At 68.4% G+C, this 53,978-nt stretch carries 64 protein-coding genes and 2 pseudogenes (2 of these 66 cut by a window edge); 37 read left to right on the top strand and 29 right to left on the bottom strand.

What is annotated here, in order from left to right; genetic code table 11:
- Positions 1-239, top strand: partial view of a MerR family transcriptional regulator gene (locus tag ACWER9_RS07015; protein ID WP_452300909.1) — the 3' portion only. 184 nt of this gene lie to the left of the window's left edge; the window shows 239 of its 423 coding nt (coding positions 185-423); its start codon lies off the left edge, out of view; it ends in the stop codon at positions 237-239.
- A gap of 147 nt (positions 240-386) precedes the next feature.
- On the opposite strand, the gene ACWER9_RS07010 is transcribed toward ACWER9_RS07015, so the two are convergent.
- Positions 387-644: a hypothetical protein gene (locus tag ACWER9_RS07010; protein ID WP_452300908.1), complete on the bottom strand. Its 258-nt coding sequence runs from the start codon at positions 642-644 to the stop codon at positions 387-389.
- A 388-nt stretch (positions 645-1,032) separates the two neighbouring features.
- Between ACWER9_RS07010 and ACWER9_RS07005 the strand changes: the two genes are divergently transcribed.
- Positions 1,033-1,860, top strand: coding sequence for an SAM-dependent methyltransferase (locus ACWER9_RS07005; RefSeq protein ID WP_452300907.1), 828 nt, complete (start codon positions 1,033-1,035; stop codon positions 1,858-1,860).
- 117 nt (positions 1,861-1,977) lie between these two features.
- Here the strand turns inward: ACWER9_RS07005 and ACWER9_RS07000 are convergent, their stop codons facing one another.
- The 7 genes from ACWER9_RS07000 to ACWER9_RS06970 all read right to left on the bottom strand — a co-directional run bounded on the left by ACWER9_RS07000 (position 1,978) and on the right by ACWER9_RS06970 (position 6,170).
- On the bottom strand, positions 1,978-3,072 hold the full coding sequence (locus tag ACWER9_RS07000) for a glycoside hydrolase family 53 protein (RefSeq protein WP_452300942.1): 1,095 nt from the start codon (positions 3,070-3,072) through the stop codon (positions 1,978-1,980).
- Between the two features lie 252 nt (positions 3,073-3,324).
- Positions 3,325-3,855, bottom strand: a complete 531-nt coding sequence (locus ACWER9_RS06995) for an SUKH-4 family immunity protein (protein WP_452300906.1) — start codon at positions 3,853-3,855, stop codon at positions 3,325-3,327.
- Positions 3,852-4,385, bottom strand: a complete 534-nt coding sequence (locus ACWER9_RS06990; RefSeq protein ID WP_452300905.1) for an SUKH-4 family immunity protein — start codon at positions 4,383-4,385, stop codon at positions 3,852-3,854. The genes ACWER9_RS06995 and ACWER9_RS06990 overlap by 4 nt, the downstream gene beginning before the upstream one ends.
- Positions 4,382-4,933: an endonuclease gene (locus ACWER9_RS06985; protein ID WP_452300904.1), complete on the bottom strand. Its 552-nt coding sequence runs from the start codon at positions 4,931-4,933 to the stop codon at positions 4,382-4,384. Before ACWER9_RS06985 ends, ACWER9_RS06990 begins: the two co-directional genes overlap by 4 nt.
- The gene (locus ACWER9_RS06980; RefSeq protein WP_452300903.1) at positions 4,926-5,420 is read right to left on the bottom strand and encodes a WXG100-like domain-containing protein; all 495 of its coding nucleotides are present in this window, start codon (positions 5,418-5,420) and stop codon (positions 4,926-4,928) included. Before ACWER9_RS06980 ends, ACWER9_RS06985 begins: the two co-directional genes overlap by 8 nt.
- A 4-nt stretch (positions 5,421-5,424) precedes the next feature.
- Positions 5,425-5,748, bottom strand: coding sequence for a WXG100 family type VII secretion target (locus tag ACWER9_RS06975; protein ID WP_452300902.1), 324 nt, complete (start codon positions 5,746-5,748; stop codon positions 5,425-5,427).
- Entirely contained in the window at positions 5,745-6,170 is a 426-nt protein-coding gene (locus ACWER9_RS06970) for a YbaB/EbfC family nucleoid-associated protein (RefSeq protein WP_452300901.1), read from the bottom strand. The genes ACWER9_RS06975 and ACWER9_RS06970 overlap by 4 nt, the downstream gene beginning before the upstream one ends.
- A gap of 208 nt (positions 6,171-6,378) precedes the next feature.
- On the opposite strand from ACWER9_RS06970, the gene ACWER9_RS06965 reads away from it, so the two are divergent.
- Positions 6,379-6,693, top strand: a complete 315-nt coding sequence (locus tag ACWER9_RS06965) for a hypothetical protein (RefSeq protein WP_452300900.1) — start codon at positions 6,379-6,381, stop codon at positions 6,691-6,693.
- 57 nt (positions 6,694-6,750) lie between these two features.
- On the opposite strand, the gene ACWER9_RS06960 is transcribed toward ACWER9_RS06965, so the two are convergent.
- Entirely contained in the window at positions 6,751-8,202 is a 1,452-nt protein-coding gene (locus ACWER9_RS06960; RefSeq protein WP_452300899.1) for an MFS transporter, read from the bottom strand.
- A gap of 199 nt (positions 8,203-8,401) precedes the next feature.
- Here ACWER9_RS06960 and ACWER9_RS06955 point away from each other — a divergent pair, with 199 nt between their 5' ends.
- Positions 8,402-8,989: a TetR/AcrR family transcriptional regulator gene (locus ACWER9_RS06955; protein ID WP_452300898.1), complete on the top strand. Its 588-nt coding sequence runs from the start codon at positions 8,402-8,404 to the stop codon at positions 8,987-8,989.
- A gap of 42 nt (positions 8,990-9,031) precedes the next feature.
- Here the strand turns inward: ACWER9_RS06955 and ACWER9_RS06950 are convergent, their stop codons facing one another.
- The 8 genes from ACWER9_RS06950 to ACWER9_RS06915 form a co-directional block, all read right to left on the bottom strand.
- The gene (locus ACWER9_RS06950) at positions 9,032-9,676 is read right to left on the bottom strand and encodes a hemerythrin domain-containing protein (protein ID WP_452300897.1); all 645 of its coding nucleotides are present in this window, start codon (positions 9,674-9,676) and stop codon (positions 9,032-9,034) included.
- Positions 9,677-9,738: 62 nt separating this feature from the next.
- Entirely contained in the window at positions 9,739-11,361 is a 1,623-nt protein-coding gene (locus tag ACWER9_RS06945) for an AMP-binding protein (protein ID WP_452300896.1), read from the bottom strand.
- A gap of 13 nt (positions 11,362-11,374) precedes the next feature.
- Positions 11,375-12,373 (bottom strand): acyl-CoA desaturase, encoded by a 999-nt coding sequence (locus ACWER9_RS06940; protein ID WP_452300895.1) that lies wholly within the window; start codon positions 12,371-12,373, stop codon positions 11,375-11,377.
- Complete coding sequence (locus ACWER9_RS06935; RefSeq protein WP_452300894.1) at positions 12,370-13,305, bottom strand: SDR family NAD(P)-dependent oxidoreductase; 936 nt, start codon at positions 13,303-13,305, stop codon at positions 12,370-12,372. Before ACWER9_RS06935 ends, ACWER9_RS06940 begins: the two co-directional genes overlap by 4 nt.
- A gap of 10 nt (positions 13,306-13,315) precedes the next feature.
- The gene (locus ACWER9_RS06930) at positions 13,316-14,308 is read right to left on the bottom strand and encodes an SDR family oxidoreductase (RefSeq protein ID WP_452300893.1); all 993 of its coding nucleotides are present in this window, start codon (positions 14,306-14,308) and stop codon (positions 13,316-13,318) included.
- The gene (locus ACWER9_RS06925; protein WP_452300892.1) at positions 14,305-15,636 is read right to left on the bottom strand and encodes an NAD(P)/FAD-dependent oxidoreductase; all 1,332 of its coding nucleotides are present in this window, start codon (positions 15,634-15,636) and stop codon (positions 14,305-14,307) included. Before ACWER9_RS06925 ends, ACWER9_RS06930 begins: the two co-directional genes overlap by 4 nt.
- Positions 15,636-16,505: a class I SAM-dependent methyltransferase gene (locus tag ACWER9_RS06920; RefSeq protein WP_452300891.1), complete on the bottom strand. Its 870-nt coding sequence runs from the start codon at positions 16,503-16,505 to the stop codon at positions 15,636-15,638. The genes ACWER9_RS06925 and ACWER9_RS06920 overlap by 1 nt, the downstream gene beginning before the upstream one ends.
- Positions 16,502-16,753, bottom strand: coding sequence for an acyl carrier protein (locus ACWER9_RS06915; protein WP_452300890.1), 252 nt, complete (start codon positions 16,751-16,753; stop codon positions 16,502-16,504). Before ACWER9_RS06915 ends, ACWER9_RS06920 begins: the two co-directional genes overlap by 4 nt.
- Before the next feature lie 334 nt (positions 16,754-17,087).
- Between ACWER9_RS06915 and ACWER9_RS06910 the strand changes: the two genes are divergently transcribed.
- From ACWER9_RS06910 to ACWER9_RS06880, 7 genes are all read left to right on the top strand, one after another.
- Positions 17,088-17,627, top strand: coding sequence for an SRPBCC family protein (locus ACWER9_RS06910; RefSeq protein WP_452300889.1), 540 nt, complete (start codon positions 17,088-17,090; stop codon positions 17,625-17,627).
- Positions 17,624-18,649, top strand: a complete 1,026-nt coding sequence (locus ACWER9_RS06905; protein WP_452300888.1) for a 3-oxoacyl-ACP synthase III family protein — start codon at positions 17,624-17,626, stop codon at positions 18,647-18,649. Before ACWER9_RS06910 ends, ACWER9_RS06905 begins: the two co-directional genes overlap by 4 nt.
- Complete coding sequence (locus ACWER9_RS06900) at positions 18,646-20,397, top strand: thiamine pyrophosphate-binding protein (RefSeq protein ID WP_452300887.1); 1,752 nt, start codon at positions 18,646-18,648, stop codon at positions 20,395-20,397. Before ACWER9_RS06905 ends, ACWER9_RS06900 begins: the two co-directional genes overlap by 4 nt.
- Positions 20,394-21,779, top strand: coding sequence for an FAD-dependent oxidoreductase (locus ACWER9_RS06895; protein ID WP_452300886.1), 1,386 nt, complete (start codon positions 20,394-20,396; stop codon positions 21,777-21,779). The genes ACWER9_RS06900 and ACWER9_RS06895 overlap by 4 nt, the downstream gene beginning before the upstream one ends.
- Positions 21,780-22,032: 253 nt before the next feature.
- Complete coding sequence (locus ACWER9_RS06890; protein WP_452300885.1) at positions 22,033-23,166, top strand: IS701 family transposase; 1,134 nt, start codon at positions 22,033-22,035, stop codon at positions 23,164-23,166.
- 1 nt (position 23,167) lies between these two features.
- Positions 23,168-23,830, top strand: coding sequence for a TylF/MycF/NovP-related O-methyltransferase (locus ACWER9_RS06885; RefSeq protein ID WP_452300884.1), 663 nt, complete (start codon positions 23,168-23,170; stop codon positions 23,828-23,830).
- 37 nt (positions 23,831-23,867) lie between these two features.
- Positions 23,868-25,700: an acyl-CoA dehydrogenase gene (locus tag ACWER9_RS06880; protein WP_452300883.1), complete on the top strand. Its 1,833-nt coding sequence runs from the start codon at positions 23,868-23,870 to the stop codon at positions 25,698-25,700.
- 107 nt (positions 25,701-25,807) lie between these two features.
- Here ACWER9_RS06880 and ACWER9_RS06875 read toward each other — a convergent pair whose 3' ends face one another.
- The 3 genes from ACWER9_RS06875 to ACWER9_RS06865 all read right to left on the bottom strand — a co-directional run bounded on the left by ACWER9_RS06875 (position 25,808) and on the right by ACWER9_RS06865 (position 28,925).
- Positions 25,808-27,277 (bottom strand): flavin monoamine oxidase family protein, encoded by a 1,470-nt coding sequence (locus ACWER9_RS06875; protein WP_452300882.1) that lies wholly within the window; start codon positions 27,275-27,277, stop codon positions 25,808-25,810.
- A gap of 352 nt (positions 27,278-27,629) precedes the next feature.
- A complete protein-coding gene (locus tag ACWER9_RS06870) occupies positions 27,630-28,559 on the bottom strand; it encodes an aminoglycoside phosphotransferase family protein (protein ID WP_452300881.1) in 930 nt (309 codons plus the stop codon).
- 102 nt (positions 28,560-28,661) lie between these two features.
- On the bottom strand, positions 28,662-28,925 hold the full coding sequence (locus tag ACWER9_RS06865; protein ID WP_452300880.1) for a hypothetical protein: 264 nt from the start codon (positions 28,923-28,925) through the stop codon (positions 28,662-28,664).
- Positions 28,926-29,356: 431 nt separating this feature from the next.
- Between ACWER9_RS06865 and ACWER9_RS06860 the strand changes: the two genes are divergently transcribed.
- Positions 29,357-30,076, top strand: a complete 720-nt coding sequence (locus ACWER9_RS06860) for a hypothetical protein (protein WP_452300879.1) — start codon at positions 29,357-29,359, stop codon at positions 30,074-30,076.
- A 385-nt stretch (positions 30,077-30,461) separates the two neighbouring features.
- Positions 30,462-31,058, top strand: a complete 597-nt coding sequence (locus tag ACWER9_RS06855) for a hypothetical protein (protein ID WP_452300878.1) — start codon at positions 30,462-30,464, stop codon at positions 31,056-31,058.
- Between the two features lie 97 nt (positions 31,059-31,155).
- Here the strand turns inward: ACWER9_RS06855 and ACWER9_RS06850 are convergent, their stop codons facing one another.
- Together ACWER9_RS06850 and ACWER9_RS06845 are read right to left on the bottom strand one after the other, a co-directional pair.
- Positions 31,156-31,623 carry a nuclear transport factor 2 family protein gene (locus ACWER9_RS06850; protein WP_452300877.1) on the bottom strand — a complete coding sequence of 156 codons (468 nt, stop codon included), beginning with the start codon at positions 31,621-31,623 and terminating at the stop codon, positions 31,156-31,158.
- Between the two features lie 371 nt (positions 31,624-31,994).
- Positions 31,995-32,453, bottom strand: coding sequence for an ArsI/CadI family heavy metal resistance metalloenzyme (locus ACWER9_RS06845; protein ID WP_452300876.1), 459 nt, complete (start codon positions 32,451-32,453; stop codon positions 31,995-31,997).
- A 77-nt stretch (positions 32,454-32,530) separates the two neighbouring features.
- On the opposite strand from ACWER9_RS06845, the gene ACWER9_RS06840 reads away from it, so the two are divergent.
- The 8 genes from ACWER9_RS06840 to ACWER9_RS06805 all read left to right on the top strand — a co-directional run bounded on the left by ACWER9_RS06840 (position 32,531) and on the right by ACWER9_RS06805 (position 36,668).
- Positions 32,531-32,905, top strand: coding sequence for an ArsR/SmtB family transcription factor (locus ACWER9_RS06840; RefSeq protein WP_452300875.1), 375 nt, complete (start codon positions 32,531-32,533; stop codon positions 32,903-32,905).
- Complete coding sequence (locus ACWER9_RS06835) at positions 32,902-33,639, top strand: aquaporin (RefSeq protein ID WP_452300874.1); 738 nt, start codon at positions 32,902-32,904, stop codon at positions 33,637-33,639. Before ACWER9_RS06840 ends, ACWER9_RS06835 begins: the two co-directional genes overlap by 4 nt.
- Entirely contained in the window at positions 33,636-34,037 is a 402-nt protein-coding gene (locus ACWER9_RS06830) for an arsenate reductase ArsC (protein ID WP_452300873.1), read from the top strand. Before ACWER9_RS06835 ends, ACWER9_RS06830 begins: the two co-directional genes overlap by 4 nt.
- 139 nt (positions 34,038-34,176) lie before the next feature.
- Positions 34,177-34,677, top strand: coding sequence for a YbaB/EbfC family nucleoid-associated protein (locus ACWER9_RS06825; RefSeq protein ID WP_452300872.1), 501 nt, complete (start codon positions 34,177-34,179; stop codon positions 34,675-34,677).
- Positions 34,678-34,691: 14 nt separating this feature from the next.
- Positions 34,692-35,006 (top strand): hypothetical protein, encoded by a 315-nt coding sequence (locus tag ACWER9_RS06820; protein ID WP_452300871.1) that lies wholly within the window; start codon positions 34,692-34,694, stop codon positions 35,004-35,006.
- A 19-nt stretch (positions 35,007-35,025) separates the two neighbouring features.
- Positions 35,026-35,751: a WXG100 family type VII secretion target gene (locus ACWER9_RS06815; RefSeq protein WP_452300870.1), complete on the top strand. Its 726-nt coding sequence runs from the start codon at positions 35,026-35,028 to the stop codon at positions 35,749-35,751.
- A 10-nt stretch (positions 35,752-35,761) separates the two neighbouring features.
- Entirely contained in the window at positions 35,762-36,388 is a 627-nt protein-coding gene (locus tag ACWER9_RS06810; RefSeq protein WP_452300869.1) for an EndoU domain-containing protein, read from the top strand.
- 22 nt (positions 36,389-36,410) lie between these two features.
- A complete protein-coding gene (locus ACWER9_RS06805; protein ID WP_452300868.1) occupies positions 36,411-36,668 on the top strand; it encodes a hypothetical protein in 258 nt (85 codons plus the stop codon).
- A gap of 274 nt (positions 36,669-36,942) precedes the next feature.
- Here the strand turns inward: ACWER9_RS06805 and ACWER9_RS06800 are convergent, their stop codons facing one another.
- The 3 genes and pseudogenes from ACWER9_RS06800 to ACWER9_RS06790 form a co-directional block, all read right to left on the bottom strand.
- The gene (locus ACWER9_RS06800) at positions 36,943-38,019 is read right to left on the bottom strand and encodes a cellulose binding domain-containing protein (protein WP_452300867.1); all 1,077 of its coding nucleotides are present in this window, start codon (positions 38,017-38,019) and stop codon (positions 36,943-36,945) included.
- A gap of 870 nt (positions 38,020-38,889) precedes the next feature.
- On the bottom strand, positions 38,890-39,162 hold the full coding sequence (locus tag ACWER9_RS06795) for a hypothetical protein (RefSeq protein WP_358133888.1): 273 nt from the start codon (positions 39,160-39,162) through the stop codon (positions 38,890-38,892).
- An 11-nt stretch (positions 39,163-39,173) separates the two neighbouring features.
- Positions 39,174-39,545, bottom strand: a pseudogene (locus tag ACWER9_RS06790) (hypothetical protein); the annotation flags it as partial.
- 111 nt (positions 39,546-39,656) lie between these two features.
- Here ACWER9_RS06790 and ACWER9_RS06785 point away from each other — a divergent pair.
- The gene (locus ACWER9_RS06785; protein WP_452300866.1) at positions 39,657-41,066 is read left to right on the top strand and encodes a helix-turn-helix domain-containing protein; all 1,410 of its coding nucleotides are present in this window, start codon (positions 39,657-39,659) and stop codon (positions 41,064-41,066) included.
- Between the two features lie 3 nt (positions 41,067-41,069).
- Here the strand turns inward: ACWER9_RS06785 and ACWER9_RS06780 are convergent, their stop codons facing one another.
- Positions 41,070-41,636, bottom strand: a complete 567-nt coding sequence (locus tag ACWER9_RS06780) for an NUDIX hydrolase (protein WP_452300865.1) — start codon at positions 41,634-41,636, stop codon at positions 41,070-41,072.
- A 332-nt stretch (positions 41,637-41,968) separates the two neighbouring features.
- On the opposite strand from ACWER9_RS06780, the gene ACWER9_RS06775 reads away from it, so the two are divergent.
- The 3 genes and pseudogenes from ACWER9_RS06775 to ACWER9_RS06765 all read left to right on the top strand — a co-directional run.
- Entirely contained in the window at positions 41,969-42,958 is a 990-nt protein-coding gene (locus ACWER9_RS06775) for an HIRAN domain-containing protein (protein ID WP_452300864.1), read from the top strand.
- Between the two features lie 243 nt (positions 42,959-43,201).
- Complete coding sequence (locus ACWER9_RS06770) at positions 43,202-43,966, top strand: hypothetical protein (protein ID WP_452300863.1); 765 nt, start codon at positions 43,202-43,204, stop codon at positions 43,964-43,966.
- Between the two features lie 932 nt (positions 43,967-44,898).
- A pseudogene (locus ACWER9_RS06765) lies at positions 44,899-45,297 on the top strand (replication initiator); the annotation flags it as partial.
- A gap of 63 nt (positions 45,298-45,360) precedes the next feature.
- Here the strand turns inward: ACWER9_RS06765 and ACWER9_RS06760 are convergent.
- The 3 genes from ACWER9_RS06760 to ACWER9_RS06750 all read right to left on the bottom strand — a co-directional run bounded on the left by ACWER9_RS06760 (position 45,361) and on the right by ACWER9_RS06750 (position 47,867).
- Positions 45,361-45,687: a hypothetical protein gene (locus ACWER9_RS06760; RefSeq protein WP_452300862.1), complete on the bottom strand. Its 327-nt coding sequence runs from the start codon at positions 45,685-45,687 to the stop codon at positions 45,361-45,363.
- Positions 45,688-46,199: 512 nt separating this feature from the next.
- The gene (locus tag ACWER9_RS06755) at positions 46,200-47,426 is read right to left on the bottom strand and encodes a tyrosine-type recombinase/integrase (RefSeq protein WP_452300861.1); all 1,227 of its coding nucleotides are present in this window, start codon (positions 47,424-47,426) and stop codon (positions 46,200-46,202) included.
- Between the two features lie 3 nt (positions 47,427-47,429).
- A complete protein-coding gene (locus tag ACWER9_RS06750; RefSeq protein ID WP_452300860.1) occupies positions 47,430-47,867 on the bottom strand; it encodes a hypothetical protein in 438 nt (145 codons plus the stop codon).
- A gap of 246 nt (positions 47,868-48,113) precedes the next feature.
- Here ACWER9_RS06750 and ACWER9_RS06745 point away from each other — a divergent pair, with 246 nt between their 5' ends.
- The 12 genes from ACWER9_RS06745 to ACWER9_RS06690 all read left to right on the top strand — a co-directional run.
- Positions 48,114-48,419, top strand: a complete 306-nt coding sequence (locus tag ACWER9_RS06745; protein ID WP_452300859.1) for a hypothetical protein — start codon at positions 48,114-48,116, stop codon at positions 48,417-48,419.
- Entirely contained in the window at positions 48,419-48,619 is a 201-nt protein-coding gene (locus ACWER9_RS06740) for a helix-turn-helix domain-containing protein (RefSeq protein ID WP_452300858.1), read from the top strand. The genes ACWER9_RS06745 and ACWER9_RS06740 overlap by 1 nt, the downstream gene beginning before the upstream one ends.
- A gap of 347 nt (positions 48,620-48,966) precedes the next feature.
- The gene (locus ACWER9_RS06735; protein WP_452300857.1) at positions 48,967-49,956 is read left to right on the top strand and encodes a hypothetical protein; all 990 of its coding nucleotides are present in this window, start codon (positions 48,967-48,969) and stop codon (positions 49,954-49,956) included.
- A gap of 6 nt (positions 49,957-49,962) precedes the next feature.
- Positions 49,963-50,526 carry a hypothetical protein gene (locus ACWER9_RS06730; RefSeq protein ID WP_452300856.1) on the top strand — a complete coding sequence of 188 codons (564 nt, stop codon included), beginning with the start codon at positions 49,963-49,965 and terminating at the stop codon, positions 50,524-50,526.
- Positions 50,526-50,744, top strand: a complete 219-nt coding sequence (locus ACWER9_RS06725) for a hypothetical protein (protein ID WP_452300855.1) — start codon at positions 50,526-50,528, stop codon at positions 50,742-50,744. Before ACWER9_RS06730 ends, ACWER9_RS06725 begins: the two co-directional genes overlap by 1 nt.
- A complete protein-coding gene (locus ACWER9_RS06720; RefSeq protein WP_452300854.1) occupies positions 50,741-51,100 on the top strand; it encodes a hypothetical protein in 360 nt (119 codons plus the stop codon). The genes ACWER9_RS06725 and ACWER9_RS06720 overlap by 4 nt, the downstream gene beginning before the upstream one ends.
- A complete protein-coding gene (locus ACWER9_RS06715; protein WP_452300853.1) occupies positions 51,097-51,489 on the top strand; it encodes a hypothetical protein in 393 nt (130 codons plus the stop codon). The genes ACWER9_RS06720 and ACWER9_RS06715 overlap by 4 nt, the downstream gene beginning before the upstream one ends.
- Entirely contained in the window at positions 51,489-52,034 is a 546-nt protein-coding gene (locus tag ACWER9_RS06710; protein WP_452300852.1) for a hypothetical protein, read from the top strand. Before ACWER9_RS06715 ends, ACWER9_RS06710 begins: the two co-directional genes overlap by 1 nt.
- Entirely contained in the window at positions 52,034-52,369 is a 336-nt protein-coding gene (locus tag ACWER9_RS06705; RefSeq protein ID WP_452300851.1) for a hypothetical protein, read from the top strand. Before ACWER9_RS06710 ends, ACWER9_RS06705 begins: the two co-directional genes overlap by 1 nt.
- Positions 52,366-52,614 (top strand): response regulator transcription factor, encoded by a 249-nt coding sequence (locus tag ACWER9_RS06700; protein ID WP_452300850.1) that lies wholly within the window; start codon positions 52,366-52,368, stop codon positions 52,612-52,614. Before ACWER9_RS06705 ends, ACWER9_RS06700 begins: the two co-directional genes overlap by 4 nt.
- Complete coding sequence (locus ACWER9_RS06695; protein WP_452300849.1) at positions 52,611-53,516, top strand: hypothetical protein; 906 nt, start codon at positions 52,611-52,613, stop codon at positions 53,514-53,516. The genes ACWER9_RS06700 and ACWER9_RS06695 overlap by 4 nt, the downstream gene beginning before the upstream one ends.
- A protein-coding gene (locus tag ACWER9_RS06690; RefSeq protein WP_452300848.1) for an ERF family protein crosses the window boundary here: on the top strand, positions 53,516-53,978 show its 5' portion. 269 nt of this gene lie beyond the right edge of the window; only the first 463 of its 732 coding nucleotides appear in the window; it begins with the start codon at positions 53,516-53,518; its stop codon lies beyond the right edge, outside the window. Before ACWER9_RS06695 ends, ACWER9_RS06690 begins: the two co-directional genes overlap by 1 nt.

Below are 53,978 nucleotides of genomic sequence, written 5' to 3'. Positions count from 1 at the left end.
CCGGAATGCCGCTCACGACAATCAGCCGCCTGGCCCAGCTCGTTCGCGAGGGCAGCGGCAACGAGGCCCAGCGGCTCAAGCTGCTCCGCGAACACCGGCATCACGTCACCGAGCAGATCACGCAGCTGCGGGAGTGCCTCGATCTCATCGACGTCAAGGTCGCCAGCTACGAACAGCACCTGGCCTCCGGTGCCTCCGGTGATCCCTGGCAACAGCAGCCACAGCCCACGACGGAGTGACAGCGGTAGACCCTCTCGACAGCCGTCATCGCCGAGGAGAACAAGCTTGCCCTGCCGCACGGCGACCTGACCTTGACCGGCGCCGTCGGGTCGCCGTAGGCCGGCACGCGCCGGGGCGGCGGCGCGTGCATCCCGCCGAGGTGTGACCTAGTAGGTGAAGGTCCAGAGGAAGTAGAAGCCGGGACCGGTCGGGCCGTACTGGCGGTACTCGCAGTAGTACCAGCTCCACTGACCGGTCTGGGTGCCCTCGCTGCCGTAGCTGTTGCAGAACTGGCCGTCGTAGTAGACGCCGCGCAACGTGCCGCCCGGCGGGTCCGCCGCAGCGGGGGTGGCACCGATCCCGACGAGTCCGCCCAGTGCGAGCGCCACCGCCACGACCAGGGTCTTCCATCTGCGTCCGCGCATGAAACCTCCTGACATCACCGTCCACGGTGCACAGTGGCTCCACGCCGAGCCAGAGACCGAGGCATCGAAGCTTGTCGAAGCAAGGCTTGCATACGCGCACGGGTTCGGCTCCCGACCAACGGGCGACGCCACCGCGATGATCCGTCAGCGCCCGCTCCGTCGAACGGGCATCCGCCCTGACGGCGCAACGGCCGGACGCTCAGCCTGTCGAACGGCCGCAGCGGCCGGTCAGGCGTGTGGTCGTCCCGCCAGGTCCACCCGTACGTTGGGAGCGGTACCAATCGGGGCGGAAATTCTTCCCTTCCCATCGCTACACTCGCCGCAACGCCGGCACCGCCGCCGCCCACAGACCTCGGCCGGCGCTGATCCGACTCGAATGGAGACGCCCGTGACCCGCGACAAAGCGGCCCCTCCCGGCATCGACCCCAGCATCCCCAGCGTGGCGCGGGTCTATGACTTCTTCCTGGGCGGCAAGGACAACTTCGAGGTCGACCGGAAGGTCGCCGAGCACGCCCTGCGGATCACCCCCGACGGGCCGGCAGCCGGCCAGGCCAACCGGGCCTTCCTTCGTCGGGTGATTCGCTTCCTCGTCAGCGAGGCCGGCATCGACCAGTTCCTCGACATCGGGTCGGGGCTACCCACCCAGGGCAACGTGCACGAGGTCGCCACCGAGCAGAACCCAAAGGCTCAGGTGGTGTACGTGGACAATGACCCGATCGTCCTGACGCACGGGCGGGCGCTGCTCGCCGCGGAGGGCACCGCGACGGTGATCCAGGCGGACATCCGGGAGCCGCAGGAGATCCTCGAGCACCCGGACGTCCGCCGGTTCCTCGACTTCGACCGACCGATCGGGTTGTTGCTCTTCGCGATCCTGCACCACCTCGGCGACGACGAGGACCCGCGGGCGGTGGCGGCGGCGCTTGTCGACGCGCTGCCCTCCGGCAGCTACGTGGCGATCTCACACTTCCGCGACCCGGGTGAGCGAGACCCGGAGGGCTCCCGCAAGGCCCGCGAGGTCGAGCGGGTCTTCAACGAGTCGTTGGGCACCGGCCGCTGGCGTACGGATGAGGAGATCCTCTCGTTCACCGATGGGTTGACCGTGCTGGAGCCGGGGCTGGTGCCACTGGCCGAGTGGCGCCCGGAGCCGGGCGCACCGGCTGCGGCGCAGACCGACACCTACCACACCTTCGTCGGGCTCCTCGCCCGCAAACCGTAGGCTCCGCCGCAGCCGTGTTGGCCACCGCCCCGCTGCAAAGCCGAGCTGACCTGGTCCTACAACCACCTCGGGACGCAGCTCTCCGGGGTGGAGTGTGTTCGCCACCGTCGCCCCACGTCAGGGTGTCCAGCGGACTCCCGGGTTCACCTGCCCGGACCAGTTGAAGACGGCCATGTTGTCCCACTGGTTTCCGGTGCCGTTGATGTTGGCAGGGTCCCAGCCGTTGCCGCTGACGGCGTACCAGGTCGGTTCCCAGTAGAAGACGCCGATGGCCCCCGCGTTGCGGGCGGTGTTCTGGACCCAGTCGAACTCCTGGGCCTGCCCGGCCCAGGTCGCGCTGATGCCGTCACAGGTCGCGTCGCCGATGGCGTTCGGCTCGCCGTCCGCGTTGTTCCGGGTGAAGGGGTACGCGGTCTCCACGATCACCACCGGCTTGCCGTAGCGCCCACGCAGGTCGACGATGGTGTTGTAGAGGTTCGCCAGGCTGCCGTGCCACATGCAGTAGTACGACTGGGCGGTGATGTCCCACTGCACACCCTGGGCGCGGATGCCGTCGTAGAACCATCTGGCGTTGGCGATGCTGTCGGCGTTCGCGGTGTGGATCATCACGGGGATGCCGCTGCCGCACGCCTTGGTCGCGTTGTAGCCCTGCTTCAGCAGACCCGCCAGCGGGGCGAAGTCGTTGTTCACGACCTTGCCCTCGTTCCACAGCATCCCGACGTTGATCTCGTTGCCGATCTGGACGCTGTCCGGCGGGGTGCCCTGCCCCCGCAGGCTCGAGCAGACGTCGTAGGTGAACGCGTACACGTCGGCTCGCAGTTGGCTCAGGCTGTGGCCGGCCCAGGCGGCCGGCTTGTACTGCTTGCCAGGGTCGGCCCAGGTGTCCGAGTAGTGGAAGTCGACGAGCACCTTGAGGCCCTTCGCCCTGGCTGCCCTCGCCTGGCCCAACACCGCACTCTTGTTGTTGTAGCCGCTTGCCGGGTTGTTCCATACACGCAGTCGGACGTAGTTGACGCCGACGGACTTCAGGATGTCCAGTGGGTCCCGGGCCACCCCGGCGGCGTCGTAGTACGCGACGCCCAGGTCCAGGCTGCGCTGCAACGAGGAGACGTCGGCGCCGCGCATGGTGAGCGTGTTCGCGGCGGAGACGGGTGCGGGCGCGACGACGAACGTGGTGGCGACGGCGAGGACGCCGGCCGCGACGGCACGCATCACCGGATGAGCGGCGGGCGCCGCGGTGCCGGCGCCGGCCGCCGGTGCGGCGCTCCGAGCGGCGCCGATCACCGTCGGCAACAGCACGGCGGCGGCCAGCAGACCTGGCCGTAGACGGCGGATCAACGAGGACGATGGGACGCCGGCCATACGTCGACGATGCAGCGAGGGATCGATGAACGCCAACGTGTCTCACCACTCGGTCGGCGACGGGGCCACCGCCCCGGACCAGTGCACCAGGACGGCACGAGGCTACGCGGCGGTGGACTCGAGCTGGTCGAAGGCGATGCTCCACCACGATTCCGGATCGGCGAACGCGGACGGGTCGACCCGCACCAGCTCGTCCCGGATCGCCGCGGCACGCTCGGCGCGGGCCCTGCCGCCCGGGTCGGTGTCGATCAGCTGCCCGAGCTTGTAGAGGAACTCGACGAACGCGGCAAACGAGGCGTTGACGTGCTCGAAGTTCGGCGTCGTGAGGTCCAGCAGGATGACCGAGCCGTTCTGCGAGTCGAGGATGTAGAGCATCTGGGCGTCATCGGGCGCGCTGCCGAGGATGACGTACACCCGCGGGCCCTCGTCGCCAATCTCGATCTTCAGCTTGCCGAACGGCGACATGCTCGGGGCGGTGACGTCAGCGGTGAACAGGATCGGCACCTCGACCGGAAGAGCGGCGCCGGCCGGCAGGACCCCCGGTGTGAGCACGTCGCCGAGCAGCTCGACCGGCACCTCGATCACGCCGTCCGCGCCCCAGAGCGCGACGAGTTCCGCCGGCGACACGCTCACTCGTCCTCCTGCTCGCCGGGCGTAGTGAGGTCCTGCTCCTCGAGGAACCGCCACCAGTCGTCATCGTCGTAGCCGATCTCGGCGTAGCCCGCGCCGAACACGTAGTAGGCGAGGAACGAGTCCAGGTCCGGCGCGATCTGCTCGAAGGCCTCGCGGGCGAACCACTCGTCGGTGCTGATTTCCGGGAAATACCAGACCGCGCCGGAGTCGCGCCGCAACAGCAGCGGCTCCTCCTTCAGGCGCCCGAACTCGTACCACTGGTCGGGCTCGGCCGCCACGCCGGTGAAGTCCGGCATCATCGGCAGGCCGGTCTGAAAACTGGCTGAGGAAGAGATGCCGGGCAGGTAGAACGCGCCGGCCGCGATGCTCTCGGCGACCTCCATCAGCTCGCGGACCGGCTGCGGTATCTCTGCCGGAATCTTGTCGGCCGGCGCGCCCGCGCTGATCTTTCCCCAGCTGACGGTCCTGTCCTCGTCCGCCGCCAGGTCGACGCGTAGCTCCTCGATGAGTTCTCGCAGGTCGGGGTTCAATCCACTACCTCTATTCGGATCGGCGTGCCGTCCGGCAGGTTCATGAGCTGCACCCGGATCTGGTTGCCGATGTCTTGGTTGGTAACCGCGTGCATCAGCTTCAGGTTACTGACCTCGTCCGGGCCGCCAAGTTGCAGCTCCCAGACATGGTCGGGGTTCTGGTCGCGGACCCGTTGCATCATCCGCTCGGCCGCTTCGCGATCTCTGGCCCTCTGCGTGTCGCTGCCCTTGTTGTCCCTGATGTACTTGTTGTGGATACGCTGGATGAGCCGGTCCTTGAACCCGCGGGTGACGCTGCCGTCGCGCGCCACCGGGTTCGCCTGTTTGAACAACTTCCCCTGGTCGCTCAGCCGCTTCAACGCAGCCATCTTGCGGTCGAAGTCGGTGCGGTGATAAGTGCTCTTTCGCTGAACCCGGATGGTGACCTCGGGCAGGCTGTTGTCGCGCCGCACCGGGGGCGCGCCGGCCTTCTTCATCGCCGCGCTGACGAGATTGCCCGTCTTGGCCGGCTTGGCCGCGCCACCACGCTTCCGGCCTCGACTAGCCACGGATCAGCTCCGTGATCACCTGGTCGATCAGTAGACCGATGATCTCGCGGGTGATCAACTGGAAGATCGGGATCTCTGCCAGCGTCGCGCCGAAGCTGACGGCCGCGGTGGCGATGGCCTGCGCCACCTGGAAGGCGAAGATGGCCAGCTGCACGATCATCGCGATCTTCAACGCGAGCACGATCCCGGCGCAGATGATCAGGCCGGTGCCGACGAGCATCGCCGCCTGCGCGTAGTCCGGCAGGGTGCCCGGCCCGCTCTCCGGTTTGGCCCACCAGTTGGCGAACGCCTGCATCGCCTCGCCGCTCTGCTGCTGCATCACCGCAGCGGCGGCCGCGCCCGCCTCCCCAGAGGCGTCGCCGACCGTACCGGCGAAGTTGATCCAGGCCTGCCCCATCTCGAACAGCTTCTCCTCGTCCCCCTCCGGCCAGGTGAAGCCGATCCAACCGAGGGCGGTGACCAGCTCGCCCGGCAGCTGAAGCCCCATCCCCTCACCCCAGCATTCCGAGGATGCCGCGCATCGCGTCCGCGGTCTCGCGCTCAACCGCCTCGTAGTTGTCGGCCATCGCGGTCAGGTCACTGCCCGCCGCGCCGATCTCCTCGGCCGCCACACCGATGCAGTCCAACACCCAGGCCGCGACCCCGGTGTACACGCCCCCGATCAGCGAGCCGATGTCGTCGCCGCCCCAGGGCTCGCCGTAGCCGGCCATCTGCGCCTCGAAACTCTCGAGCTGCCCGATGAACCGATCGGCCGCGCCGGTGACCTGGTCGGCGCCGGCCCGCAGGGCCTCGGGCTGCACCTCGAAGCCGTTCACCGGTTGGTACTCCCGCCGGACATCCGCGCCTGCGCCTCGGTCAGGGTCTGCAGAAACGTCCTCAGTTGCGGCACCGCCGTATCCCGCACCTGTTGCAGCTGCTCGGTGAGCTGCGTCAAATCCGGGGCATCCGGCGTCGGGACGCCGCTACGCATGGAGTCGATAGCCGCGTTCACCGCCTCGACGATCCGGTCGGACAGCTCGGCGGAGCCCAGGCGCATCAGGCGCGAGTCGACGGCAAGCGAGGCAAGCCGACCGTCAGCACCGAACTCGGCACGGACCTGGCCGTCCGCGGCCTCGCCGATTCGCCGCTGCCGGGCCGCCTCTTCGTCCTCCGGCGGTGGGCTCGCCGCCCGGAGGGCACCCACAGTGGCATCGAGCATGCGGGCGAAATCTCCACTCGCGGCCTGCGACATCGACATAGGTCGTCCTCCCGAGAGTGCTCGAACCATCGCGAGCGTACGGACACGGGTCAAACGAGCCGCTGTTATACCAATGGGTACGGTGTGCCCCGAGCAGAATCTCGACTCAACCCTTGCACACGCAGGTCAGCGAGTACACCTCCACAGTGGTCCCCCGTTGACGCGGCGCCGGCCGTCCTGACCGTGGCGTATTCCGGACGCCTGCACGTTGCCGACGGCAGAACAGCCGCTGCGGCTGGCGGAGTTCGATGAGCTGTTCGCCACCGCTGCGCGGCACGTGGACCAGCTCGACGCGGTGCACGCGCGTCTGCGACTGGTGGGCCCGTCGGGGTTGGCGTCCAACGTGCGTGAACTGACCGCGCGCGAGACCGAGTGCTACGCGTTCTTCGCCTTCACCGTCACCGTCCAGCCCGGCGATGACGGCGAGATGGTGCCCTGGGTCGTCGACGCCCGCTGCGACAGCCTCACCAACTGCACCTGCCCGGACTGTCCTGTCCCGGATCTGACCAACGGCACCACATGACCCTCCGGAGAACCCGAATGAGCCAGACCAGACGGCACCACCGCCGAATCGGGCCCGTCAGGCGATCGCTTCGAGATCGACCTCCTTGCGCAGCGCGGGCAGGGCGAGCGCGAGCAGGGCGGCGGTCAGGGTGAGGCAGGCGCCGACAACGAAGGCGGTGTGGAAGCCGTCGAGCATCGCGGCCGGTGGTGTGGAGGTGGCGAGGTTCTTTTCGAACTGGTTGGTGGCGACGGCGGCCAGGACCGCCACTCCGATCGCGCCTCCGACCTGTTGTGAGACGTTGATCAGGCCCGACCCGGCACCGGTCTCGTCACGGCGCAGTCCGTTGACGGCGGCATTGACCAACGGCACCAGCGACAACCCGAATCCACAACCGGACAGTGCCAGGGCGGGAAGCACCTCTCCGACGTAACTGCCCTCGGTGGTCGTCCGCAGCAGCAGCAGTTGCCCTGCGGTGGCGATGGTCAGCCCGAGCACCAGAAGCGCACGGGCGCCGATCCGGGGCATCAGTTGAATGGCCGCGCCGCTGATCACGGCGATGCTGAGGCCGATCGGGATGAAGGCCAGGCCGGCCTGCAGGGGTTCCCAGCCCAGGACCAGTTGCAGGTACAGGGTCGTGAAGAAGAACATGCCGTACAGCCCGGCCGCAGCGAGCAGCATCAGCCCGTTGGAGACCGCCACGGCGCGGTGCCGGAACATGCCGAGCCGGATCAGGGGGTCGGTGGTGCGCCGCTCGTGCAGGACGAATGCGAGCAGGAGGAGGGCCGCTGCGCCGAGCCCGCCGATGGTCAGCGGATCGCCCCAGGAGCGGTGTTCGGTGTTGATGACCGTGTAGAGCAGCAGGACCAGACCACTGCTGATCAGAACGCCACCGAGCCAGTCGAGTTTCGCGCCGCCCGAACCGGATCCACGGAGGCCGGGATCTCTGGGGAGCTGGGTCAGGGTGGCAGCGGCCAGGACGATGCCGATCGGCACGTTGACCCAGAAGACCCACCGCCAGCTCACCGACTCGGTCAGCAGGCCGCCGAGGACGACGCCGGAGACCCCGGCGATACCGGACAGGCCGCCCCACAATCCGAGTGCCTGCCGGCGTTTGGCGGGGTCTGTCATGGTGGCGACCAGCAGGCTGAGTGCCGCCGGACTCATCAGTGCCGCACCCAGACCCTGGGCGGCCCGGGCGACGATGAGTTGGGTCGAGGTGTCCGCCAGACCCGCACCGAGAGACGAGCCGACGAACAGCATGAGCCCGGTGACGAACACCTTGCGGCGGCCGAAGAGATCCGCCCCGCGTCCGCCGAGCATGAGAAAACCACCGAACAGCACCATGTAGGCGCCGACCACCCACGCCAATGCGGACGGGTTGGCGAAACGGAGATCGCTGTTGATCGACGGCAACGCGACGTTGACCACCGTCTCGTCGACGATGACCAGGAATTGCGCGGTGCAGGTGATGGCGAGCACCAGCCCGGGGCGCAGGGTTCGGGTAGCGGAGATCCTGGGCTTTGTCACCGACATAGCGGGCCTTCCTTGGCTGACGCGTCCCGTGCTGAGCGCACTTTCCCGCTCTTCTCCAAGTGGAGCATTACTCCAACTGGAGAAGAGTTTAGGGCGCACCGTATGAGCCGTCAACCCATACGGACCCTCGTGCCACCGTCGGGGCGTCGCAGCGGTGTACCTTGATCCGCATTGAATGAATGGAGCCGGAATTGTGTCATCGACCCGCACCCGCATGCTCGACGCGGCGATCGAGATCATCGCTCGTGACGGCCTACGTGCGCTGACGTTCCGCGCGCTCGAAGAGGCGGCTGCGGTCTCACACGGCTCGACGATCTACTACTTCAAGCACCAGGACGGGCTCCTCGCCGCCGTCCTGCAACATCTCGCCGAACGCGATCAGGCCGCGGTGACGCAGTCCCCGATCCTGGGGCTGCTCCGGCAGGCGGCCACGGAGGAGGAGGTCGGCCGCCTCCTCGCCGGTCTGGTCGAGGAGTTCGTGGGCCGCAGCAAGGCACTCTCCCTGGCGCGGTACGAGATCTTCCTCTACACCGCCCGGCGGGCGCATGCCGAAGCGGCCGTGGCGCACTGGCGTGGGAACTTCATTCAGCTCCTGGAGCCCATGATGGCTCAGATGGGAGCCGCCGATCCGGCCGGCGCGGCCAGGTTCTTCATGTCCGCGTTCGACGGTGTCCTGCTGGGCCTGCTGATCGATCCAAGCGGCACGGACGGCGCTGAACTGGCGACCTACCTGACCCGCCTCCTGCGGGCGGTGACCGGCGAGGCCTCGGCCACCCACTGATCGAACAGGTGAGTGGCCGAGGACGGATTACTCACCGCCGGCTCACGCCGAGGCGCCGAAGGCCGCCTCGCGCTGCCGCCGGAGCCGGCCGCGCATCAGCCAGGCGACCGGCGCGGCGGGCAGCGCCTTGCGCTCCTGCGGAGTCGTGGCGGCGGTCGCCATCCACGGCGGCATGAACCACAGTGTCCACTTCGGCGCCGACGTGACCATGTGGCGCTGGAAGACGCCCCATTCCTTCTCGCCCAGCGCAGGCTTCAGCCGGTCGTTGAGCTCACGCTCCTCGTCGGCGGTGTGCACCACCAACAGCTGCCGCAACGCCGCTGTCTTGTCGGCGATCTCGGCGAGCACCGCCGGGCCGTCACCGGCCGAGCCGATGAGCTTCTGTAGCTGGTGGAGCAGTTCGGCCAGCTCGTGGTGCTCGGAGGCCATCAGGTCCAACGCCTCGGCCGGGGCGCCGCGGTCGCGCAGCATCGGCCACAGGACATCGTCCTCGCCCTCGTGATGATGATCAATCAGCTGAATGACCCGGTCCGCGTACTGGATGAGCGCCGCCGTCCGCCGATCGTCCGGCCGCTGGGACAGCTGCCGAGCGGCGTCGCTGATCTGTTGCAGGTCGCGCGCCATCGCCCGATGGACGATGACCATCACGAGATAGCCGTTCGCCACCGGTTCCGTTGTGGTGCCCACTGGTCTGTCTCCTTCGAGTGGTTAGGAAGATTCTAGTCAAGCTGAGGAGTTGCTAGGGGGCACTAGAAGTCCACCGTGGCGGAGACCGGCAGGCGTTGCCGCTCCAGCAGCCACCGGGTCTGGAACCGCTGGATCTTCCCGCTCGGCGTCCGGGGCAGCCCGTTCCTCTTGATGAAGAGGCAGCGGGTCAGGGCGATTCCGCACTTGGCCCGAATGGCGGCGGCGGCCGCCGCGGCCACCAGTTCCGTGTCGCTCGACGTGCGCTTCAGCTCCGCCAGCAGGACCAGGCCGGGGCTGACGCCCGGCTCGTCCAGCACCACGGAGCAGCCCTCCCGGACCGCGCCGAGACCCTCCACAGTGGCCTCCAGCTCCCTAGCGTACACCTTGCGACCACCGACGGAGAGCATGTCGTCGGTCCGGCCCACCATGTACAGCTCGCCGTCGGCGAGGAAGCCGAGATCTCCGGTACGGAGACGACCGCCGGCGAACGCTCTCGCGGTCCGCTCCGGATCGTTGTGGTAGCCCTCGGCCAGGCTCGGTGACCTGACGATGATCTCCGCGAGCCGGCCAGGCGCCGCCGTTTCCACCGTCACCCCCGCACAGGGCCGGCCCACGGACACCACCACCGTGGCGTGCTCGTGCTCCGCGGACGTCTCGACGATCCGCCCGTCAGCCAGCTCGACCGCGTCCAGGACGATCGTCCGGGGCTCTTCCCGGTGGTCACAGGCGGTGACCGCCAACGTCGCCTCGGCGAGGCCGTATGCCGGCATGAAGTGCTCCATCCGCAGCCCGGACGACCCGAAGGTCGCCACCGCGGCGGCCAGCACCGCGTGGTCGACGCGTTCGGCGCCGAGGACGCACACCCGCAGCGCCAGTGGCTTCGGCAGCGGATTCCTGCCCTGCGCCCTGGTCGCCAGATGCAGCCCGGTGCTCGTTCCGGCGGTAATCGTGATGCCGTGCTCGGCGAGGTCGCGGAACCAACTCCGGGGTGACGAGAGCAGTCGTTCCGGTGAGGAGAGCCAGATGTCGATGTCGAAGCCGAAGGTGTACAGCAGGCAGCCGAAGATGCCCATGTCGTGGGAGAGCGGCAGCCAGGATCCCACCCGTTCGGTGCGGTGCTCCGCGCCCGCCATCGAGTGGATCATGGAGAGCTGGCGTGACACCGCGTCCGCCGTGAGCGCGCAGCCCTTTGGCCGTCCGGTGCTTCCGGAGGAGAACTGGATGAAACAGACCTCGTTGCCGGCGGGCAACGCCGGGTCGACGCGCTCGCCGGGGCCCGCCAGCGAGGTCCAGGATCGCGTGTGGACCGCGTCCGACGGCGGCCCGCCGAGTTTCGCCAGCACCTCGTCGTCGAGCAGCAACAGTTCGGCACCCAGCTCATCGATGACCCGGTTTACCAGCCGGGCGTACTCGTCGCCGCTCATGCCCCGGCTCGGCAGCGGCAGCGAGGCGACCACTCCGCCGGCCAGCCACACGGCGAGCAGTCCGATGACGGCATCCGCCGTGTTGGTCAGCACGCAGGCAACCCGGATGCCGGGGCGCACGCCCTGCTCGCGCAGGTGGGTCGCGGCCCGGTACGCCCGGTCGATGACGTCGGCCCAGGGCAGCTCGGCCCACTGCCCGTCCACCCAGGTACGTAGGGAACGGCGGGGCCGACCGCTGGTCAGCATGTCCCAGATCAGCACGGTGACACCACTGTCACTCGACGTCGGTGACGGTCATGACATGCGTCCGGTCACGATGGGCGAGCGGAGCGTCCGGCGCGAGCGGGAACGACACGGCGCGGCCGGCGGCGGCCTCGACGAGGCTGCCCCCGGCGGCCTTGATCGCCATGCGTTCCGGGTCGATCCGGATCACCTTCGTGGCTAGGCGCGCACGCTCCAGGGCCCAGATGAGGGTCGCCGTCACATCGATCTGCCACCAGAGCAGACCGTGCCGGGCGGAGCGGGGAAAGGCGTGGTGGTTGTTGTGCCAGGCCTCGCCGAACGAGGGCAGGGCGAGCCAGGCGACGTTGCGTGACTCGTCCTCGGTCGGGTACGCCCGCCGGCCGAAGTAGTGACCGACCGAGTTCACCGCGTACGTCATGTGATTGACCAGGAAGATCCGGACGAGCCCGCCCCACAGCGCGCCGGTGAGGAACGCCGTCACGCTCTGCCCGATCGCGGCGCCGATGAGTCCGGGCAGCACGATGCCGGCCAACACGATGCCGACGAAGTGCTCGCTGATCCACCGCATCGGCTTCTCACGCACCAGGTCGGGGCAGTACCGCATCGGACTGGATTCCAAATTCTCGTTGAACAGCCAGCCCAGATGCGCGTGCCAGAGGCCGGCCATCATGCCCCTGACGCCGGGCTCGAAATCCAGATGCGGACTGTGCGGGTCACCGGGCCGGTCGGCCACCCGGTGGTGGTGCCGGTGGTGCGACACCCAGATCAGTGGAGGTCCCTGCCCGGCCATCGAGCCGAAAACGGCCAGCGAGTACCGGATCACCCTGGTCGTCTCGAAGGCGCGGTGCGCGAAGAGCCGGTGATAGCCCATGGAGATACCGAGCCCACAGAGAAAGTACATGGTGACCAGAGCAACCACGTCCGACCAGCCGAACATGCGGTTCCACAGCAGCGCCATCGCGGCGGCGATGCCGAAGAGCGGAATGACCGAGGCGGCCAGGATGAACCAGCGGTGTTCTCTGCCGTTCATACGGCGTCTTCCTTTCTGGTTCGGGCGTCCGCGGCGGCGACCGCCCGATTGAGTCGATCCATGCGAGTGGCCAGGGACATCAGCCCTTCCAAGCGGAACGCCGGGGGCTGTCGGCCGTCGACGTCCGTGAAGCCGTACTCCGCCGCCAGGTCACCGACCGCGAGGGTGGTGCCGGAGCGGCGGAGCAGGTCCGGATCGGCCATCAGGGCGGCGACGGCGCGTCCGACGTACTGCGGCGTGTGCACCACGGCGGCAGGCCCCTCGCCCAGCGCCGACCAGGCGGCCTCCACACGTTCGGTACGCACGAAGCCGGGCAGCAGACTGACCGCTGCCACCCCGTGCCGGGCCAGATCCCGGGCCATCCCGGAGGTCTGCCGGGTGGCCGCGAACTTGCACGTGTCGTAGGCCACCTGGCCGAGGTAGGTGTCGCCGTCCTGGTAGCTCATCGACACGATCAGGCCACGCTTCGCCGCGACCATCAGCCGGGCGGCATGCTGGCTGGTGACGTACTGGCCGCGCAACGACGCCGCGAACAGGTCGTACCGCCAGGCCGGTTGCTTCCAGAACGGCGCGTCGAACCTCGCGTCGGTGGACCGTTCGTACCCGGCCCAGGCGTTGTTGACCAGCAGGTCGATCCGCCCGTGCGCGGCCTCGACCCGGTCGAACAGGGCGGCAATCTCGTCGTCGTCGGTGTGGTCGCAGCGCACCGCGACACCGGTTCCGCCGGCCTGGGACACGGCGGCGGCGGTGTCGTCGATGGTGCCGGGCAGGTCCTCGGTGGTCGGTTTGTCCCTGGTGCTGCGTCCGGTCACGTACACGGTGGCGCCGGCCGATCCCAGCGCGATGGCCACGCCCTTGCCCACTCCACGGCTGGCGCCGGTGACCACGGCCACCGTCGACCGCAGATCGGGTGCTTGCCAGATGTCCTGCACAGTGCCCCCGTCAGTTGGTCGCAGCCAGCAGGCTGCGCCGGAACGCGTCCTTGTCGCCCACCTCGGGCAGTCCGTACTCCTCGACGAGCTCGGCCATGGAGCTCGGCAGGATGCCGCCGCTGGCCGCCGTCGTCTCGCTGACGTCGGCGAGGACCTGCACGAACCGCCGTGAGGACGGCGGCAGCGCGTTCAGTTCTTCGACATCGAGGTCGGCGGGGTGGACGATGCGGGGGATCCGGATCCGCCGGCCCGTCGACCGGGCATGCTCGATGAGGAGATCCACGGCCTCGTCGACGGTCATCGCGGCCTTGCCGTAAGTCAGCCAGAACTCGCGGCCCACGTCATCGCGGCGGATCGCCTCCGCCACCGCCTTGGCGCACAGATCCTGTGCGACGACGTCGATGAGGTTGCCCGGGTGCGCCGGAAAGATCTCGGCGCGACCCCGGCCCACCCAGTCGGCGACCAGCTGAACGATCTGTGGCTTGCTGGTCCAGCCGGTCACCGAGTGGCCGATCAGATTGGTCGGGCGGTACACGCTGTGCGGTACGCCGGACTCCGCCAGCAGCAGTTCGGAGGCCCGTTTCGAGCGTACGTAGTTCGTCGTCACGTTTCCGGGGCGCAGCTCTACGGCCGACTCGCCGGCCAGCGCGGCGACGAATGCCGTGCTGAGGTAGTGGACGGAGGCCCCGGCGGCTCGGGCAAAGTCGATCACGTGCCGGGTGCCGGTGATGTTGACACCCTCGTAGTCCTCGGCCGGCCGTCCCCATTCGGTGAGTGCCGCGGAGTGGATGACGGTGCCCACCCGGCGCGTCAGGAATTCGTACACCTCCGGTGGGAGCCCGAAGCCCAACCGGGAGATGTCACCGGTCACCACCTCCGGCCCGGCGGTGGGCAACCGGCCCCGCCGCAGCAGGCAGATCACCGGCCGGCCGGTCAACTCGGCCAGCAGGGCCTGCCCGACCACCCCGGCGGCTCCGGTGAGCAGGATGGCTCGCGCGCTCATCTGTTCGCTTCCCTCCACTCGATCAGCCGGCTCATCGCCCGGACCCCGGCGAAGGCGAGCGGCTCCGGTGGGAAGCGAGGCTCCCGACCGTTGACGAAGAACAGGTTGGTGAGGTCGGAGTCCTTCTCCAGCACGAGGTCGCGCAGCACCTTGCCGCCGAGTTGGCTGGCGGCGATACCGTTGCCGCAGTAGCCGTAGCCGTGGTAGAGGCCCGGCTGGCGACTGCCGAAGTGCGGGACGAGGTCGCGGGTGATGTCGACACAACCTCCGTACGTGTGGCTGAACCGCACGTCGGACCAGCTCGGGAAGTACCGCGCGAACGACGCCCGCAGCTCGGCGAAGACCGCCGCGTCGCTCGCCCGCCGAGCACGCATGTCGCGGCCGAGGTGGTACCGGGCCGGGCCGCCGGCCCACATCACCCGGTTGTCGGCGGTGAACCGACCACAGTTGAGGAAGGTCCGGGTCTCCACCAGACCTTCGCGCCGCGGCCAGTGCACCCTGGCCAGTTGCTCGTCGGTCAAGGGCTCGCTGACCATGGCGTAGCTCCACACCGGGAGGACCTGACGGCCGTACCCGGGGAGCTGGTGCTGTGCCGCGCTTGTGGCGAGCACGACCTTCGTGGCGTCGACCCGGCCCTGCGGTGTGCGGACCCGCCAGCCGCCGGTCGCGGGCTCGACCGCCTCGGCTGGCGTCTGTTCGTAGACGGTGACTCCCAGGGCGCGCACCGTCGCGTGCAGACCACGGGCCAGTTTGAACGGGTTGACGATGGCGCCTCCGGTGAGCACGGCTGCCTGGATCGCCGGCGACCCGATGTGTTCCCGCGCCGCCGCCGCGTCGAGCACGGTCATCTCGAACCGGGGCCCCATCCGGGCGGCCAGGGCCTGACCCTGCCTGAGCCGGCCGACCTGGGCCCGGTTCACGGCCACCATGAGGTAGTTGTTGGCCTCGTAGTCGGCGTCGACGCGGTGGCGGCGCAGAAACCGTCCGATGTCGAGGATAGACCGACCGATGGCGTCGCAGGCGGCGGCGGCCCGCTCCACCCCGTGCAGGCGGACGATCTGCTCGAGGTCCTTGCCGATCGTCGGCGTGACGAAACCGTCGGCCGTGCCCGACGCCGCACCCCCCACCAGGTCGCGTTCGACCACGCAGACGTCCAGTGCCGGATCCTCCTGCTTGAGGAGGTAGGCCGTCCACAACCCGGTGAAGCCACCGCCGACGATGCAGATGTCCGCGGTCCTCGTGCCCTCCAGCGGCGCGTCGGGGGTGTCAGTGGTGCCGTCCTGCCAGAAGATCCGGCTGCGGCGCGGCGTCGACGTCGACGTGGCCATCACACCGCCTCGTAGATCACTCGGGCCAGGCCGAGGTGCCGGCGCCGGAAGTGTTCGGCCGCCGCGCTCAGGTAGCGCTCGTAGTCCGCCACCACCTCCGGCCCGACGATGGTGACCGCCTCGCTACGGCTGCGCTTCAGCCGGCGCAGCCATTCCTGAAGGGTCGACACGTAGTGATCCGGATCGTTGCGCACGGTGACCACGTCGAACAGGTTTTCGCTGGCCTCGACCAACTCCGTCATGGTCGGCAGGACCGACTCCGGGAAGATCGTCTCGATGATGAACATCATGTCCCGGACCGTCTGCCGGTCCATCCGGTTGTTGTTGCCCTTGACGTTGGTCTGCAGGGCCAGCCGGTTGCCGGGCTGGCGCACCGACTCCCGGCAAAACTCGAAGAAGGAGCGGTAGGCCCGCATCCGCTCGGCCCGGGGCAGGCCGAACCGCGCGAAGTGCTCGAACGCGCCGATGGACACGATCGCGTCGTACGGTTCGTCAGGACGGTGATCGATCCAGTTCTCGACGCGGGCGTCGAGGCCCGGCGGCTGCGCCTGGTCGCGGATCCACTCGGCCTGGGCGGCGCTCAGCGTCAGCCCGATCGGCTGCCGCACGCCATATCCGTGCGCCGCCCGGCGAAGCGCACTCCCCCAGCCGCAGCCCACGTCCAGCAGCCGCTCCGCGACGCTGGCCTTGGCGCCGTTGAGCAGGTAGTCCAGCTTGCGCTGCTGGGCCCGCTCAAGGGTGTCGCCGGGTTCCCACAGGGCGCAGGTGTAGGTGCGGCTTTCGTCCAGCCACAGCCCGAAGAACTCGTTGGAGACGTCGTAGTGGTGGGTGATGGCTTCGGCGGTTGCTCCGAGGTACGCCGTCGTCATGACTGGGTTTCGGTCAGGGCCGTGCTGTTCGCCAGTTCGACGAGGTCGCCGATGGTGGCGATGTCGGCTGCCCGGCCGGCGTCGAACTCGATTTCCAGGCGGTCCTCGATCGTGAATACGATGTCCGCCGTCTGCAGACTCGACAGGCCGATGTCGCGAAGTGAGGAATTAGCGTCGAGGTTGTAGTCGGCGTGGCTGCCGAGCTTCGCGTTGATCAGTTCGACGATGTCCTGAACCGTAACCGACACTGCACTCTCCCCCAAATTTGGTTTCAAGCTGAATTACCTCAGTCAATCCTGCGGTCAGAGCCTGACACGGCGGGCCGGGCGTGGGCAAGGCCGTATAGCTGCGGTTGCAGGGGTGTCCGGCCGCTAATTACGCGCTTGTCGCCATTCCCTTGGTTAGCCACCGTAAGTCGTTGCCTGATCTCGCCGCGCTGTGGTTACGTGGGCCGTTCAGCGAGCGTGGCGCTCATGTGAGGGGTTTGTGATGGCAGATCAAAAAATTGAATTATCGGAAATCCCGGGCCTTATCAGGTGCGAGACGACCACTCGGGACGAGGGATTCGCCCTGGCCGCCGACATGACGCGGGCCGTCTATTCGCATGAGCAGATCTACGGCCAGTTCTGCACGCTTCAGGACTACATCCACGTGCCGATCGACGAGGTCTACGCCTACCTGGCCGACATCCAGAACCTCAACGAGTGGACGTACAGCACCCGGGGGTTCGACGAGACGGACGAGGCCGGGTTGTTCGTGGGAGTGGACACCCTGGTCGACGACACGAAGATCTACATGCGCCTCCAGGCTGACCCGCAGGCCCGCACTCTCGACTACCACTGCGCCTGGGACCAGGGCAAAGACCTCTGGATGATCTACCTGTTCCGGCTCATCGACGCGAATGTCGTGCTCAACCGGCCGGGAACGGTGCTGGTGTGGACGAACTGCCACCACCCCAACTACGACAAGAACCCGTACCCCGAACTCTCCCCGAGCCCCAACCGGACCTGGGTCGGTGACATGTGGGGTCTCTTCTACGCCGGCCACGCCCTGGAGCTGGCGAACCTCAAGGCCATCCTGGAACACCGGCACGGGAGCGGGGCACGGCAGGTCGCCCCGTGACCGCCACGCCGGTCAGTGTCGTCGACATCGCCCGCTACCTTCCCGGCGAGCCGGTCGGCACCGAGTACTTCGCCGAGCGAATCGCTCCGGACAGCAGGCTGAACTGGAACAATCCCATGTTCGTGCCGCCGAGGTCGCGGCATCTCGTCGATCGGGACACCACCGCCGCGGACATGATCGAACGGGCGGCGGACACGCTCTTCGCCAGGTTGGGCGCGCAGGCCCGCCGGGACGTGGACATCGTCCTCACCAACGTGCTGTTGCCGGACATGCCGCATGCCGGCGCCGGCGCGACCGTGGCACACCGGCTCGGCGCGAGCCCCAGCTGGGTCCTGGACATTCACAACGCCGGCTGCGCGTCCTTCGTCGTGCTGCTGCGACTCGCCAAGATGCTCATCGAGACCACGCCGGCGCGCTCGGCCCTGCTCTGCAACGTGCAGAACTCCGCCGGACTGGTCTTCACCCAGCCGAACAACCTGCGCAATCCCCCGTCGGCCATACCCGGCGACGGGGCCGCGGTGGCCTACGTGACCGCCTCCGCCGAGTCGCCGGTCCTCGACATCGAGGTGGTGAACCGACCGGAGGCGGCGCCGGACATGCAGATCGAGCGCGAGGACGGCAGCCTTTACTGGGAGCCCGGCGAGGCGGAACTGAACGTGAAGTTCACCGAGGCCAGCGTCGCGAAGATCATTTCGCGGGGCAACCGCCTCGTCCCCGAGGTCGTCGAAACCGTCTGCCGGCGGATCGGCACCAAGCCCAGCGAGATCGACGTTCTCGTCACCAACCAGCCGAACCGGATGTTCCTCCGGAACTGGTCCGAGGCGCTGCAACTGCCACCCGGCCGGCACCTGGACACCTTCGACCGGTACGGCAACCTCTTCGGTGCCGGAGCGCCTGTCACGTTGTCCCACGCGATCGAGGAGGACACCATCCCGGCCGGCGCGCTGGTCGTCGTGGCGGGTTTCGCCCATGCCGGAGACCTGGCCGCCGCCGCGGCCCTGCGCTGGAGGGCCGCGGCATGAGGACGGTCGCCGACGCGCTCGTCGAAGCCCTCGACGAACTGGGGGTACGGCACGTGTTCGGGGTCGGCGGGGCCAACATCGAGCACGTGTTCGACGCACTGCACCAGCGGCCCGCCGGCCGGATCAGCTCGGTTCTGGCCAAGCGGGAGGACGGCGCGGCGTTCATGGCCGACGGCGTCGCCCGGGCCTACGGCACGCTGGGGGTGTGCTGCGCGACGTCCGGTGGCGGCATGATGAATCTGGCGGTCGGCCTGGCCGAGTCGCACAACGACGGGATCCCGGTGCTCGCCCTGGTGGGCCAGTCACCCGCCGCCGCCGACGGGCTCGGCGCCTTCCAGGAGTCCACCGGCCGGCCCGGTACGGTCGACGCGCACGGCCTGCTGACGTCGATCACCAAGTACACGGGCCGGATCACCGGCGGCGACGACTGCTGGGCGCAGTTGCGGGCGGCGCTGACCGCGGCCGTGTCCGGCCGGCCCGGCCCGGCGGCGCTCCTGGTGCCGCGGGACGTGTTCGCGGCGCCGGCCGGCCCGGCACCGGCGGACTGGCCGGCCGAGTTGTCGGAGTTCACCGCGCGCCAGGAGGTGCCCCCGGAGTCGTTGCGGGACGTCTTCGACGCCTTGACCCGGGCCGTCGCCCCGGTCCTGATCCTCGGCCCGGAGCTGCGATCGTCGTCGGACGGGGACGCGGTGGTCGCGTTCGCCCGCCGAGCCCGCATCCCGGTGGCGACCTCGATGTCCAACCGCGGCGATCTCGACGAGGACGACCCGCTGTACCTGGGCGTCGTCGGTGTCGCCGGGCACCCGTCGGTGCACCGGTACCTGCTCGAACAGGCCGATCTCGTGGTGGCGGCCGGTTCGGACCTGGGTTTCCTGACCCGGGCCCCGATCGTCGACCTGAAGTCCGACCGGGTGGTGGTGATCGCCCACGACGGGTCGGTCGCCCGCCGGTGCGGTTCGGCGGACCTGGTGCTCGAGGCCGATGCCGGTCGGATCTTCCGGGCTCTCGACGACCTGCTCAGCGTTGAGCCCTTTCAAGCCCCACCATTCGAGTACGAGCTGCGCCACTACACGCCGCAACTGGAGGTGGAGAGCGTCGTGCCGGCAGAGGACTCCTTGCTGGCCAGCGAGGCGATCGACGTGCTGGGGACGTACCTGCGACCGGGTGACCGGGTGCTCACCGACGCGGGCAACTGCGGCGCGTCAGCGTCCCACCTGATCACGCTGCCATCGGGCGGGCGCGCGTTCACGGCCCTGGGTATGGGCGGGATGGGGTACACCGTGCCCGCCGCGATCGGCATGCAACTGAATGCTCCCTCCGGACGCAGCGTGGTCATTCTCGGCGACGGTGCCTTCCTCATGAACGGTCTGGAGATTCACACGGCCGTCGAGTTGGGCCTGCCGATCCTGTACGTCGTCTTCAACAACGCGGCACACGCCATGTGCGCGTCCCGGCAACGGCAGATGTTCGCCGGACGCCTCGAAGGCTCCCGCTACCACCCGGTGGACGTCTGCTCGGTGGCCCGAGGACTGGGGCGGCCGGACGGCCTCTGGGTCGGTTCGGCCGGGGCACTGCCGGAGCTGAGCGCACTGCTGGCGGATTACCACGCGGGGCATGAGGATCGGCCCGGGGTGCTGGAGCTGCGGCTGTCCCGCGACGAGATTCCGCCCATGATGCCGTTCGTGCCCGCGGACGCCCCCACCCACGCGCTCAGCGGGCGGCGGGTGCGTCCGGGAGACCGATCATGACAGCCGGCCGCGTGGTGATCGTCGGTGCGGGCCTCACCGGTCCGCTACTCGGCATGCTCCTGGCGCGTCACGGGTACGAGGTGGACATCGTCGAGGGCCGGCCGGACCTGCGGCTCGGTGGCGAGCGGACGCTCCGATCGGTCAACCTGACCCTGTCGGAGCGGGGCCTTCGTGCGCTGCGCGAAGTGGGACTTGAGCAGGAGGTGATCACCAAGCTCGGCCAGCCGCTGCGCGCTCGTGCCGTACACCTGCCCAGCGGCGCGGTCAATCTGCTCCCCTACGGGCACACCGGAGAGCAGGTTCTCTACGCGGTGTCCCGCGCCGGGTTGTCCTGCCTGCTCGTCGACGCGGCGGAGAAGAGCTACGGGGTACGGTTCCATTTCGGCGTGAAGTGTGTGGAGGTGGACCGGACGGCACCCTCCGTGGTCGGGGTGGAGACCGCCACCGGCCGACGTCGGCACTTCGCCGGTGATCTCGTTGTCGGCGCCGACGGCACCCATTCGATGGTCCGCCGGCACGTCCAGCGCGGTGCGTTCGCCGATCTCCATATGCACTACGTGCCCTGGCGGTACAAGGAGATCGTGATCAAGGGGGAGCTCGACCCGACCGTGCTGCACGCGTGGCCGCGCGGGGACCGGATGATGTTCGCCCTGCCCAATGTGGACGGCACGTTCAACGGTGTGTGCGTGTTGCCGGCCGGCGAGGCGGACGGCTTCGACGCGCTGGACACTCCGGACCGGATCCGCCGCTGCTTCGACGAGACGTTCGGCGACGTCTCCAGGCTGATTCCCGACCTGGCGGAGCAGGTGAGCAGGAGCCCGGTGTCCGCGTTTCCGACCATGCTCACCTCGCAGTGGTACCACGGCGACACGGTGGTGCTGGTGGGCGATGCCTGCCACAGTGTCGTGCCGTTCTTCGGGCAGGGAATGAACGCGGGGTTCGAGGACTGCCTGGAGCTCAGCCGGTGTCTCGCGGAAACCCCCGACCGGGCGACCGCGTTCGCCACGTACCAGCGCCGCAGGGAGCCGCAGAGCGCGATTCTGGCGAAGCTGTCGCTCGACAACTTCGCGGAGATGCGCGAGTCCGGACCACAGCACCGGGTGGCGGCGCGCAAGCATCTGCTGCATTGGCTGTATCGGCGGTCCGGTGGACGAATTGTGCCCATATACACGATGATCGCTCACTCTGCCGTGCCGTATATGGATTGCGTGGCGCGCGCCGAGCGGCAGGACCGCCTGTTGCGCCGCTGCGGCGCGGATATCGCCGTTTCCCTGATAACGCTCGCGGCGATGGCGCGCCGAGTGTGGCGACGCGCCTGGCAAGGCGGCCGAGGTGAGCGGGTGGCGACCCGCGCCGGCCGGTGGCCGAGAGTTCAACTCTGAGGCCGAGCGCGCCATATCCGCGCTTTTGGCTTGGTATCGCAGCGGGAAGTCGTTACCGTGCCACCATTCAAGGTGAATGATCTTTTCACGTCCCATCTGGAGGGGGCCCAAGGGGCCGACACACTTGATCAAGAGTGATGGGGGGGCGCAACCCAGGTTGCACCGATCATGAAGTTGATCAATGCCAGTGCCGACGTGGAATTCTCAACATGTAGGAGATAGCTCCAATCGGGGATGGGGATATCCGTTGCAGATGGTTCGAGAACTCGACCAGATTGACCGTGATCCGAGGCTGGGGAACCTCTATCCCGACTCGGCGTTGAATGTGGAGACGATGCTGCGGCGACTGCACGGCCGGATCTCCGGCTGCTTTGCCCGAGCAGAACCGCGGGAACGCGCGTTTCAGTACCTACTCGGCCTTGCCGGCGGCGCCGGCGTCGATGCGGCCGGCCGGCGGAATGTCGCCAGCTACTCACGCGAGGCACGCGCGGACGGCGCGCAGCGACTGCTCACCACCGCGCAGTGGGACGACGCCGACGCGCGGCGCAAGCTGCGCGAGGTCGTCCGGTCCAGCGTCGGAGCGGCGGGCTGCCTCTACGTCGTCGAGGCGACGTTTCCCAAGAAGGGCAACGCCCCGGCCGGAGTGGAATACCAGTACCGTCCCGAGAGCGGGCGGGCACAGAACTGTCAGTGTGCGCTGTTCCTGCTGCACGTCACGCCAGATTTCCGGCTGTTCATGCTGGACCTCGCCCTCTACCTGCCGCCTGACTGGATCAGCGACCGCGACCGGCGCGCCCGCGGACGGATCCCGGAAGGGCTGCCCTACCGGTCGAAATCAGCGATAGCCCGGGACCTGATCCTCTCTGCCGTGGACAGCGGTTTCCGGCCCGACCGGGTCTACCTCTCCCTGCACTGCCGGGACAACCGGGGCGTGCTGGAGGCGTTACAGCAACGGCAGATCCCGCATCTCACCGGCCTCAGCCTCGACGAACTGCGCAGCGTGGCCCGGCTCGACGCGGCGGTGCCGGCGATGCGCGACGTTGCGCGGCGCTCGGCTGACACCGCGCAGCGCAGCAGGGAAACCTTCCCGCGCGGCCCCGTCACCGTGCGGTTCGCGCCGCTGAACAGCCGGGATGGCCGCAGTGCCAGCCCTTACCACCAAGCCAGAGCGGGCTACCCGATGTTCAGCAACGACGTGGTCCGCAGCATCGCCGAGCGTCGCTACGTCGAGCGGCGCTGGAAGGACATCCGCAGCGAGGTCCGGATGGACCGGTACGAGGTGCGCAGCTGGCGTGGCTGGTACCGGCACATGACCTTCGCCATGACTGTGCAGCTGGCCAACGAGCTGACCGCGGCCGGCCCGGCTGACGGAGAACTCGGAGCCTGACATGGACAACGACATGATCCTGAAACTGGCGGCCGACAACGTCGAGTACGGCGACGTCGACCGCCTGGTGAACATCTACTGGGCACTGTCCAGCACCCTGGTGCAGGGCGTCGCGGGGGACGTGGTGGAGGCCGGCTGCCACGCCGGCAACACAAGCGTGTTCCTGCAACGGCTCATCGAGGAGTTCGCACCCGAGCGCAAGCTGCACCTCTACGACTCTTTCGAGGGTCTGCCGCAGCCGAGTGAACACGACACGTTCCTCACCGCCGGCGCACTCAAGGTGGATCTCAGTGACCTGGAAGCCACGTTCGAGAAGTGGGGGCTGTCCCTCCCGAACATCCACCCCGGGTGGTTCGACGAGACGCTGCCCACCCAGCTACCCGACCGGGTCTGCTTCGCCTATCTCGACGGCGACTACTACGACTCGATCCGGGTCAGCCTGGAGCACATCTACCCGCGACTCAGCGACGGCGGCATCCTCATCGTCGACGACTACTGCGACAGCGGGCGCAATCCGCAGGCGTTCGACCGGTTCTCCGGCCCGAAGCTAGCGTGCGACGAGTTCTTCGCCGACAAGCCCGAGAAGGTGTCCGTGCTGGTCGGGACGGGCGACCTCGCTTTCGGCTACATCCGCAAGGGCTGGGTGGCGCCCCCGGGGCACTGATCAGCTGACGCCACGCACAGGAACGGGGACGACAGTCTTGGGGCACTACCGCAGCAACGTACGGGACCTGGAGTTCAACCTCTTCGAGGTCTTCGACACCGGAATCGGCCGGGGACCATTCGCGCAGACGGACACCGACACCGCGCGGCGTCTCCTGCGGGAGACGGCGGCGCTGGCCTCCGGGGCAGTGGCCGACGGGTTCGCGGACGCCGATCGCAACCCACCGGTGTTCGACCCGCAGTCACACGACGTGACGGTCACGCCCTCGCTGGCCCGAATGTACCGGCAGCTGTGGGCCGATGACTGGCACCGCCTCATGCTCCCCGCCGAGCTGGGCGGGCTGGGCGTTCCGCCAAGTGTCCAGTGGGCGGCGGTCGAGCTGCTCGTCAGCGCCAATCCGGCCCTGCACCTGTACTTCAGCGCCGCGCCGAACTGCGCTGCCATCATCCACCGCACCGGCACCGAGGAGCAGCGGCGATGGGCGCGGTTCATGGTGGAGCGGGGTTGGAGCGCCACGATGGTGATCACCGAGCCGGACGCCGGGTCGGAGGTCGGTGCTGCCCGGACCCGGGCGATCCAGCAGCCCGACGGTTCATGGCACATCGACGGCGTGAAGCGATTCATCACCGGTGGCGACCAGGACATCACCGAGAACATCCTGCATCTCGTCCTGGCCCGGCCGGAAGGCCCCGGCGTCACGTCATCTCCAGGAACGAAGGGTTTGAGTCTCTTCCTCGTGCCCAAGTTCCTCTTCGACCCGGAATCCGGCTCACCCGAGGCACGCAACGGGGTGTACGCGACCAACCTGGAGTCGAAGATGGGCATCCGCGGGTCGGCCACCTGCGAACTGTCCTTCGGTCAACACGGCGTACCGGCCCAGGGCTGGCTGCTCGGGGACGTGCACAACGGCATCGCCCAGATGTTCCAGGTCATCTCGTGGGCCCGGATGACCGTCGGCATCAAGGCCATCGGCACGCTCTCCACCGGCCACCTCAACGCCGTCGAGTACGCCAGACAACGGGTGCAGGGCACGGACCTGCGGCGGGTCTTCGAGAAGGGGGCGCCGCGGATCCCCATCGTCGACCACCCCGAGGTACGGCGTTCGTTGCTGCTACAGAAGGCGTACGCGGAGGGTCTGCGGGCGCTGTACCTGTACGCCGCCACACACCTGGACCAGGTGGCGCTGAACGAGGGCGACGTGCGGCTCGCCAGCAGCCGCAACGAGCTGCTGCTGCCGCTGGTGAAGGGCGTGGGCGCGGAACGGGCCGCGGAGCAGCTGCAACACGCCCTGCAGATCTTCGGCGGCTCCGGCTTCCTCCAGGACTATCCGCTCGAACAGTACGTGCGGGACCAGCGGATCGACTCGCTGTACGAGGGTACGACCGCGATCCAGTCCATGGATCTGCTGTTCCGCAAGATCGCGCGGGACAACGCGCAGACGCTGACCGCGTTGATCGGCGACATCCGCGCCTTCATCAGTGGCGAGGCCGGCAACGGCAGACTCAAGGAGGGGCGGGGCATTCTGGGCGATGCGGCGGACGACGTCGAGGCCATGCTCGCCAAGCTGGCCGAGCGCCTCTTCGCCGTGCAGAGCGACCCGGACCAGATGCTGGCCGTCGGAGAGCACACCGTCCGGTTCATGATGAGCATCGGTGACCTGGTCATCGGCTGGTTGCTGCTGCGCCAGGCGGATGTCGCCATCGGCGCGCTGGACGCCGGGGCCTCCGGCCCGGACGCCGACTTCTATCGGGGGAAGGTCGCGGTGGCGACGTACTTCGCGGCAACGGTGCTGCCCGAGCTGTCCGTGCGCCGCCGGCTGGTGGAGAACAGCGACGGCACCCTGATGGCGATGAGTGCCGCGGAACTCTGACCACCCTCCGCGACCGATCCGGCCCCGCCGTACCCACCGGTACGGCGGGGCTCTCGCCGACAAACTTCAGCAACCGCTGCGAGGAGCCGGGCCGGGATCGACGCGAATCAGCGGCCCGCCGTCCTGCCCCGATGCTCGGCGACCACGGCGGCGAACCTGTCGATCTGTTGTACCGCGCTGAGTGCGGTCTCGATGCCGGCCTGGATCCAGGCTGGTGTCGCGGAGCAGTGTTCGCCGGCGAAGAACAAGCCGTGCTGCGCGCGGACGGCCTGGGCGACCTCCTGCTTCAGCTCGGCGTCGGTGAGCCCGTGCCGGACTGCCGCGCACCCGCGGCTCCAGCGCCCCTCCCCCCAGGCGACGCTGACAACGTCCTGGATCATGCCCGCGGCCCGCAGCTCGGGGTGCATCGCCGCCAATTCGTCCACGACGACCCGGTGCCGCTCCTCGGCGGAGAGCCGGCCGAGCTGATCGGCGTCCTCGGCGATGGTGTAGCTAGCAAGAAGTGCCGCTCCCCCGGCCGGGTCGGTGATCGGGGTCGGGTAGTAGGTCTGCCGGATGCTGCCGCCCGGTGCTGACCCGCCGCCGACGGTGCGGTGCCGGTTCCAGAAGGCCTGCGCGGAGAGCAACCCCACCTTGGTCGCGGACCCGTAGTCCAGCCGCTTGATGGTCTCCACCTTGTCGGCATCCAAGCCCCGCAGCGGGAGGTTCCGCAGCACCGAGAAGGGCAGGGTGCAGAGGACGGCGGGGTAGGTGACCGCCGTGCGCCCCCGCTCGGTGGCCAGCCCGACCGTCACCCCCTCGGGACGCACCTCGATGGCGGTCACCTCATGACGCAGGTGTATCCGGCCCGGCAGGAGTCCCGCCAGGCCGTTGGGGAGCTGGTCCATGCCGAGGGGAAGGCACACCATCTCGGTGCTGAACCGACGCAGAATGTCATCGAGGACGCCCTTCATGCGGTGGCTGCAAGCGGCGCGCAGCTCCGGGTGCCAGCGGAACGCCGCGATGATGTCGGCGCGGCCATCCCGCAGAAACGGTGTCACATCCAGGCCGCCCACCGCACCGAGCAGACTCGCCAGATCGGCGCGCATGATCTCGCGCTGTTCGCGAGGCGCCAGCGCCCGCACCATGGCGTGCATCCAACCCACAAAGAGCAGTGCCTCGGAGCGGTGGGCCGCCCCCGGGCAGTATTCCGCCGTCTCGCGGATGAGTGCCTCGGCTGCGCTGCGGGCCGGCACGAATTGGGTACCGACACGCAGTAAATTGTCGGGATCGGTGAGGACGTTCGTGAACGGACGCAGCTGATCAGTCAGGCCCAGCTCGTCGATGTAGCGCAGAGTCAGGTCGTGGTCGCTCGGGATCCGCATCGCGCCCAGTTCGACGAGTGGTCCTGCGCCGTCGGCGAAACGATGGGTGAAGATCCGACCACCGACGCGTGAGTCCGCCTCCAGGACGACGACGCGGTGCCCACGCCGGACGAGTTCATACGCCGCGACCAACCCGGCCACACCGGCGCCGAGCACGGCGATCGTGGCATCGGCGACGTCGCCTCGGCCCGGCCCTACGGTGAACCTCTCCATGCGCGTGAGACCCCGATCGCACGTCGGTGACAGGAAGGGTGAATCTGCGGCGCGGACGCGGTTGTCCGCATTCGGTCAAACCACGACGCCGCCCAGGGCTGTGGTCCGTTCATGGCGCCAGTTTGTTTGACACGCTTGATCTGACAACTGATCGTCGGTCGGGAATGTTTGAGGTGAATGCTTCCGCCTCCCCCGCCGTATCGGTAGTGGCCAGTCTAACGTGGTCGCACGGGAATTGGTCGGCCCGTCATCGCCAATTCTTCAATACTCCGGCCGACAATGTTGACCTCCGCGCGGAAATGCGGTTTTATCCGGCCTGCGTTCGCTCCGTAATAGACGACATGCGAGACCATCAGCCTCTGAGCGGGGAATCGTCCTCGCTCGGGGCTGCCCAGGCAGCAACGATGCGGTCCACGGTGCGCCTGCCCCAACTGCTCATCGTCGGGTTGGAGTCGAGGTAGTACCAGACCAGCCCCATCGCCTGCTGGAACGCCCACGCCATCCCACGACTCCACTGGACCTCGCCGCACCCGAGCTCGCGGCGGAGGATGCCGCGCTGGGGTTCGTCGAAGAAGTGCCAGGCCGACACGAGATCGAGTGCCGGGTCCGCCGGGCCGAAGCCACCGCCGTCCAGGACGCCGACGAGGCGGCCTTCTTCGACGAGGACGTTGGGCGGGATGAGGTCACCGTGGCACATCGCGTCCTCGTCGACCTCGGGCAGCGTCCGAAGCTCCGCCCAGATACGCCGCAGGAGGGGTACGTCGAGCAGGTCCTCGCTCTGCCGGAAACAGGTCTCGAGCCACTCGTCGTGGTCCGGGAGGTGTCCGCCGCGACCCGCGCCGTCGAAGCGTCGCCCACGGGTGTCGCGGGTGCGTAGCCCGGCGATGAGCGCGGCCAGGTCATGGGCGAACGCGTTCGACCCTGCGGGATCCTCGACCGTCGCGTCGTGGCCGGGCAGCCAGGTCTGGACGCTCCACGGCAGCGGATAGCCGGCGCCGGGCTCCCCGATCGCCACCGGCTCCGGGGTGGGCACGGTGGAGGCGTCGGCCAGGTCGACCGCGGCCTCGGCTTCTGCCACCAGCCAGGCCCGGGTCTGCGCCGGGTCGTGACCGACAAGCGGGAAGCGGGCGGCCAGGTCGTCGCCGATTCGGAAGATCGCGTTCACGGTCCCCGACGTGCGCAGCTCGGTGACCGGCAGTTCGCGCCACTGAGGGAACTGCACCTCGACCAGCCCACGGACCATCTGCGCATCTACGTGGAGCTGGTCGGCGTGCATCGTCATGCCGCCATCCTTGCCTAGGCGATCGCGGGTGTCCTCCGAGTTTCGCGGGGCAGGCTCGGCGCCGTCATCGCCCGGCCAGCCGTGGGTCTGGTGGTGGTCGCCTTATCGCCTGCCGGCCCGCTGAACGATGTCCGGGCCGCCGGTGTGCGGCATCGGGACGTAGCCGGGGTACGGCTGCGGCAGTGCCGCCACGCAGGCCGCGGAGCACGCGTTCACCAGCAACGGCAACACGTCGGTGGCGACCAGGCCAGAGATCCAGACCTGGCGAAGCTCACCGTCGACCGGCCCGTCGCAGACGCTGCAGCCTCGCACCGCGTCGCAGCCCCACACGCCAGGGTCGAGCGCGGCGAGGTCCGCCTCCACCACACTGGTCGCTGCCCGCAGCCGGGAAATGGCGGACTGAACTTGAGGTTGCCACAGAGGACACGCGTGCTCACCGTGCTGTCGGCTGGCTTCGTGCACCTGGTCAGCTCGTACGGGTACCAGTGCAGCCGATGGGAAATGCACGGGTCGAAGACCTCAAGGGCTGGCCATCGACCCGATCTCGGGCGGGTTGCGGACCAGATTCGTACCGTAGAGCAAACGACGTTTGACGGCGGTCAGCTTCGCGATCGACGCCGGCAGCGTGACGACCTGCCGCCGCTACGCAGCGGCAGTGATCGCGGGCCGGACCGTCTCCACCGGGGCCGACCGCAGCCGCGAAGCGATCCTGCGGGGGTGATCTCGTTCGCGTCCACGCCGAGGACCTACGCCCGCGCTTCCACACCGGATCGACTGCCGATCGATAACCTCTACGCGTGACGGCAGACCATTCGCACCACACGGGCGAGCCGGCGGAAGTCGGTCCGCTGCCCGATCCTCGAACACTGCTCCTCAAGACGGACTGGGTCTCGCTCTGGCACGCATATGGACCGGCCGAGGACACGCCGTCGACGCTCGCCGAACTGATTGACGACGAACCCGCAGCCAGAGCCGACGCGCTGCAGCACCTCTTCAACACGGTGTACCACCAGAACAGCATCTATCCGGCAACCGTGCCGACCACCCTGTACCTCGCGGCGATCCTGTCCGAGCCGCGCACCGCCACCGCCCTCGTCGACGAGCGGATCCGCTCGCGGCCCGTCCCGCCCCGCCCGTTGCGAGTGGTGCTCCTGGACCGGCTCGGGGGAATTGCCGACGACGTCAGCGACGCCGCGGTAGCACAGCTGGAACGCCTCGGCTTTCCCCTGAGCGACTACCGGGAAATGGTCGACCTGCGCGACCAGCGCCAGGTAATTCTGCAGGCGGTGTCCGCCTTCCTGCACGACCCTGACCCTGACACCCGGCATGCGGCCGCCGTTACGGCCGCGCTGCTCCTCGACACTCCCGACCTGATCCGCCGAGCGGGCCTCCTCCCTTTGGTGACGGTTGCAGCAGCCGAAGCCACTGACAAGCGTCACCGTGTTTGCGCCACCGACGTCCTCGATGCCTGTGCTGCAACGACCGATACCGCGCCGCCAGCTACGAGCAGGCTTTAACGCACCGTCGAACCGATCGCCCGGCTCGAGGTCCGCAAACCCGCACCCCACGAAGCCGCCAGCCGTTCTCACTACAGTGCGTCCGACCAAGCCTTGGGGACTACGCCTGCCTGCTGGATCTTCGCCTGGCCGTTCGCCCTGCCCTCAGGCCGGACCCACTCACGAGCCACCGGCATCTCGAAAAGTTCCGCAGCGACGATCCTCCGGATATCCGCCGAGCCACGTGAGCGAGCGGCTGAGCGAACTCAGGAGGGCAACGGCTCAGTCCGGCTAGGTACACCGATTGACGCCATCGACGGACATCCGCCCAACCCGTTCGGCTCAGCTGATAAGGCCATCCCTCTCGGGTCAGCGGATGCCACCGTCACGGCTCTACGATGCCGCCATGTCGCTGACCGCCGCCCGCCGCGCCGGACGCCGGGGCAGGATCATCCTCGCCGCGGTGCTTGTGACGCTCGTGCTGTTGGCCACGTATCTCACGATCACGCTGCGTTACAGATTGGACGACGGGAACGTCTGGGCCAATCCGCAGGCAGATTCCAGCGTCACTGCGGGCCACGCCACCGAATACCGGTATGTTGCACAGCCTGGCCGCAGCATCGAATACGGGTTCAGCATCGCAAACCGGGGGCCGTTCACGGTCCGGCTGAAGGACGTGGTCAAGGACCACGGTCCAGGCTTCGCCGTTGAACAGGTGCACATGAACATGGATCTCGATCGAGGAATCGAGCGGGGGAAGGCCGCGCTGTTCAGGCCGATCGACATCCAGGCGGGCGATCAGATATTTCTATGGGTGACCCTGCGCTTCTTCGACGACCTCCTCTTGAGTCACCAGATCCCGTGCGCGGGGTTCTCCTTCGAAACCCAGAAAATTCGATTCAACGTCCTCGGGTTGCAGCGTGAGCAAACCGTCCCGATGGGCTACTCCGTCAGCGTCACCACACCTGACGTCGACGGAAGACCTTGCCGCAGCGGCGAGTGACAGGGCGCCTGCCGCCCTGCTCCCCCGGCCAGCCTGCCTGCCGCGGACCCGACCTGTCCGGGTTGCGGGCCGCCGGCAGCTAAGAGTCGGGTGTGAATCAGGGTTGGGCTGCGCCCTCTGTGGTGGCGCTTCCTTGCGGACGGAGTGCGCTCAAGAGACTGTCGAGTTGACCCCAAGCCCGCGCGCTGGCGACGTGGTCAACATAGTCCCGGGACTCGATGATGAGCCCATCGCGGATTCGCATCACGAAGACGCATGGCACCGTGAATTCCTCACCTGTCTCGACAACCCGCCCCTGGTAGGCAAACTCGGCGACGATCACCTCCGGGTCCGCGGTCTCATGAACCCTCACGTCGACCGGCTTACGGTCCAGCGTCCGGCCAACCGGGGGCGTCCCGGTGAAGTGCTCGTGCAGTTCGCTGCGACTACGCAGCGGCGGCGGGTTGAGCGGGTGCATCGGATGAGTGACATGGGTTTGTTCGCCGTACAGGCCGGCCAGGTCTTCGAATGGACCGTCGCAGACACCGTTCACCAGTCGGAGGAAGGTTTCACGTGGGCTACTCATGCCGGGCATCCTTCGAATCGTCAGGTGTCACTTGGGTCAGGCCGAGGACGACATTCGGGGACGGCCGGTGCCCCATCGACGGCACCCTACCGACCTCAGCCCCGATGTGACTGCCCCGAAGGGCTCTACCGTCTCTGTGGTAGCGCCAACGCTGCCGGTACCCCCGCCACCGCACCGACGCGCCCCACCACGACGGCTATGCCGCAACTGCTAGGCGAGCGCTTCCGACCTGCGGCACATCCCGGGCCCAGGGGCCACATCAACCTCTCGCTCACAAGCTCTGGGCAGACGTCGACGTTTCACGCTGTCTCGTGCCCCAGCACTGCGCGCCCGCCTTGTGGATCAAGGACGGGCGCGCGATGGCGCAACGATCAGCAGCAGCTTGATGCAGCCCCGCTTGCGACCGGCTCGTTCTTTGCGGCCGGGGTGCAGCAGGCGCTCTCGGTGGCCTTCTCCAACTGCGGGGAGTCGGCCTTGACGGTGTAGATCTCCCATGGCTCGTTGCCGGGGCCGCGCACCCACACCTTGTCCTGGAGGGCGTAGCAGCACTCGGTGTTGTTCTCCTCCAGGGTGATCAGGCCGGAGTCGGTGAGGCGCTTGGTAGCGGCGCTGACCTCGTCGGTGGTGGACACCTCGACGCCCAGGTGGTCCATCACGGTGGGCTGGTCGGCCTCACCCTCCAGGAGGACGAGCTTCAGCGGCGGGTTCTCGATGGCGAAGTTGGCGTAGCCGGGGCGGCGCTTCGCCGGCTCGACGCCGAACAGCTTGGCGTAGAAGGCAACGGAGCCTTCGAGGTCGGACACGCGCAGGGCGAGCTGGACACGGGACACGGCCATCTCCTTGTCTAGATGCTTGTCGAAGCAAGACCTACGTTGCACCCTGTTTCGAAGTCTGTCAAGCTAGACGAATGTCGAAACAAGAGCTGCCGGTGGTGGACCTCAACGCCGTGGCCTGCTGCTCCCCGCTCGCCGTCCGCCCCATGGACGCCGCGCAGGCCGCAATGGTCGCACCGCTGTTCAAGGCCCTCGGGGACCCGATCCGGCTGCGGCTGATGTCGATGATCGCCTCCGTGCCGGAGATGTGCGTCTGCGACCTGACCCCGGCGTTCGACCTGTCCGGGCCAACCATCTCCCACCACCTCAAGGTGCTGCGTGAGGCGGGCCTGGTGGACTCGGAGCGACGCGGCACCTGGGTCTGGTACCGGGTGAAGCCGGAAGCTTTCCGGCAGCTCGGCGCACTCCTGGACATTTCCGCCGCCCCGGCCGCCAGCAGCGCCCCGTGAGCCTTGCCCTGCCCCGGCGGGCCTCGGCGGAGTTCGCCGGCACCGCCCTCCTGGTCACCGCCGTGGTCGGCTCCGGGATCGCCGCCGCCCGACTCTCCCCCACCGACGTTGGTCTCCAACTCCTGGAAAACGCGATCGCCACCGCCCTGGCCCTGGGCGCGCTGATCCTGACCTTCGGCCCGGTGTCCGGCGCCCACTTCAACCCGGTCGTCTCCGCCGTCGACTGGTGGCTCGGCCGACGCTCCGCCACCGGCTTGGCCGGGCGGGACCTCGCCGCCTACGCCGCGGCCCAGACCAGCGGCGCGATCACCGGCGCGGTGCTGGCTGACCTGATGTTCGACCTGCCGGCCGTGGCCTGGTCCCGCACCGAACGGACCGGGGGACACCTGTGGCTAGCCGAGGTGGTCGCCACCGCCGGTCTGGTCGTCCTGGTCTTCGCCCTCGCCCGCTCCGGCCGCACCGCCGCCGCCCCCGCCGCCGTGGGCGCCTACATCGGCGCGGCCTACTGGTTCACCTCGTCGACGTCGTTCGCGAACCCCGCCGTCACCATCGGCCGGGCCTTCACCGACACCTTCGCCGGCATCGCCCCGACCTCGGTACCCGGGTTCATCGCCGCCCAACTCGTCGGCGGCCTGGTCGCCGTCGCCGCCCTCGCCGCCTGGTACCCCCACGCCGCCGACACCGCCGACGCCATCGTCGTGCCCCACCTCACTCAGGAGACCGAAGCCCGATGAGCGACAAGCCCACCGTCCTGTTCGTCTGCGTCCACAACGCCGGCCGCTCCCAGATGGCCGCCGGTTGGCTGCGCCACCTCGCCGGCGACACCGTTGAGGTTCGCTCCGCGGGCAGCGAGCCCGCCGACCAGATCAACCCCGTCGCCGTCGACGCCATGCGCGAGGTCGGCATCGACATCACCGGCCGGACTCCCGCCAAGCTCACCTGGGACACCGCCGAAACCAGCGACGTCATCATCACCATGGGCTGCGGCGACGCCTGCCCCACCTTCCCCGGCAAACGCTACGAGGACTGGAAACTCACCGACCCGGCCGGCCAACCCCTCCACGTCGTCCGCCAGGTCCGCGACGACATCCGCGCCCGGGTTCAGAAACTCGTCGACACTCTCCGCGCGTAGTGCGGGAAGAAGTTCTTTCTTGCTCGTCACCGCTTTGGAATCGCCAGATGGATACCCAGCGCCTGCCGTGTGGTGACCTCCCGTACCAACGGCCGTGCCGTAACCCTCGCCACCGGTTCGCCGCTGGCCGCCGTCGCCGATGCTTGTCGCCGAGATCCAGATTGACCAGATCACGCCGCATTCGCTCGGCAATCTGGTGTGGCGGGCCTTGGCTAGACTGACGCCGCCAAAGCCCCTGCTTGGCAACGGAGACGGAGGCGGGATGGTCAATCCGCTGTTGGACGCCGAGGATGCGCGGGAACGCCTGGAGGCATGGCAGGCCAATGCCGTACGCCGGGCCGCCGACACGCAGGCCGCCGCTGCCGGCTTGGGCGCGCTGCGGGTCACGGCCAGCGACGCCCACGGAATCGTCGAGGTCACCGTCGACTCCACGGGGGCGATGGCCGACGTCCGGCTCTCCGCGCGGGTGCAGCGCGTGAGCCTGGAGCAGACTCAGCAGGCAATCATGGGCGCCTATCGCAACGCGCGGGTCAAGCTCGCCGAGGCCGCCGCCGAGGTCGTGCGGGAGACGGTCGGCGCCGACTCGGCGACCGGCCGGGCCCTGCTGGCCGGATTCCGGACCGCCGACACCGAGGACTAAGAGGAGCGTTACTGATGCACGGGGGGTTCGAGGTCGACGTCGAGGCGCTGCGCGCGCACGCCACGGCCATGTTGGCCATTCACGACCGCTTCGCCGCCGTCAAGGCCGCGAGCGGCACCATCTTCCAGGCCGACGAGGCGTACGGGCAGCTCTGCCAGTTCTTACCGCCCATCCTGGAGGGACGCCACCGGGACCAGGACAAGGGCGTGGGGATGCTCGCCGAGAACATCCAGCTGCTCGCCGCCGGAATCAAGAAGAACGCCGACGCCTACGAGCGGGCCGAGGAGTCGACTACCGACGGCTTCAACTCCTTCCACTCCGCGACCTGAGCCCGGCCCGGCGCCTCTCATGAGCAACCCACTGGTCGCCACGACCTCCGACATCGCTTCGACAAGCGCCGCGCACCGCGACGGCTGGACCGGCCTGCCGCTCGCCGACGACTACATGGGCATCAAGGCCGCCATCGACTCCGGCAGCTGGATCGACGGCTCAGTCGCGGGCTTGGGCGCTGCTCTCGACGGGGCGGCCATCGCCATCGACCCGTTCAGCACGCTCCTGTCGATGGGCATCGAGTGGGCCATCGAGCAGGTCGAGCCACTGAAGCAGGCCCTCGACTGGCTTGCCGGTGATCCCGAGACCATCGAGACGCACGCCTTGACCTGGGACAACATGGCCAGTGAGTTGTTCTCCATCGCCGAGGACCTCAAGGCGCGGCTGGTCGGCGACCTCAACGGATGGCAGGGCACCGCCGCCGACGCCTACCGCGACATCCTGACCATCAACATCGACGTCGCCGGGATCTTCGCGGGCACGGCCGCTGGCATGGGTGCCGCGACCCGCGGCGCGGGGGTCCTGGTGCAGACGGTGCGGGAGGTCGTGCGCGCCTTCATCGCCGACTGCATCGCCAAGGTCGTGGTGTGGCTGGCCGAGGTGGTCTTCTCCCTCGGCTTCGCCACACCGGTGGTCGCCGCCCAGCTCGCGGTCGCCGTCGTCCGCTGGACCGGCCGCATCTTCGGCTGGCTGATGGGCCTGATCAGCAGCCTCTCCGCCCTTCGCGCACTCCTCGACGTCTAGGCGGCCCTCGATGCGACAACTCATGGCGGCTCTGCGGACCACCGCCGTCCTGGTGGTCCTGTTCGCGGTGGTGGGCCTCCACAAGCACCCCTCAGGCCCCACCCCACCGCACGGCGGTGACGGCGATGGCCCCAAGCGTCCCAAGTTCAACCCCGCAATGATGCCCAAGCGGGTGGGACCAGCCCAGCAGCACGGCATCAAGCGCGCCGAGGAAGGCCGCCCGAAGGACGCCGACACATCCGAGCCCGAGGTACCCAAGAGGACCAACCCCTGGGACGACCCCGAGTTCGCCGACGCCATGTACGACATGGACCGCTTCGGTCAGATGGGCGACGGGGCGATGGACAAGATCTGGGACGGCGACGGGAGGGGTAACGGCGACCACAAGCCCTCGTCCACCGAGCCCAACAAGACGCTCTTCCCGCCCGGCACCACCAAGGAGCAGGTCGAGGGCTGGTTCAAGAGCATCGCCGCCAACCCCGACAGTCGCCCTGAGGCGCGTCCCGGCGGCGACGGCTGGGTCGTCACCGGCACCCGCGACGGCATCACCTGCGTCGTTATCCTGGACAAGGACGGCAGCATCTCCGGCGGCCACCCCATCAGCGGCGAGGGCGTCAGAACCAACCCGCCGGCCTAACCACCGAACCCACGGGAGACCCATGGAAGTCAACGATTACGTCCGGCTCAGCCCTCGGATCATCGACCAGGTCGCACCCAAGATCAGCCCGAAGTACCGGCCGATGGTCCTGAGGGCCAGAGGCGCCGGCGCCTGGGACCACGCGATCACGACGCTCGTCGGCGCCCTGTGGGAGGAGGACGTTGTCATCACCGCAGCGGAGAAGGACGCGCTGCGGGAGCTCACTGAGTACCTCCAGGAACCTCTGACGCGCGTGGAGCAGATCCGGACCTCGGACTGACGGCCGAAAATGGCGGCGTCCGTCGTGGTCGTCCAAAGCCGGCTACGAGGTCGCGCATGATATCCGTGAGCAGATCAGCTATAGCTGGTTGAGGCCAGGCGACGGGCCGCCGGGCGCGAGCACCACGACGTGAGTAACGCCGTCATCCGCACCGCCATGGTCACCGCCAACCCCGATTGCCTGGTCGAATTGACCCAGAGCGCCGTGCCGACCCGCAAACGTATCGACGGACAGTGGATAGAGCTTGGTCAGCCCTTGACGGAGGGCCGAGGCGCTAACGGATAGTGAAGGTCAGCGGGTTCGAGATCCCGAGGCCGCCGTGGGAATCGTGGACCCGCACGGTGAAGGTGGACGACGTGCCGGCCGACAGGGCCGTCTGGAACTGGTAGCGCTGTCCGCTGTTGGTCGGCGTCGCGGCCAGCCGGGTTGCGCCGAGGTACAACTCCACCCGGCTGACGAGGTCCCCGGGATCGGTGTCGGCGACGTCGGCGACCAGCGTGACGGTCGTCGGTTCGAGGAAGTAGGTCTGCCCGCCGGGGGTGCTCAACGCCACCGACGGCGGGTGGTTGGTGCCGGTGGACGCCGGCGTCACCACCGTGACCAGCAACGGCGGCGCAGCGCCAGGCAGCGACTGGTCGGTGCCGGCCGAGACGTACAGCACGAAGGTGGTGCTGGTGCCGGGCTCCCCGATCGGTGGTGTCCACAGCGCCTCGTACCGGTCACCGGTCGTCCTCACCCCCCGGGCCACCGTGACGCCGTCCACCCGGAACGACACCGAGGTGATGCTGTGTCCGCCTCCCACGGTCGCGGTCGCCGCCAGCGGGACAGTTCCCGGCGTGGTGTACACCGCGCCGGCGGTCGGGCTGAGCCAGGTGACGATCGCCGGGTAGTCAGCGACCGGCGGTGTGGTCGTCCGGGTCGGCGTCTCGCTGGGCAGGACGCCGCCGGTGCACGTGACGCCGTTGAGCGTGAACGACGCCGGTATGGGGTTGCTGCCCGACCAGGCGCCAACGAAACCGATGTTCGCGGAGCCATTGGTGCCCAGGGTCGCGTTCCAGCCCAGATTGGTCGCGCTGACCTGCTGGCCCGCCTGGGCCCAGGTGGCGCTCCAGGTTTGCGCGAGCCGCTGGTCGGCTGCGGGGAACGCGAACCGCAGCGTCCATCCGTCGACCAGGTCACCCGAGTTGGTGACCGCGATGTCGGCGTGGAAGCCACCGGTCCACTGGCTGGTGACGACGTAGTTCACCCGACACCCGGCCGCCGCGTTCGCCGCGCTGGCGTGTGAGATCGCGGCCATCATCGCGACCATGGCAACAGCGATGGCGGCCACAGCACTCAGCGACTTCCGCATGGCGCACCTCGCCGTACATAGTTAGATGTCGATGAATATGTCGACTGTCCTGCTGTTCCGCCTTCCTGTCAAGGAACGCACGGCAGTCCTGCCGCCGGCAGGACAACGGACAGCCGGACCGACGGCCATCAGTCAGCCCTGAGCCACAGCGCGGGGCACCCTCGCGATGTGGGCGCTGGTAGCGGCAGGACCAGCTCCTCAACCAGCCCGCAGAACCGCGCGGGACCACAATCAGGTCACTCAGCCGGGCAGGTCCATGGCGGCCCGGACCGAGAACCAGCCGCGCCCGCTCCCCGTATAAGCCGCACACACCGCAAAGCCCGTTACCGATGACGTCGGCAACGGGCCTCTGAACTTCCAGAACTGAGAGCGGGCGATGCTGGTATCGAACCAGCGACCTCTTCGCTCGTCGCCACGCCGCAGGATGCTCACCGAAGCCAGCCGAGGAAGCGTCTGTGCAGCGCACCCGCCGGCACCCAGGTCAGGTCCTCGGAGGCCCGCACCAGCTGCGCACCCAGATAGAGAGCCAGCGAGATCGGAGCATCATCGAACTCAGCGCGCAGCTCACGCTGCCGCGTGCGGCAGGGTCAGGGCGCATCGCAGCCGCCGCAGCTCCAGATCGGCAGCACCGGGCCATGCGTGGTCATGCGCGGCCTCCGAACAGCACCGCCGTCATCGACCGCGCCTGCCGGTTGGTCGCCCAGTCCACCTGCCAGCACGGGTACGGAGCCAGCCGCGACCAGCACGCCCAACAACCGCTGCACAGGCTGCCGCTGCCCAGCAAATGCACGGCCAGGGTCGACTGCTCCGCCTCATTGCTACCAGCGACCTCTTCGGTGTGAACTCTCGGCAAGCCGGTCGGATCGGGTGTCATCCGAGGTCGTACGGCGTGCTGGGGTCGCTTCGGGTCGGGTTCGGTGGGCAGGGTTGCTGTACTTCGCTGCTGTACTGCTCGTCGACGAGGAACTGTCTGAAGTGGGTGCGTATCTCCAGCCAGTGGCGGTGTTCGTCGCAGGGGTGGAGTCGGCCGCAGCGGCATAGACTCAGGGCCGACTCGGCGTGCTTGGTCAGCAGGATGTCCGCATGGGCCACCTGCGCCTTCGCGTACTCCCGAAAGGCTGTCGAGGTGTAGATGGCTCCCATCGGTCACCGCCCTGCCCTGCCCTGCGGGCGTGGCGGTGGTGCCAGAGGGCCTCGGCGACGGCGTCCACGGGGTCGATGTCCCCGGCCGCCAGGCGCTCGCGGGTGACGGCGATCCAGGGTGGCGACGCGGAAGTGGCTTCGCCGCACGCGGTGCGCATCCCTTCCTGGGCGAGTTGGGCCAGCCGGCAAGGGTCGCGTTGGTTCGTGTGCCAGCAGCCGGTGGCCACGCAGAAGCCGGCGCTGTCGGGCCGGTGAGCCTCCCAGAGAGCGCGGGCCAACCGCCACAGCAGACGGTGCTGGCATTCTGCGGGCGGCTCCTCGGGCGGGTTGTCGACATTGAAGGACATGCGCCGACCATCCCGGCCGGCGGTGGGCCGTTCCATGGCCAGCGGTCATGTCACGGTGACATGGGACGGCTCGACCAGTGCGAATGGTCGCCCTAGGCTGTCGATCTGAACACCTTGAGTAGTCGGAACGCGACGCTGGGAGCTGCCGTGAGGCTCGATCCGCTGCGAATACCGGAGGATGCGTGGTCGCACGGCGAGGTACTGACCGCCCTGGCCGCCCGCGACATCGGCGGACTGTTCCGCTGGATCACCAGTCTCACCGGGGCGAGTCAAGGCCGCATCGGGGCCGCCGTCGGGCTGGAACAGGGCTACGTCAGCCGGATCATGGCCGGACGCAAGGTCACCTCGATAGACGTCCTGGAGCGGATCGCCGACGGCTGCCGGATGCCCGACCAGGCGCGCACCACGATGGGCCTGGCACCCCGACAGACCGCACCACCCACCGGCCCCGACCGGCGCACCACCAGCGAGCCGGTTCACCGGACCTGGCAGGAGGACGTACGCGGTGCCGCAGAGCTTTGGCGAGGTGACGTGAACCGTCGAGACGTACTCCGGCAGGTGGCCTTCAGTTCCGCCGGCTACACCCTGCCGGCGCTGCGCTGGTTCACCGCCCCCGAACCGGCCCCGGTCACCCAATCCGGCCGCAACACCGTCGGTCAACCCGAGATTGACACCATCCGCGCGATGACCGCGACCTACCGCCAGTTGGACAACCAGTACGGCGGCGGCCATGCCCGCGACACCGTCGTCCGTTGCCTCCACCAGGAGGTGACCCCGCTGCTCACCGACGGCCGCTACGACCATGGCACCGGTCAGCGGCTGCTCGGCGCCGCCGCCGAACTGGCTCAACTCGCCGGATGGCAGGCGTACGACACCGCCGAGCACGGCATCGCCCAGCGGTACCTCACCCTCGCCCTGGACTTCGCCCACGCCGCCGGAGACGACGGCCTCGGCGCGGAGATCCTCGCCGCGATGAGCCACCAGGCCACCTACCTCGGCCACACCACCACCGGCCTTGACCTCGCCCGCGCCGCCGGCCAGACCGCCCGCCGCGCCGGGGTTCCGGTCCTGACCGCCGAAGCCCACGTCATGGAAGCCCACGCCCTGGCCAAAGCCAACGACGAACGGGCCTGCGCCGCCGCCCTGCACCAGGCAGAACAAGCCCTCGACCGAGCCGACCGCAGCACCGAACCGCAGTGGCTCAGCTACTTCGACGAGGCGTACCTGTCGGCCAAGTTCGGCCACTGCTTCCACGCCCTCGGCCGCAACACCCACGCCGAACGCTTCGCTGTCCGGTCCCTGCGCATGGACAACCGATATGTACGCGGCCGAGCCTTCAACCTCGCCCTGCTCGCCAGCGTGCACGCCCAACAGGGCGAACCTGACCGGGCCTGCGCCGTCGGCGCGGAAGCCCTGACCCTGACCACCCAGCTACGGTCCGCCAGAGCCGTCCGCTACCTCCGAGACCTGCAAACTCAACTCGCTCCGCACCGGCGGCTACCCGCCGTCCGGCACTTCACCGGCCGCATCGACGCCACGCTCGGTTGGCGGTGCTGACCGTCACAGCTCTCCCCGGGCCTTACGCGCGACCAGCTCCAGCACCGCGATCACCGTGCCGGCACCGACGATCTCACCCCGGGACACCAGCCCGTACGCCTCGTCGAGCGGAAGCCACGCGACCTGCTCCGCCTCGTTCACGTCCAAAGGTGCGCCGATGTGCTCAGCCTTACGAGCCAGGAACAGGAGGTTCTCGGCGTCGGCAGTGCCGACCCACGGTTGGAAGGACAGCAACGGCTCCACCCCTTGAGGCCGCCAGCCGGTCTCCTCCTCGACCTCCCGCACCGCGCACTGCGCCGGCTGCTCCTCGTCGTCGACGTAGCCACCGGGCAACTCCCACACCCACCGGTCGAACACGAACCGGTGCCGCCGCATCAACAGCAGGCGCTGCTGATCGTCGAGCACCGCGACCATGGCCGACCGGGGAGCCCGGATCACGTACTGCTCAAAGCGCACCCCGTCGGGCAACTCCACCTCGGCGATGCTCAATTGCGCCCGCCGGGTGTCGTCCACGACCCGCTCGCCGTGGATGGTCCACCGGGTCAACTCCGTCGCCTGCTTCTTCACCACCCCGCCAGTATCCGCGCCGAACCCACCACCTGCCGTAGGCGACGCCTCCTGGGCGCACTTCCCGGTGCGACGCCAGAAGCGAACACCCAACGCCGACCCCCGTTGAGGGGATGCGGACCCCATGCTGTCGGCTGCTGCCAGCCGGTGACGGCTCGGGCCGACGAGCAGGGGCCTGGACTCATCGGTTGACGTTCCGTACCGACCCCAATCAAGGCTTCCGGTGCCTCCTTGCTGCCTCGCTGCCTGACATCTCGGCTACACGGTGTCGACTACCTGACACCTGCACGGCTCTGGGCTGACGAGGGCTTGGTCAGGAGCGGTAGCCTCCGCCAATGACCCGACCATTTGACCTGTGGGGCCAGCGAGGCTGGTGCAACCAGGAGGTTGTAGGCGAGTCCAACTACGCCAAGGAGATCCGAGCAACACTCGGGGCGGACTTCAAGTCGTACGGGTCTGAGGTGGAGAAGGATGTCCACCTCATCCCGGAGCCCACCAACCGCTTCGACCAGAACGCTGTCAAGGTCGTCTACGGTGGTCAGACTCTCGGGTATCTGCCTAAAGACCAAGCCAAGGTTTACTCGCCGGCCCTCACGGCGCTCGTCAACCGAGGCTGGACCCCTCAGGTCCGAGCCCGCATCTGGGGACGGGATGAGGAAGATTGGGACGGTCGACGGCGACCCCAGTTCGTGGGATCGGTGACCCTCGACCTCGCTGAACCGCATATGATCGTTCCAGCGAACATGCCGCCGGCCGACCTGCATGTGATGCTTCCTCAAGGCCGCGTCGTCCAGGTGACGGGCGAAGAGAAGCACATGACTCACTTGGCTCAGCTGGTGAGCCCGCAGGGCGAGTGCTGGATCTATGTGACGTTGCACCAGGTTGAGGAGCAACGGGCTCGATCGACGCGAACGCTGGTAGAGGTTCGAGTCAACGGCGAGCCCGCCGGCACCCTGAGCCCCGCAACATCAGCCGAGATGTTGCCGGTGCTCTCCCACCTCTCGGAACTCGGCATGTTGACGGGCGCCCATGCAGTCCTCAAGGGCAACCGGGTAAAGGCCGACGTCACCCTGAACGTATGCAAGGCCAGTTCGCTGACTAATGCGTGGTTGGATGCGCCGCCAGCGGCTGAAGGAGCCCGGTCAGCACAGCAAGCGACCACAGAGAGCCCAGGGCACGATGTTGCCCCGGTGCAGCAATGGCGGTTCGCCGTTCCGCCGGGGTGGCCGCCCCCGCCCGTAGGTTGGGTCCCGCCGCAGGGCTGGCGTCCCGATACGTCGTGGCCTTCCGCGCCTGATGACTGGCAGTTCTGGGTACGAGCCTGAGAATCTTCTTTTGCCTACCCTTCAGTTCAAAAAACTTCAGGTAAGAGTCTTCCCAACGGTCTGCCGGTCGGGCTGCTCACGCTTCACCACCTGGGCAAACGTCGTCACCAATGTCGTCGCTGGTCCCTCAAGATCGCTCTCCGACGACCTGGCGACGACCTGGACCTGCTCCTCATCGACGGACTCGCGAGCCGGCGCACCCGGCCGCTAGATGCGTGACCTACCCTGGATAAGGATCGAACTTTGCGCTGGCTGTACGGAGACAGAATTACCACTCAATACGATAACGGCGCCTTCGAGAGTGGGCCGATTCGACTCAATGTGGATGATATCGCCGAGATCATCCTCCTCTTTCGAGAAGTCGATATTCAATCCCCTAAAATCACGTGCGCTACGCTCGGCCACGGCATCGACACATATCGCGAAGTATCCGACCTGACAACCGCTAGCGTCGCCGAGGTTTATCAGGTGCGCATTTCAGGCGAAATCGACGCGGCGGAACAGTCGAAATGGACGATTCTCGGCTTGCATATTTCTCCCGATGGCCTTCGCATCGAGTCGGTCCTCGCACCTCCTGAACGGCGCGAGCCTATGGCCAAGGTTCTATCGAGAATCAAAAACATCGCACAGCAGGCGCCACGTGGGTCTTTGCCCGCCCAGCGAAAAGCACTCCTTGTAACTTCGCTAATCAACATCGCGATACTCGCCGCCCTTATTATCTGCTGGACATGGCTTGCGTTTAGTTGGAACAATTGGGCTGGCCGAGTTATGGCAGCAATCGTGGTGGCAATCGCCTTCAAAACTGCCATGGCTCACAGCGGGCCTTTCGAGGCACGATTCCGTCGGAGCCCAAAGCGATGGTGGCTTGATCAACAGTCGCGGGCAGAACTCTATAAAGAGCGAGCGAACACCCGGCGAGACATCCAGGTTGGCCTGCGCGTTGGCCTCATAACTGGCATCGCCGGCACCACGCTGGGTGCACTTCTAACGGCGCTTCTCGAAAATTAAGAGTAGGCATAAATATTACAATTCCGCCGCGAGCACGAACTACCGTCACCCACCAGCCGACCGAAGTTCACAATCCCGATGCTTCTATGAATGTCAACCCGGCGACTCCTTGACCGCCAACCAACCAACACGATTCACCGATTTTGCCTAGCAGGCGTGCCCGACAGCGGCAAGCTTCCACGCAGGTCCATAGTCGTCCTGCGCCCGTCGCACCCGTAGTCACTCAGTTAGTCACTCGGGCTGGCGGCACTCCGGGCGGGAGAGTTCGAACCCTAGCGGCCTCGGGAGCCGCTGAGCTTGCGGCCATCAGTGGGTCTCTGTCTCTCCAAAGTTGCGCAAGAGATCAGTCGGAGATCGGCCACAATCTTCGTGAGCACCAACACGAAGGGTAAGGTAGCCGTCACATCAACTGCATCGGAGGGGCCGTGGGGAGAGGTCTGCCCAAGCGATATCAAGCCGCCTGGATTCTCGTAGCCATCTTCTCCTTGATTGCGTTCTGGGCGGTAGCACTATTCGAGAAGGACTGGTACATGGCTGGCTGGACCTTCTCAGCGGCCATTGCAGCCCCGGCCTGGTTGTTCGCCTTCGAGATTCCAACACGCTGTGGCGTTCAAACCCTCGCCGACAAACCCTGCCCCAATCCGACAAGAGGCACTCTCTTTGGCTGCCCACAGGCAAAGGGGCACCTGTGGGCAAAATTCTTTGCAAGGTTCGGCGTTCACCGCCAGGCCCTACCTACCGAGCCACGTCGCATTCCTACGTCTTCAGGCGCTGCGCAGCAGGAAGAGGCGATTCCTACGACAGTAAGACTAGAAGGCAGCAGGCGGGACACAGCGATGCTATGGCTGGCAACCCTTGCGACGTCATGCGCGATTGTATCGGGAGCAAAAGACCTTACGGATATGCTAAATTCCTGAGGCCAAGCGCTCTACAAGGCGTGCGGCAACCGCCGCGAATCGCAGTGCCCGGACTGCGCCTGGGTCTACGCCGATGACGCCTACCAGGTCGTCCGCTGTGGCCTGACCGGAGGCAAGGGCGTACCCGACTCCGTCGGCCGGCATCCGGTCGTCTTCGCCACCTTCACCGCCCCGTCCTTCGGCGCGGTTCACCACCGGCACGTCGCTCGCCATACCTGCGCCTCCCGGCAGCGCTGCAACTGCCGGCCCGCTCCCTGCCGCGCCCGACGTGCCGCGGCACCTGCGAGTGTGCCTGGACTGCTACGACCACGAGCACCAGGCCGTCGGGACTACTTCTCCAGCGAGCTATGGCGGCGCGCCAAGCAGGCCGTCGAACGTCCCTCGCTGCGACCCGCGACGCACTCAAGCGACTAGGGATTCTCTCGGCTGCTGACACACCAGTCAGCCAGGCCGGGCAGCGGTGCCGCTGGTGCTCCTTCAGCTCTCGCCAGCGTTGACGTCTGGCAGGTCGAGGTAGGCCAGCAGCCGCAGGACTCCGGCAAGGTGTTGCAGGTCGTGCCAGAGCACCGGCACGTCGTCTGCCGGACGGCGCAGCAGTGCCCGTAGCTCTGCCACGTCGTCACTGCACTGCCCGACGTCGATCCCCGATTCCGGAACGTCTCTCAGCTCGAACGCGGTCTCCAGGTCGACGTTCCAGTAGAGATTGACACCGACGCCCGAAAGGTCGATCTCCGCGCCGAACCGCTCCTCCACCTTGTCCAGCAGCACGCCGCACACCCGGCGGAGGTCTTGGACCCTCAACACGTCCGTCACGTTCACCGCCCTCCCGGCAGCGCCACTCACCCCGACTGCTGCACAGGCAGCAAAAAGGCCACCTCCCGAACCCGGGAAGCGGCCTCTGACCTGCTAAGACTGAGAGTGGGCGATGCTGGTATCGAACCAGCGACCTCTTCGGTGTGAATGAATGCCGGGCGATGGCCCTGACCTGCTGTTACTCGGTGTGACCTGCGGCGAGGGTCGACAAGTTGTAGGCGCTTTTAGGCGCTTTCAACATGGCATATCAAGATCGTGACTCACCAGCGACTCACGGAGTCGGGCGGCAGGCGCGACGCATATTGACAAAGCGGCTACTCTCCATTCCGGGGGTCGCGCCCCGAAGATCGCTAGGTGGCTATTCGTGGAGTTGGCGCGTCGTTGAGGTCCTGGCAGAGGCTGGGGTGGCCGAGATGCGGCGGTTGCAGCTCGCTGAAGTGGTGCGGATGACCTGAGAGACGCCCCGTCCATCAGGTCCGCAAGGCGCGACCCCCACTGCACGTCTACGAGCCGGACGCCCTGGCCCGCTTCATCGCCGCCCGCGCCCGGTCGAACCGCTCTTCCCGCGAGTGCAGATACCGCTGCGCCGACCGCAGGTCCTCGTGCCCCATCAGCGCCATGATGTCGTGCACCGGCACGCCCTCGTCCGCCAGCCGCGTCCCGAACCCGTGGCGCAGATCGTGCGGCGTCGGCTGCGGATCGGCCAGGCCGGCGCCGGCGACAGCCGCCCGGTACGCGTGGCCCTTCACCTTCTGCCGCTCCGGCAGCCCGTGCAGCGCCGGCGTCCACACCCTGCGGTGCCAGTTCGAGTAGCGCAGCGCGTCGCCCTTCTCCGAGGTGAACACCAGCCGCGACGGCCCACCCTTGGGGAACACCCCGGCCACCTCCCGCGCGGCCAGCTTCGCCGCGGCGACGCCCTTCACGAGGTGCTCCCCGTACGTCACGGTCCGGTTCCCGGCGGCGGACTTCGCGTACGGCCGGGTCGTGCCGTCGCGCTCCATGACCCACGCGATGTGGATCCGGTGCTTGCGGGTGTCGACCATCTCCGGCGGGATCGCCGCGGCTTCCTCCCACCGCATGCCGGTGTCGGCGATCAGGTCGACGAACAGCCGGGCATCGGGCCGGTCGGGGAACATCCGGTCGAGCGCGTCGACGAGCAGCCTGTCCTCGGCCGGGGTGAGGATCCGGTCGACGTGGGCGTTGCGCTTGGGTCGGCTGACGCCCCGGGCCGGGTTGTCGCGGATCAGCTTGGCTTCGACGGCCAGGTCGAGGACGGCGCGCAGCACCCCGACCGCACCCTCGATGGTGGCCGCGCCGACCGGCGGCTTGCACCCGGGGCAGGTGTCCCGCCGGCGGCAGTTGCTCTTGTGGGTGCTCTCCATCTCGACGACCCACGCGGTGACGTCGGGCTTGAGGATCGACCCGACGGGCACTTTCGCCCAGCGGGGTTCGACGTGCACCCGCCAGTGGGATGCGTCGCGGCGGCGGCTGGCTTGCTCGAGGCGGCGACTGCTGGTCCCCCACTTCTCCCAGCACTCTCCCACGGTCTTCTTGCCGGCGCGCGGGTCGATCCAGTCGCCCTTGCGGATGTCGGCTTCGAGGTCCCGAGCCCACGTCTGGATGGCGCCCTTGAGGCGGTGCGACTCGGTGACCCGGTCGGGGTCGCTACCTTCGGGCAGCCTGACGGTGGCTGCCCACAGTCCTGAGGGCAGCTGGCGAATCCATGCCACGGGTCAGCCCTCGCCCGCCTGATTGAGCCACCACTTGACCTCGTCGACCTCGGCCTCTGAGCGTCGGCGGCGCAGCTCGAAGAGGCGTTCGCGGAGGCGCTCCTTGACGTGGTCCGGCTCGTCGCTGTCCTCAATGACCTTCAGCGCGGGGTCGCCGGGCTCGTCAACGCCGTACAGGTGCGGTTGGCGCAGCTCGCCGTGCTGGTAGTAGCCGACCCGGACGAGCAGCTGCACGGGGACAACGTCGAACGTGCGGGCGACGAGGCGGACGCTCTCTTCGGAGACGTCGACTTCCTGGTCGAGCCAGCGACTCACTGACCTGCTGTTGATGCCGAGCCTACGGGCGAACGGCTCCTTCTTCCCGCGGGTGTGGGTGGTCATCAGTTCGCGGATGACGTCCGCCCACGCTGCACGGTCGATGGACCTTTCGCTGCTCGCCACGACCAGAGGATACGTGGCGTGCGTGCCCGGAACCATGGGTGTAGGTGCCTGACCCCCCAGGCGTAGACCCCCGTTCGGCCTGTTCGTCATGCGCGCGTTGCGTCGCTTACGTAGCACTCGCTGTGACATACGGGCACCGTACTCGGGCACGTAAGCCCGATGCCAGTCATCCGAACGGGTGATTCCCGGGCATCCGTGCCCGAGTTTCGTTGACGGGACCTCACCTCGGCACTAACGTCCAGACACATGAGCCCAGACATGCAAGCCCGACTTTCCTCACCGGAGTCGGGCATCCGCGCGGGCGTGTTGCTCCGGAGCGACAGGTTCGACCTGATGACCCGGGTCCTCGGGTGCGGGAGTGATCTCGCCCGGGCCCGGTTCTTCCACCTCGACCCGAAGACGCTGTGGAACGCCCGGCAGGGGCGCGTGGGCGAGAAGTTCATCGCCCAAGTGCTGCTGGTGCTGACCAAGCACGAGGCCGAACTGGCGCAGCTTGGTCTCTCCCCCGCCTTCGAAGAGCTCTTCGAGGTCCGGCAGAAGACGGCCGCCTGATGGACCAGCTGCTGAAGGTCACCGAGGTCGCCGCGCTGTGGGGCGTCGACAAGCAGACCGTCTACCGGGCGATCTGGGCCGGCGACCTCCGCTACGTCGACCTGTCCGCACCCGGCGCGAAGAAGGCCCGTATCCGTGTCCGCCAGTCGGCGGCCGAGAAGTACACCGAATCCCGAGAAAGCGCAGGTAAGGCCGCATGACCCACCCGCCCGCTGGTCCGTCAAACCCGCCGTCGTCCCCCGGTCCGGGGCGTAGGCCCGCCTCGCCGCTGTCGATGGAGGCCCGGCTCGATCGGTACTTCGCGCAGAACGGCGGGGAGCGACTGACGCCGCGGCAGAACCGGCGCGCGATGCACAAGGCCCGGCGGGCGTCCCGCAGGGCGACGGCCTGATCTGAGTTTCCGGCCCGTCCGGGATCCCTACCCGGCGATCGCTACGACCGGGCGGGCCGGACCGCACCACCCCGCACAGCAGAAACGCGGGCCACCTCTGTCCAGGTGACCCGCGCCGACCGACCTCACACCAACTCCCGAAGGAGCCCAAGGTCGATGGACACGAACAGTACCAACCGCAAGGCCGTCGAGGACCTGACCGTCGGCGAGCACGTCTCCGACAACACCGGCGTCCACGAGGTGGCCCACAACCTGTCGTACCGCAACGGGGACGGCAACCCGATGCGCGCCCTGACGTTCAACCCGCTCGGCGCGGGCGACCCGTGGGTCGGACGGTACGCCCAGGGCGTGAAGCTGCACCTGGCCACCGACGACGAGGTGCGGGAGTTCCACGACACCGGCCGCCGGCTGGCACTGGTCAGTGCATTGCATCAGCTGGCCGACGAGATCCTGAGTTCCCGCCTGCCGGTGCCGACGTACAGCCTGAGCGTGCACGGCGGCGTTCACACGCGAGCGGACCTTGAGCGGTGGGCGGCGCACCTCGGCGTCGATGTCCGCATGGGCGGGACCGACGCCGACATCCCGGTCGTCGACACCACGCGGAAGGTGGGTCAGAGCCTGACGCTCGGCGTTTACTTCCAGAGCCCGGCCGAGCCAAAGCCGGTCGTCAAGCCGTTGGAGGTCGACGCGGCGATCGCCGCCGCGAAGGCGCTGGAGCCGGAGGACACGGGCCGGGTTGCCGAGTGCGGCTGCCACATCTTCCTGGACCCGCTGGAGGACGCCGAAGAGGTCATCCACGACACGGCCTGCCAGAACTGGTACTTCACGTTCGGGTCGACCCACGTTCACCCGGACAGCCCGGCCATCAACCCGGAGGGTGGAAGGCCGCTGGACGACCGCTTCGTGGTCATCCGGGGCACTTACGAGATCGCCCGTGCGCTGATGGAGCGGTTCTTCGGCCGGAAGTGGTGCGACCAGTACGAGTCGATCGACCGGGCGGGGGTGGAGCGGTTCGGCTTGACGGAGCTGCGGCGCCGGCACTGGCCGAAGCCGGCGGAGTTTCCCGGCTGCCGCACCGGGCTGTGCACGATCTCGTGGCACAACCACCCCGCGCCGGCCGCCAGCGACGAGCAGTCGGGGCGGTGAGCGGCGATGCGTCCACTCGCACCCTCCGACCGCGAGGCCCTGGCTTTGCGCTGGGCCAAGCTACGTACGGCCTCACAGAAGGCCGAGGCCGCGTCCGCAGCGTGGAACGCCCTGAACGACGCGCTGATGGCGAAGTGGCGGGCCGACGGCCTGGACGACCTGGCGATCAGCAAGGTCAAGCCCGTCAACCTGGGGCTGAATGACGCGTGGGGCCTGTACTCGTTCTTCGCGGGCGAGGTGCAGCGGATCTCGGCGGACATTCAGGCGGAGCTGGCGTACCGGCAGCTGCTCGCGATGGGCGAGGACGAGCCCGCGCCGTCGTGGCCGGCGGCTGCTGACCGCACGACGCCGCGCCCGTCGTACCGGCCGCGTCCGTTCGCGGCGGACGACGACTCGGCGTTCGGCGGCCTCGTCGAGCCTGGCCCGCTGGTCGACAAGGCGCTCCGGGACACCAACTCCCCGACCGGATCGAGCCCGTCCGGGCTACCCCACGTCTCCGGTCCGGTCGGGGGGCAAGCAGGGCGCGGCGGGCACGGGGGTGCCCGCCGCGCCCACCGGGGCGGTGCGTGATGGCGCAGTTCGATCGCATCGACGGCGGGATGCACACCGCCCGCGTGTCCGCCGCCGAGCAGGACCGCATCCACCGCGAGGAACGGGAGACCGACGCCCGCGCCTGGCTGCTCCGTAACGGTCACGACGACGTCGCCGAGATGCTCGGCCTGGTCGAGCCGGAAACCGAGTCGCCGGACCCGAAGCGCCGCAACGGCCACAAGTTGGTGACCCGATGACCGCGCTCATCAACTCGCTGGCCACCGTGGTGATCCTCGCGTGGGCGTTCTCCGGCGTCACCTACCCGGTCGCGAAGCTGCTCGGCCGGGACGTACCGAGCTTGGCACGCCACCTGTACAACGAGCTGCGGCCGTTCTACCTGCCCGCCGTGGTGGTCGCGTTCGTGACCGCCGGGATGCTCGACGTCGGCTGGTGGCGGTGGGTGAACCTCGGCTTCAACCTGTGGAACTGGTGGTCGTTCCGCAACTTCGACGATGACGACGACAGGTGGAAGCGCCGCCGGAAGCGTCTCGCTGAGCGGGTGTCCGTCTCCGCCGGTGGCCGCCTCGTCGTGGTTTCGGACGGTGCGCGATGACCGGCACCACGCAGGTCCTCTACGTGCTCCTGGCGCTGGTGCTGGTCTTCGGTACTGCCGCGATCGTCTTCGCCTCGCTGTGGGCCCGCGCCCACGACCGGCGCATCCAGGCCACCACCACCGACCCGGCGCGACCCGACGGCACCGCCGACCGGGCTGCCGTAATCGCCCAGGCCGTCGACGACCTCGCGTCGTGCCTCGCCGCCGAACGGTACGGCCTCGGCCCGACCGAGGTGGAGCGGCTGTACGCGCAGCTCTACGCCGGCCTGTCGACCCTCACGCACGGCCAGCTGGTGTCGGCGCTCGCCGACGCGCTGGAGGCCGACGCCGACGAACGCCGCCGCGTCCTGGTCAACCAATTCCGCACCCTGCCCACCCGGGAGAACTGATGAGCCTGACCCAAGACCTGCTGACCGCTGGCGCGTTCCTGGTGCCGATCGGCGCGGCGGCCGTCGGCCTGCACCTGCTCGGCCGCCGCGACCAGAGCGCCAACGAGTACGACCTGTGGGCCCCGCACGACGACGAGCCGGCGGACGAGCTGGTGCCGCGCCGGCACATCCCCACCACCGTCACCCTCGACAACTCCAGCGCGACGTTCACGCCCCGGGTCCGCCCGGCCGCCACGTGGCAGGCGGCGAACCCGTCGCTGGGCCGTCGGGTCCGCCCGGACGCCGCGCTGACCGGCCCCGTCGGCCTGGCCGCGTGGGAGCCCGAGCCCGTCCGCTGGGGCGGGCCGACGCCGCCCCTGGCCCGCGCACTGCTGATCGAGCAGGCGGTACCGACGCTGTCCGACGCGGCCGTGCGCGGGATCGCCCACGACTACCTGCGGGAGATCGGCGAGGCCGAGCAGGCCCGGGCCGGCATCCGGCCGGTCGTCTCGCCGGCGACGGCCCGGGACTTCACCGGCGCGTTCGCAGTCTTGGCGGTGGCCTGATGCGCGACCGTAGCCCGCAGGCCGACCGGACCGCGCTGGACCTGGACGCCATCGAGACCCGCGCCCTCGTCGCTACGCCCGGCCCGTGGAAACACTCCATCGGCACCGTGCGGGGCATCAACGGTATCCACGAGCACGTGGTCGCGGACCGCCCGGTCGACGGCTTCGACGTGATCGCCATGACCGGTCGCATGGACGAGCACCCGCGCAGCGTCCTTGAGCGCCCCTACAACGACGACCAGTGGGGACGCGGCACCGGACCCACCGGCCTGATCGTCGCCGTGATGGTGCTGCTGCTCATCGTCCCCGGCGTCGTGTGGGCGGTGCTCCTGTGACCGCCCCGACCCGCCGGCGACCGGCCGTCAGCCAGATGGACGCGCGGATCCTCGCCCTCGTTGCCGCCGGTCGCACCACCCGCCAGATCGCGGCGGAGCTCGGCCGCACCACCGCCGGCGTGCAGTCGCACCTGTCGAAGCTCTACCGGCGGATGGGCGTGCAGAACGCACCACACGCCGTGGCCGTCGCCATCAGCGCCGGGATCCTCACGGTGCCCAACCAGAAGCGAGCAAACCAGCAGTGAAGATCGTCCGGAAGAACCGCGGCCGTAACCACTGGTACGTCGACGAAGACACCAGCACCAAAGTCGACGGCGTCACCACCATCAACGGCAACGGCCTGCCCAAGCCCGCACTCATCAACTGGGCCGGCGACGCCACCGCCGAGTACGCCATCGACCACTGGGACGAGCTGGCCGCACTCGGCCCGGCCGCCCGACTCAAGGCGCTCAAGGGCGGCCGGTACGCCAGCCGCGACGAGGCCGCGAACCGTGGCACCCAGGTCCACAAGCTCGCCGAGCGGCTGATCCTCGGCGAGCAGGTCACCGTCCCGCCCGGCCTGGAGGGCTACGTCAAGGCGTACGTGGACTTCCTCGACACCTTCGACGTGCAGCCCGTGCACCTGGAGGCGGTCGTCTACTCGGAGACGCACCGCCACGTCGGCACCCTCGACCTGATCGCTGATCTGCGGCTACCCGGCCTGCCCGAGTACGACGACGTGGAGCGCACCGAGGACGGGTACGTGCGGGCGCTGCTCGACATCAAGACGTCCCGGTCGGGGATCTTCGGCGACGTCGCCGTGCAGCTCGCCCCGTACCGCTACTCGGAGTTCCTGATCGCCCGGAACCCGGAGGACGGCGAAGAGCAGGTCATCGAGATGCCCGAGGTGTCGTGGACCGGCGCGGTGCACGTCACCGCGAAGGGCTACGAGCTGCGGCCGGTGCTGGCCGGCCCGGACCAGTACCGCGACTTCCTCTACATCCAGCAGGTCGCCCGGTTCTGCGCCGAGTCCCGGGACCTCGTCGGCGAGCCGGTGATCCCGCCGACGACCACCCGGTACGAACTGGTCGCCGCTGCGGCTGCTGACGACGAGTGGGACGCCGCCGAGTCGGAGCGAGCGGCAGCCGAGGCGGGGGCGGCGTTCTGATGGCCGACCCGAAGACCCTCAACGAGGCGCTGGCCGCCTTCCAGGTCGATCCGCCTGTGCTCACCAAGAACCGCGACGGGCAGGTCGGCAACCAGCGCACAAAGTACGCCGACCTCGTCCAGGTCAACAAGCAGGTGCTGGCCCGCCTCAACGAGCTGGGCGTCATCTACACCACCGCGCCGACGCTGCTCGACGACAACAGGTTCGTGCTCCAGTACGAGCTGCTGCACGTGCCGTCCGGCGAGAAGATGGGCGGCCGGTACCCGCTGAAGCTGTCGGAGAACCCGCAGCAGATGGGGTCGGCGATCAGCTACGCCCGCCGGTACGTGCTGCTGGCGCTGACCGGGGTGGCTGCCGAGGACGAGGACGACGACGGTCAGGCCGCGTCGGGTCGCAGGTACGCGCAGCGGGCGCAGCAGCCGCGACAGCAGCACGGCGACGACCGGCCGACCGCGCAGCGGG

The sequence above is a fragment of the Micromonospora sp. NPDC003944 genome (genome assembly GCF_053605225.1).
This window is presented reverse-complemented; position numbering and strand designations above follow the sequence as displayed.

Excerpts from the sequence above, each read along its gene's own strand:
- ACWER9_RS07010 (WP_452300908.1), bottom strand. The coding sequence starts at position 644 with ATGCGCGGACGCAGATGGAAGACCCTGGTCGTGGCGGTGGCGCTCGCA.
- ACWER9_RS07000 (WP_452300942.1), bottom strand. The coding sequence starts at position 3,072 with ATGCGTGCCGTCGCGGCCGGCGTCCTCGCCGTCGCCACCACGTTCGTC.
- ACWER9_RS06980 (WP_452300903.1), bottom strand. The coding sequence starts at position 5,420 with ATGGGGCTTCAGCTGCCGGGCGAGCTGGTCACCGCCCTCGGTTGGATC.
- ACWER9_RS06970 (WP_452300901.1), bottom strand. The coding sequence starts at position 6,170 with ATGTCGATGTCGCAGGCCGCGAGTGGAGATTTCGCCCGCATGCTCGAT.
- ACWER9_RS06940 (WP_452300895.1), bottom strand. The coding sequence starts at position 12,373 with ATGAACGGCAGAGAACACCGCTGGTTCATCCTGGCCGCCTCGGTCATT.
- ACWER9_RS06930 (WP_452300893.1), bottom strand. The coding sequence starts at position 14,308 with ATGAGCGCGCGAGCCATCCTGCTCACCGGAGCCGCCGGGGTGGTCGGG.
- ACWER9_RS06925 (WP_452300892.1), bottom strand. The coding sequence starts at position 15,636 with ATGGCCACGTCGACGTCGACGCCGCGCCGCAGCCGGATCTTCTGGCAG.
- ACWER9_RS06920 (WP_452300891.1), bottom strand. The coding sequence starts at position 16,505 with ATGACGACGGCGTACCTCGGAGCAACCGCCGAAGCCATCACCCACCAC.
- ACWER9_RS06910 (WP_452300889.1), top strand. The coding sequence starts at position 17,088 with ATGACGCGGGCCGTCTATTCGCATGAGCAGATCTACGGCCAGTTCTGC.
- ACWER9_RS06900 (WP_452300887.1), top strand. The coding sequence starts at position 18,646 with ATGAGGACGGTCGCCGACGCGCTCGTCGAAGCCCTCGACGAACTGGGG.
- ACWER9_RS06895 (WP_452300886.1), top strand. The coding sequence starts at position 20,394 with ATGACAGCCGGCCGCGTGGTGATCGTCGGTGCGGGCCTCACCGGTCCG.
- ACWER9_RS06890 (WP_452300885.1), top strand. The coding sequence starts at position 22,033 with ATGGTTCGAGAACTCGACCAGATTGACCGTGATCCGAGGCTGGGGAAC.
- ACWER9_RS06885 (WP_452300884.1), top strand. The coding sequence starts at position 23,168 with ATGGACAACGACATGATCCTGAAACTGGCGGCCGACAACGTCGAGTAC.
- ACWER9_RS06875 (WP_452300882.1), bottom strand. The coding sequence starts at position 27,277 with ATGGAGAGGTTCACCGTAGGGCCGGGCCGAGGCGACGTCGCCGATGCC.
- ACWER9_RS06870 (WP_452300881.1), bottom strand. The coding sequence starts at position 28,559 with ATGACGATGCACGCCGACCAGCTCCACGTAGATGCGCAGATGGTCCGT.
- ACWER9_RS06855 (WP_452300878.1), top strand. The coding sequence starts at position 30,462 with ATGTCGCTGACCGCCGCCCGCCGCGCCGGACGCCGGGGCAGGATCATC.
- ACWER9_RS06850 (WP_452300877.1), bottom strand. The coding sequence starts at position 31,623 with ATGAGTAGCCCACGTGAAACCTTCCTCCGACTGGTGAACGGTGTCTGC.
- ACWER9_RS06840 (WP_452300875.1), top strand. The coding sequence starts at position 32,531 with ATGTCGAAACAAGAGCTGCCGGTGGTGGACCTCAACGCCGTGGCCTGC.
- ACWER9_RS06830 (WP_452300873.1), top strand. The coding sequence starts at position 33,636 with ATGAGCGACAAGCCCACCGTCCTGTTCGTCTGCGTCCACAACGCCGGC.
- ACWER9_RS06825 (WP_452300872.1), top strand. The coding sequence starts at position 34,177 with ATGCTTGTCGCCGAGATCCAGATTGACCAGATCACGCCGCATTCGCTC.
- ACWER9_RS06820 (WP_452300871.1), top strand. The coding sequence starts at position 34,692 with ATGCACGGGGGGTTCGAGGTCGACGTCGAGGCGCTGCGCGCGCACGCC.
- ACWER9_RS06815 (WP_452300870.1), top strand. The coding sequence starts at position 35,026 with ATGAGCAACCCACTGGTCGCCACGACCTCCGACATCGCTTCGACAAGC.
- ACWER9_RS06810 (WP_452300869.1), top strand. The coding sequence starts at position 35,762 with ATGCGACAACTCATGGCGGCTCTGCGGACCACCGCCGTCCTGGTGGTC.
- ACWER9_RS06805 (WP_452300868.1), top strand. The coding sequence starts at position 36,411 with ATGGAAGTCAACGATTACGTCCGGCTCAGCCCTCGGATCATCGACCAG.
- ACWER9_RS06800 (WP_452300867.1), bottom strand. The coding sequence starts at position 38,019 with ATGCGGAAGTCGCTGAGTGCTGTGGCCGCCATCGCTGTTGCCATGGTC.
- ACWER9_RS06795 (WP_358133888.1), bottom strand. The coding sequence starts at position 39,162 with ATGGGAGCCATCTACACCTCGACAGCCTTTCGGGAGTACGCGAAGGCG.
- ACWER9_RS06775 (WP_452300864.1), top strand. The coding sequence starts at position 41,969 with ATGACCCGACCATTTGACCTGTGGGGCCAGCGAGGCTGGTGCAACCAG.
- ACWER9_RS06745 (WP_452300859.1), top strand. The coding sequence starts at position 48,114 with ATGAGCCCAGACATGCAAGCCCGACTTTCCTCACCGGAGTCGGGCATC.
- ACWER9_RS06740 (WP_452300858.1), top strand. The coding sequence starts at position 48,419 with ATGGACCAGCTGCTGAAGGTCACCGAGGTCGCCGCGCTGTGGGGCGTC.
- ACWER9_RS06735 (WP_452300857.1), top strand. The coding sequence starts at position 48,967 with ATGGACACGAACAGTACCAACCGCAAGGCCGTCGAGGACCTGACCGTC.
- ACWER9_RS06730 (WP_452300856.1), top strand. The coding sequence starts at position 49,963 with ATGCGTCCACTCGCACCCTCCGACCGCGAGGCCCTGGCTTTGCGCTGG.
- ACWER9_RS06725 (WP_452300855.1), top strand. The coding sequence starts at position 50,526 with ATGGCGCAGTTCGATCGCATCGACGGCGGGATGCACACCGCCCGCGTG.
- ACWER9_RS06720 (WP_452300854.1), top strand. The coding sequence starts at position 50,741 with ATGACCGCGCTCATCAACTCGCTGGCCACCGTGGTGATCCTCGCGTGG.
- ACWER9_RS06715 (WP_452300853.1), top strand. The coding sequence starts at position 51,097 with ATGACCGGCACCACGCAGGTCCTCTACGTGCTCCTGGCGCTGGTGCTG.
- ACWER9_RS06710 (WP_452300852.1), top strand. The coding sequence starts at position 51,489 with ATGAGCCTGACCCAAGACCTGCTGACCGCTGGCGCGTTCCTGGTGCCG.
- ACWER9_RS06705 (WP_452300851.1), top strand. The coding sequence starts at position 52,034 with ATGCGCGACCGTAGCCCGCAGGCCGACCGGACCGCGCTGGACCTGGAC.